Consider the following 57,671-nt stretch of genomic DNA (forward strand, 5'->3'; position numbering starts at 1 on the left):
GCTCGATCAGGAGCACGCCGACGCCGAGTTCGCCGGCGATCCGCCTGATGATGACCGCAAGATCGTGGCTTTCATGCTCGGACATACCGGCCGCGGGTTCGTCGAGCAGCAGATAGCGCGGTGTACACATGATGGCACGGCCGATGGCCACTCGACGTTCGTCGGTGTAGGGCAGGGCGCCCGCAATCGTGTTTGCGAGATGCGAGATGCCGAGCCAAGCCATGACCCGTTCGGCTTCCGCGATGGCGTCGCGGCGTTTCTGGCCGAGACCGATGCCGGTTACCTCAAGGTTGTCGATCACGGGAAGATCGCGAAACAGTCGACCCGATTGAAAAGTGCGCGCGACACCTATGCGTCGCAGCCTATGAGCAGCGATGCCGTTGACCGCTTGGCCTTCGAGCTCGACGCCGCCTGTGCTCGCCGACTGGAAGCCGGTCAGCACGTTGATAAGTGTCGTCTTTCCGGCGCCGTTGGGGCCGATCAATCCAGTGATACGTCCGCGCGGTACGGCGAGGGTCACCTCGGAGAGGGCTTTCAGGCCCTCGAACTGGACACTGACATCGTGAGCGACCAGTTCCAACCCACCCGACGTCATGAACGGTTTTCTCACTCGCGATCGAATGATTGATTTTTGCGGCGCAGTGGGGGATTGTAAAATTCGAAATACTGGTCACTGATATCGGAAAAATTGATGACGCTGACTTTCCGTCAGGTCCGCCATTTCATCGCCACCGCCGAGTCCGGCAGGGTCTCGGCGGCGGCCGCTGCGCTCAATGTGACCCAATCGGCCGTCACCGCGTCGATCAAGGCGCTTGAAGCCGATCTCGGGCGCAAGCTGTTCGATCGGCATTCGAACGGCGTGACGCTCACTGTCGATGGTCAGCAATTCCTGCAGCGCGCCCGTGCGATCGAGGCGAGCGTGTCGGATGCGATGCAGGGGCCGCATCGCTGGGGAACCCAGGTCGACGGCACGGTGGACGTCGCGGTCAGCTACACGGTGGCAGGCTATTTCCTGCCGCCGCTGCTGTCGCGGTTCTGGCGTTCGTTTCCCGGCATCACGGTGCGACTGCATGAATTCCAGCGCGATGCCATCGAGCAGAGCCTGGTGAGCAGCAGCGTCGATGCCGCCATCATGCTGGTCTCCAATCTGCACGATCGGCGCAGCATCCGCTCACGCCTGCTGTTGCGCTCGCCGCGACGGCTCTGGACTTGCGCGCACCATCCGCTCCTGCACAAGGACAAGGTCACGCTAGCTGATCTTGCGAGTGAGCCATATCTAATGCTGACCGTCGACGAAGCCGAGCGCTCCGCGATGCGTTACTGGCAGAGGACGCCGCATGTGCCGAACGTCATCTTCCGGACCTTGTCCGTGGAGGCCGTCCGCAGCATGGTCGCGACCGGCATGGGTATCACGGTCCTGTCCGACATGGTCTATCGGCCATGGTCGCTGGAGGGGCATCGCATCGATGTGAAGACCCTGGATGATGACGTTCACACCATGGATGTGGGTCTCGCCTGGAAAAGCAAGGCGCGTCTTTCCCCAGCGGCTCGGGCGTTCTGCGAGTATGTCGCGCATGCCTATCCCGGAGCGGAGCCGGTGCAGTTCGATTGAAGGCTCGCTGAGCCGGTGCCGCTTGTCGGGTGGCGAGACCATTTCCGCCAGCGGCGAAGGTCCTGGCCTCGGGATCGGTTCTGCCCAACTTGTCGAATGGCTTCTCATGAGCCTCGGTCAAGAAGCGTTGCTGCCTCATGCCAGGTTCGCCCACGTGAATGATCGCTGGTCGGAGTGTAGTCGTTGCGCGGCAGGTGTGCGCCCGCGAGCGCCGCTGTGCGTGCGGCGTGAGCACCGGTAAAGCTAGAAAACCCACTGAAGGCAATCTGAGCGGGTGATCCGTGGCTCGATGCAAGACATCCGCGACAATCTCGGCTGAGCGTCATATGCCGCGCGCCCGCCTCATTCGAGCCGCGTCAGATAAGGCGCGATCGATCGCGGTTCGGGAAGCACCGCGACGATCTTGCTCTGGGCGATTCTACGCCGTTCGGCCGCTGCCAGATGCGCCTCCAGCATGGCGGCCGCCGCCGGCACCGCATCGAGCAGCAGTAGCTCCACGGTCAGGCGATGTTCGGTGATCGCCGTGCGGTCGTCGGGCAGGCCGAGCTGGCGAAGCACGCGCTCCGCCGCCAGCACGGGCAGAAGATTATGGCGGATCTGCTCGCGCAATCGATCGTTGGGTGTGGCGAAATGCCCGCGGATGGATTGCGCGGTCAACGATATCGGAAACATTTCGACCACCGAGATCGATCAACTGATGCGGATTTTGAGCGAGCGCAAGCGCGCAGGCTATTTCTGCGGTTTCTGGAAGACGGCGCTGGAGTCGGCCGACATGATGCTGGCGGGGGAAGCGGTGATCCAGAGCATGTGGTCACCAGGCGTGAGCGCGTTGCGGCGGCGCGGCTTTCTGGTGCCTGAAACCGTCCGCCAGGATGATCGCGCGAAAGCGCTCAGGGCGCTTCTCACGACCCGCTCGCGATTGCAGGCGTCGCCTTCTGTTACTTGAACTCGCGGTGGATCACGTAGTCGCGGGCCCGGGTGTCGCCGCGAATGCCGGTGCGCTCGACATCATTGGGCGGCCCGTAATCGACGGAAAACCAATCGCCACGGTGTGCGCTCGCTGTTACATTTCCTCCTGTATCGTCATGTTCCTCACGTCGAGTTGAAGCACTTCCTCTCATTGGCTGACGTTGGACTTTGCGTTGTCCTCGCTGAGCCACTTTTTGATTTCGTTGCTTGCAGCGATTTTCATTTCGATTGAGTGCGCATGTCGCTCTGTTGTAGAATCTTGCGGCATCCAATGTGAGCGGGCCGGCTGAACTGGAACGGGCGGCTTGAGGTCGGGAGGTGCGAACGCAAAAAGGAGGGCAGGGAAGATTCGTGAGCGACGCATGCTCGTGCGCACGCTGGTCGGGAGCGCCGGTTGGGAGTGCCCGCGGTACAAGCGTGTGCAATTTTGGCTAGTTTGGAGTGCACACATAGGGTGTATATTCGTCTTCTAGTCTTTTGATAGTGTGGGGTAACTTGTTGAAAGATCAAGATTATCTCTTTTCCGTGGCGCTCATGATGGATTGGAGCGAGAGTTTATATTTTTCAACCGGTTAGCAGGCGGCATGTGCACAGCGTGTGCACCGGGAGATTAAGGAAAATCTTGTCACAGCCAATGTGAGCAGGTCTTCTGAAGTGGGTAATGCGGTCTCGGATGGTGCGGTCTTGAGTATGAAGATCACCTGAAGCTAAGGCTCGCGTTCGACGTGAGCTCGGATTGCATTCGTTGCCGTTTCGACCCAGCCATGCTCACGAGCTTTCGCTACCATGTTGGCGTATGCCGCCTCCCACGTTCTGCCGTCGGGGCGTCCGGGCAGTGTTGGGACAAGATTGATGGGGACAAGCGCGTTGTTGTCATCGACGAAGGTAATTCCTCTCATCGTGGCAGATCGCGCGGCGGCCGAGCCTTTCAGCAACAGCTTGAATTTGCCGAATTCGAACGGCTCCGTCAGCCGGATCTCGTCAGACGTGCATGCTATGATCATCGTGCCGCCCTTCGTAGCCATCCGAATGCAGCAAGGTGCGCAGGGCCCCTTGGAAATTGACCAGCGGGCCGCCGTCGCCGCCGCGCGTCGCAACGATCCGGCCAATAAAGATGCCGTGGGTGCCGACTGCCTGATGCTGGTAGAGCTCGCATTCGACCACGCCGATCGCGTCCCGCAACACGGGTACGTCGAGCAGGCCCTGATCCCATGGCGCCGTCGCAAAGCGCTGGGCGCCCTTGACGCCATCGCGGCCGGCAAACCGCAGTGCCAGATCTTGCTGGCCGCTGCCAAGGAGGCTGATCGCAAAACTGCCATGGGCGAGGATCGCGTCATGGGCCTCGGAGCTCGCATTGATCCCGACCAGCAGGCAAGGTGGATCCATGCAGAGCGATGCGACCGAGCTGACCGTCAGCCCGCGCCGGCTGTCATCCGCGCCGGTTGCCACGATGGCGACGCCGCTGGCCAGACTGCGCATGGCGCGCCGAAACTCCGCCGCGTCGACCGAGCGACGATCGGCTCCATGCGGAAACGTCTGGCAAGCCATGGCCAGCACCTCCAGACTGGTCGCCGTCAAGCCGACACCGCTTCGCCGGCGACCTTGGCCCCGCTACGCAGCTCCTTCCGGATCGCCGGGATGATGTTGCTGCCCCACAGCTCGATCTGCTTGAGCATCGTGCGCTGGTCGAAGTCGCCGAGCTGGGTTTGCAGCGCGATGTGCGACGGCTTGAGGATGCTGATCTCTTCCAGCATGCGGTCGATCACCTGGTTGACGCTGCCGACCGGTAGGTTCTTGCGCATCGTCTCCAGCGACATGTCGTTGGGTCCGGCTTCCTCCTTGATCAGATAACCGTCGTCGCTCTGGGCGCGGCGGAATTTCAGGCTTTCGGACAGACGGCGCTGGAAGCGCGCATTATCGAGGTAGGACGTGATCTCGTTCTCGCTGTCGCTGGCATAGCCGCAGCGCAGGAAACCAAAGCGGACGTCGTCGATCGAGCGACCTTCCTTGGCTGCGATGCCTTCGAGACGTTCACGCAGCGCCTTGATCGCGTCGGTACCGTTGAGCAGGGCGGTGACGAACAGATTGTGGCTGTCGCGGATGGCGCGGCCGAGCGTCTCCGCATGTCCCGACGTCACCCAGATCGGCGGCATCGGCTTCTGCACGGTGCGCACCGCGATGGAGGTTGGCGGAATATGCAGATGCTCGCCGGAATAGGAGAAGACGTGTTCCTTCATGCCGGCTTCAAGCACGTCGTAGAACTCGGCGAACAGAGCGTGTGAGTTCTTCAGGTCGACGCCGAAGCGGTCGAACTCGAACTGCTGATAGCCCGAGCCGATGCCGAGATCGAGGCGGCCGTTCGAGACCGTGTCCGCAAAGCCGATCTCGCCGAGCAGGCGCGCGGGATGATAGAGCGGCAGCACGCAGACCGCGGTGCCGAGCCGGATCCGCTTGGTGAGGCCGGCGCAATGCGCCACCATCATCAGCGGCGAGGGGCACAGGCTGTAATTGTTGAAGTGGTGCTCGGCGTACCAGGCCGTATCGAATCCGGCGGCTTCCGCGGCAATCGTCTGTTCGACCGCGTTGTTGATGACCTGCTGGGAGGTCTGATGATAGCCGCGCTGCTGCGCCAGAATGAAGACGCCGAATTCCATGGGATGTAGTCCTCCGCCACGTTTGTTGGATCAAAGTTACGGCCTTGATATTTTTCGAACAATGGGCGTAATCTGAGCATCTCTTTTGCAGAATCTGAAAAGATCGATGAATCGCCTCCAGGCCATGGAATTGTTCGTCAGCACCGTTCGCGAAGGCAGCTTCTCCGCCGCCGGGCGTCGGGTTGGGCTCTCGCCGGCGTCGGTGTCGCGCTATGTCGGGGAGCTTGAGGCCCAGCTCGGGGTGCAGCTGATCAACCGCAGCACCCGGCATCTCGGACTGACCGAGGCAGGTAAGATCTTCTTCCAGCGCACCGAGCAGGTGCTGCACGGCATCGAGGATGCCGAAGCCGCGGCGCTCGCCTTGCAGAGTACGCCGCGCGGGACGCTGCGGGTGCACTCGCGGACGCTGTTCGGCATCAAGGTGCTGTCGCCACTGATCCCGCAGTTCCAGAAGCTCTATCCGGAGCTGAAGGTCGAGCTGCGGCTGTCGGAGCGGCGCGTTCAGCTTCGCGAGGAGGAGTTCGACATCGACTTCCAGATTGCCGCGCCCAAGGATCCCGGCCTGATGCAGCGCAGGTTGGTGCGGAGCGACCGCATCCTCGTGGCCTCGCCGGACTACGTTGCGCGCATGCCGCGACTCCGCGGGCCCGACGATCTCGCCGGGCACAACTGCCTGACCTATTGGATGGGACCTGACGACGTGGTGTGGAAGTTCATCCGCAAGAGCAGGCTGCGCGAGATCGTCGTGCCGTCCTCGTTCAGCAGCAACAACGGCATCATCCTGTGCGACCTCGCAGTGCGAGGGCACGGCATTGCACTGCTCGACGACTACACGGTCGCGGACGAAGTGAAGGGTGGGCGGTTGGTGCGTCTCTTGCCGAGCTTCCGCGTCACCAACTCGACCTTCGACGAGGGCATCTACGCCACGTTCCAGCAGGCCAACTATCTGCCGGAGAAGATCCGGGTGTTCGTCGACTATATGGCCGAGAGCGTGCCGCGGTTGATCAAGCGATCGGCCTAATGTCACGCAGCGCCGTCAGCGCATGCCAAACCTGTGGGCCGGCAGACCCTTCACGCCGAGACCCTCGACGGCGAACAACCCGCCGGCGCCTGGACTGTCGTCGGCGAGATGGGTGCTACGCGAGATCGACGTCACGTAGAGGATATCGAGGCCCGGGCCGCCGAAGGTCGCGCTGGTCGGATGCCGGACCGGCATCTCGATCTTTCGCACCATTGTTCCGTCAGGCGCGAACCGCGCGATGGCGCCGATCCGTACCAGCACGATCCATAGATGGCCGTCCGCATCGACTGTTGCGCCGTCGCCGCCGGAGCCGTGCGCATCCATCTCGGCGAAGACGCGCTTGTTCAAGAGGGGGCCGTCGCAGCGATAGTCGTAAGCCCAGATCACGCGCCGTGCGGTGTCGGCCAGATAGAACGTCCGGCCGTCAGGGCTGAAGCAGGGACCGTTGGTCACGGCGAGATCGGACTCGAGGTGTTCGATCGCACCCGCTTCATCGATGCGATAAAGGCCGCCGAGTGGCTTTTCATCCTCGGCCCGCCCGCCCTGCATCGTGCCGGCGACGAAACGTCCGAACGGATCGGCCTTGCCGTCGTTCAGGCGGAGCATCGGATGATCGAGGCCGATTGAGGGGCCTGCGGTCAATTCCCGCGTCCCGAAATCGTAATGCGCGAAGCCGTGACGCAAGGCCAGCACCGCGCGGTCGTTCCGCGCCAGGGCCAGCGAACCGATCGGGGCGGGCACCTGATGTTCCTCAATCGCGCCGGTCGCAGGCGACAGTCTTCGGATCGATCCTGCGAGCGAATCGATCCAGATCGGCGACTGGGTCCGATCGTCCCAGACCGGGCTCTCGCCGAGCTGATCCGTGGTTGTTCCGACCCGAGTGATGTGCGGGGGTGCATTCATCGGAGCACCTCGTGGATCTCCTGGGCAGAGCGGGCTTGACCGATCGGTCGGCGAAAAACTACGTTCATTTGCACGGATGCTCTGTGTCAGGTCAGATTGCGGGTTCAATGGTTGAATTGTCGACGACAAAGGACGGAGTGGCCAACCAGGCGGAGGCGTCCGATCGCGTCCTCCAGATTCTCGCGGAAGCCGGGCGGCTGTTTGCCACCAAGGGTTTCGACGGCACGTCGATGCGCGACATCGCGGTGGCCTGCGGCATCTCGAAATCGCTGCTGTATCATCATTTCTCCAATAAGGACGAGATCTACGCGCGTGTTGCGGTCGGGTCCACGCTGGAACTTTACCTGTTCGTGCGCGATCGCATTCCCGATGGTCCGCCGTCGCAGAAGATCCGCGCCTTCATGGTCGCCACCGCCGAATATTTCCGGCGCTACCGCTGGGCTTGGATTGCGTCGACGACCGCATTCTGGAACGATCCCGACCGACACCGGCAGAAGGAGCGGCTGACGCGCCGCGACCGGTTCGAGAACTTCCTGCGCGGACTGATCCAGGAAGCGATCGACGCCGGCGAGATCCGCAAGCTCGATGTTCCCATGACCGGGCGGTTGATCCTGTCGTCGCTCAACTGGATGCATCGGTGGTACAATCCCAACAAGTCGGCGACGCCGGAGCAGATCGCCGATGTCTTCTTTGACATGGTGTTCAACGGCCTGCGGAATGACGGATCCGTCAGCCCGCCGATCGTTGAACCACCGAAGTCGCCCCGACGAAAGGCGCGCTAGGCGAGCAGTTTCAGTCGAGCGCGATGTGCTGCGCCGTGATCACTGGCCCCCACAGAGCTGCGTCCTTGGTCAGCTGCGTATCGAGCAGTTGCGGCGGCCCGAGGTCGGCCCGCAAGCCGTCGCTCTCGAGCTGTTTGGCAATCTCGGGCTTTTGCATCGCGGCGTTGGCGGCTGCATTCAGCCGTTCGATCGCCTCGCGCGGGGTGCCGGCCGGCGCATGCAGCGCAGTCCAGAATGATGCCGAGAGCTCGGGGTAGCCTGAGTCGGCAAACGTTGGCACATCGGACAGGTTCGGCATGCGCTTGTCGGTGGAGACGGCGAGCAGTCGAAGCTTGCCGGCCTTGACGTGCTCGATGATGGCGGCAGGCGTTGCGAAATTGAGGTCGCATTCCCCCGACAGCAGTTCCATCACCGATGCCGGATTGTTGCGATAGGCGACATCGGTGACTGAAAAGCCCATCGATTTCCCCATCATGATCCCGAACAAGTGTGTCACGCTGCCTGGACCGAGCGTGGCATAGAACATCGGTTTGTCGCGGCCCTTGGCGTAAGCGACAAAGCTCTTCATGTCGGTGACCGGCATTTTCGCATTCACGGTCAGCGACAGCGGGCCGTTGCAAAGCATGGCGACGGAAGCGAAATCCGCCAGCTTGTAGGGCAGGTTTTTGCGCAGCAGCACGTTGAGCGAGATCGGGCCGGTGCCACCGGCGAGCAGCACCGAGCCATCTTTGACTGCGCGCGCCACATATTGCGATCCGACGATGCCGTTGGCGCCCGGCTTGTTGTCGACCAGCACGGGCTGGTCGAGCACCTCTGACATCCCCTTGGCGATCGAACGCATCAGGCTGTCGATCGAGCCGCCGCTCCCATAGGGCACAATGATGAAGACGGTTTGTGACGAGCGCGCGCTCACGATCGCAGGTGCAGCAAAGGGCGCGACGATGGCGCCGGCCATGAGCGTCGCGGCCTGACGTCGGCTGATCTTGGTCATGGCGGTTCCTCCCCGGGAATATGTTGTCGCGTTGACGCAAATCTATGGCCCGACCGATCGGTCAGTCAACAGGACAAAATCCACAACTATTGCCAGACGTGGAGCTTGGTGTTATCAGCACATCGACTGACCGATCGGTCAGGTGGTGATAACGCCGCCGTCCGGACGTCGAAGTACCAAGATCAAGCAAGAGCCAGGAGGAAGCCATGTCCGACGATATCGTGACGCTCGAAATATCCGACCACATCGCAATCGTGACGCTGAACCGTCCTCCGGTGAATGCGCTCAATCGTGCAATGCGCGATCGTATCGTCGCAGTGTTCGACGAGATTTCCGAGCGCAGCGACGTGCGCGTTGCGATTCTCACCGGCAACGGCAAGGTGTTTTGCAGCGGCGCCGATCTGAAGGACCGTCCGGATCCGTCGAAGGTCGGCGCGTTCCACGATCACAACCGCATCACCCGCGAGACCGGGAACTGCATCCGCGAGTGCTCCAAGCCGGTGATCGCCGCGATCAACGGCGTCGCGCTCGGTGCCGGCCTCGGCCTGATGGCGTCCTGCGACATCTTCTACGCGTCGGAAGAAGCCGTGTTTGGCATGCCCGAGATCAATGTCGGCCTCGCCGGCGGTGCGGCGATGCTCAACACGCTGTTCGGCAAGTCGCTGATGCGCCGCATGTTCTTCACCGGCGTCCGGATCCCTGCGGCCGAGCTTTATCGCCTCGGCATCATCGAGGCCTGCACCGGCAAGGAAGAACTCATGCCCGAAGCGATGAAGGTCGCGCGCGAGATCGCGGCCAAGAGCCCGATCGCGATGGAGTATGCCAAGAATGCGGCCAACATGGTCGAGCTGATGCCGCCGCGCGACGCCTATCGCTTCGAGCAGAACATCACCATGGCGCTGTCGAAGACCGAGGACGCCAAGGAGGCGCGGATGGCGTTCCTGGAGAAGCGCGCGCCGGTGTTCAAGGGGCGCTGACGATGCGACCGGGAGAAGGTCTCGACGCGTTGATGATGCCGCGCTCGATCGCGATTATCGGCGCGTCGCAGGATGCGACCAAGATCGGCGGCCGGCCGGTGGATCTGCTGCGGCGCTACGGCTATGCGGGCAAGATCTACCCCGTGAACCCGAAGGCGGACGTGGTTCAGGGCCTTCAGGCCTACGGGTCGGTGAGCGCGCTGCCTGAGGCGCCTGATCTTGCGATCGTCGCGGTCGATGCCGAGAGGGCGCCCGAAGCGATCGAGCAGTGCGCCGAGCGCGGCGTGCGCAGCGTTGTCGTGTTCTCGTCCGGTTTTGCCGAGCTTGGCGAGCAGGGCCGCGCGATGCAGGATCGGCTGCAAGCGGCAGCGCGCCGGACCGGCATGCGGCTGCTCGGTCCCAACTGCCTCGGCGCGGTCAGCATTCCCGAACGGGCCATTGCGACCTTCTCGATCGTGCTCGAGCACAGCATGCCGAAGGCGGGCTCGCTCGGCATCGTGTCGCAAAGCGGCAATCTCGGCAGCTACACCATGCGCATGGCGAGCGATCGCGGCGCTGGCATCAGCCGCTTCATGACCACCGGCAATGAGTGCGACATCGATATTGCCGACGGCATCGCCTGGCTGGCCCGCGATCCCGAGACCAAGGTGATCCTGTGCTGTTTCGAAGCCTGCCGCGATGCGGGCCGGCTGATCGCCGCGCTGACCGAGGCGCGCGATGCCGGAAAGCCGGTCATTGCACTGAAGGTCGGCACGTCGGAGGCGGGACAGGCCGCGGCGGCGTCCCATACCGGTGCCATGGCGGGATCGGATGCGGTGTTTGACGCGCTGTTGGCGCGGTACGGCGCGGTGCGGGTGCGCAGCATCGAGGAATTGATCGATCTCGGGCACGCCGCCTCCATCCTGTTGCCGGATCGGCTGCCGAAGGGGCCGCGCCTCGCGGTCGTGACGGCGTCAGGTGGCTTTGGCGTATTGCTTGCCGATGCTGCACAGGCTGTTGGCCTGTCATTGCCGGAGCTGAGTGAAGTGACGCAGCGTGCGATCCTCGAGCTGGTGCCGTTTGCGTCGGCGCGCAATCCGGTCGATGCGACCGCGCAGATGTCGAGCCGGCCCGACATGCTGCAGAAGATCCTGTCGGCGGTGGTGGCCGACGACCGCACGGATGTGATCGTGCTGCCGCTGCCGTTCTCGCTCCACATGCCGCGATTGCGCTCTGTCTATATGGAGACGTTGCGCCATATTCGCGCGCAGTATCCCGATCGTCCTGTCATTTTGTGCGTCGAGGGGCCCCCGGACGCGCTCGCCGAGTTGCACGCGATGGGCTATCCGACCATTCCGAGCTTTGACGGCTGCTGCGCCATCGTCGCGGCCTTGGCGCGCTTGCAGGCGCTGGCGACTGCGCCGAAGGAGGCGAGCCCGCCCGCCATCGCCAAGGCGGCGCCGCTGAAGGCGGATGCCTTCCGGCATGAGCTTAGCGCGAAGCATGCGCTTGCGGAGGTCGGTATCCCCGTGCTCGCCGAGCAACTGGTATCGAATGCCGACGCGGCGGCGCGAGCGGCGTGTGAGATCGGCTTCCCCGTGGTCTTGAAGATTGCCTCGCCGGATCTTCCGCACAAGACGGAGGTCGGAGGAGTGGCTGTCGGCCTGCGCTCCGAAGAAGAGGTACGACAGGCCCATGCCCAGATGCTGGCGCGTGTCGCCGACAAGGCGCCGCGTGCGGTGATCGATGGCGTGATCGTCGCGCCGATGGCCCAGGGCCTGTCCGAGCTGATCCTCGGCAGCCGGATCGATCCGGTGTTTGGCCCGGTTGTGATGGTCGGCCTTGGCGGCATCTTTGCGGAGATCGTGCAGGACACCGCCGTGCAGATGGCGCCCGTCAGCGAGACGCAGGCGATGTCGATGCTAAGATCGCTCAAGGCGTTCGCGGTCCTCGACGGGGCGCGTGGACGGCGCCGCACGGATCTGAAGGCCGCGGCGCGGACGATCACGGCGCTGTCGCGCTTTGCGGTCGCGCAGGCGAACGCGGTGTCGGAAATCGACATCAATCCGCTGCTGCTGAAAGCGGACGGCGAGGGCGCCGTCGCGCTCGATGCGTTGCTGGTCCCGCACACCAGGAAGGCAACGCAAGACCACTGAACACATCGATCAACAAGAACCGCGAAGTCGGCTCAATGATTTGTGGGGAGGAACTCGTGATGAAGCTCAATACCCGTCTTCTCAACATCGCCGTGATGCTGGGAGCACTGCTGATGTTGGCAACACCGCTGCGCGCGCAGGGCGTGTCCGGTGATGTGATCAAGATCGGCATCATGAACGACCAGAATGGTCCCTATGCCGACAATTGCGGGCCGGGCGCAGTGGCCTCGGCGAAACTCGCGATCAGCGATTTCGGCGGTGCCGTCAATGGCAAGAAGATCGAGCTCGTTGTCGCCGACGACCAGAACAAGCCCGATGTCGGTGTTGCCATTGCGCTGCGCTGGCTCGACAATGAGGGCGTCGACGCCATCGTCGGCTGCTCGGCCTCGTCGATCGCGCTCGGCGTCGCGGACATCATGAAGGCGCGGAAGAAACCATACATGCTGGCGGGCACGGCCGGTTCGTTCTTCACCAACGACAAATGCTCGCCGATGACTACGCAATGGATGGTCGACACCTATGCGCAACCGAAGGCCACGGTGAAGGCGCTGCTGTCCCAGGGCGTCGATACCTGGTTCTTCCTGACCGTCGACTACGCCTTCGGCAAGGGTTGGCAGGCTGACGCCACGAACTTCATCAAGGCGGGCGGCGGCAAAGTCGTGGGATCGGTGCTGCATCCGCTCAACACGTCGGACTTTTCGTCATTCCTGCTGACCGCGCAGGCGAGCGGCGCCAAGGCGATCGCCGTTGCCAATTCCGGATCGGATTTCGGCAACGCCATCAAGCAGGCGCAAGAATTCGGCCTGTCGCAGAAGCAGCTGCTAGTGCCGCTCGGACTCATGATCAACCAGGCGCAAGGGATCGGGCTCCGTGATCTGCAGAATGTGCGCCTGACCACGCCCTTCTATTGGGACATGACTCCCGAGACGCGCGCCTTTTCCAAGCGTTTTAGCGAAGCGTCCAACGGCCAGATCCTAAACGAAGCCAAGTCCGCCACCTACAGCGCGATCACGCACTATCTCAAGGCGATCGCGGCCACGGGCACCGACGATGGCGAGGCCGTGATGAAGCAGATGAAGAAGACGTCGATCAACGATTTCGAGATGAAGGATGTGAGCATCCGGGCCGACGGCCAGGTGATGCGGCCGCTCTACGTGGCTCGCATCAAGACGCCGGCCGAGTCGAAATACGCCTTCGACTATTATGAGATCACGGGGACTATTCCGGCCGAGGACGCCTGGCGGCCGGCCTCGGAGAGCGCCTGCGATCTGCTCAAGACGCAGTGATCGGAAGAAGCGGGACGACGCCGGCCGCCAGCGCAGCTGGTGTCGACCCAAGGTTCAGCTAACGCGGGAAATCGACATGACAGTCATTGATACGGCGCAGCCTGCAACGGCCACGGCCGGCGAATTGTCCGGCGAGGCCTATCGGGTGGCGATGCGTCGTTGGCTGCGTGCCAATCTGCCGGCGAGCTTTCGCAGCGACAGTGCGGCCTTCGCGTCGCCGAGCCTGCAGCAATCGATTGAATGGGAAGCCGCGCTGTACCGCGCCGGGCTTGCCGGCATCACCTGGCCGAAGGCCTATGGTGGCCATGGCCGGACGTTGCGGGAGCACCTGATCGCCAACCAGGAGATCGGCGCGCTCGCGATGCCCGAAAGCGTCAATTCGATCGGCAAGGAGCTTGCCGGTCCGATCATTCTTGCTGTCGGCACCGAGGAGCAGAAGCACCGCTTCCTGCCCGCGATCCTCGAGATGCGGGATATCTGGTGCCAGGGCTTTTCCGAGCCGGAAGCGGGCTCGGACCTGGCGGGTCTGCGGACACGCGCGACCCGAGACGGCGACATTTGGCGGATCACCGGTCAGAAGATCTGGACCAGCGGGGCGTATCGCGCCCAGCGCTGTCTGGTGCTCGCGCGGACCGGACCGCTGGAGGATCGACATCGCGGTCTCGCCATGTTCGCGGTACGCCTCGATGCCAAGGGCGTCCGCGTGCGGCCGATCAAGTCGATCGACGATCGCGAGAGCTTTTGCGAGGTGTTCTTCGACGACGTCGAGGTGCTGCAATCCGACGCGCTCGGCGCACCCGATGAAGGCTGGAACGCGGCGATCCGCGTGCTCGAAATCGAGCGGGCGACCAACCGTATGTACCGGTCGTGGCGCTTCGAGAACGAACTTCGCCATCTAATTTCGGCCTGCAAGGGCGATCCGGCGCTGGCGCAGCTGGTCGCGAACCCGCGTTACGAGGCCAAAATCGGCGAGGTCGTGGTCGATATCGAGGTGCTGAAGGCGCATGTCGAGACTGCGGTCGACGCGCTGGCCAACGGCGACAAGATCGGTGCGCGCGGCAGTCTCGCGAAACTGCACTGGAGCGAGGCACATCAGCGCTTTGCCGCGCTCGCGCTGGAGCTGTTGTCGCAACCGTCGTTGCCGCAGCTTCCGGCCGTGCAGGTCGCGCGCCGCCGCTTCGAGGCGATCTATCTGCAGGCGCGTGCAGAGACAATCTACGCCGGTACCACGGAAATTCAGCTCGGCATCATCGCCGACCGAATCCTGCAGCTTTCGAAAGGCAAGTGATGACGACTTTGATCGGCGAAGGACTGCAGCCGAGCGAGTTCGCGGTGACGGCGGCTCGCGCGGTGGCGGATTGCGCGGCGCTTGGTCCGCGCGAGCAGGCGAAGCACCTCGCCAATGCCGGGCTGCTGGGCGTGATTGCGTCGGAAGAGGTCGGAGGGCTCGACTTGCCGCTGGCCTTTGCGGTCCCGGTGGTCGCAGCGGCCAGCTCGGGCCTGCTTAGCTTTCCCCTGATGGAGGTGCTGTTGCTGTCGCGCGCGCTGAAGGAGGCGCTGCCGCGTGCGGCAGAGGCGGTCGTGTCCGGCGATATGCTGGCGACGATCGCATGGCAGGGCAGCGTGAGCGCCGAACGCGAAGGCGAATCCATCGTGCTCGGCGGCTGCGTTGCGCGCGCGGCCGGTGTCCGCGACGCGGATACCCTTCTGGTGCGGCTCAACACCGGCGGTGCAGTGCTGGTGCCGACCGACAGCGAGGGTGTTGTCATCGAAGACGCTGCGGGCCTCGATCTGACGGTGCCCGATCATGCGGTTCGCTTGCAGGGAGTCGCCGTACCGGCGGCGAGTGTCGTGCCGGAGACCGCCTGGAGCGTGCTGTGCTCCGACGCCAATGTGCTGCGCGCCGCCGCCATCCTCGGATCCGCCGAGACGTGCTTGGCCATGGCGCAGGAGCACGCGTCGACGCGCCGGCAGTTCGGACGCGCCCTGTCCTACAATCAGGCGCTGCGGCATTCGCTGGCGCGGCAGAAGCTTGCGCTTGAAGGCATCCGTCACGCGATCACGCGCAGCGTCGGCGACGAGGCTGGTGCGCTGGAACGCGATGCGGTGTTTCTCGCTGCGGCGACATATGGCTGCGCGATCAGCGAAGGCGCGCTGCAGGTTCATGGCGGCATGGGATTCACCTGGGACGTGCCGGTGCACCGGCATCTCCGCCGTGTCCGCGCCTTGCAGGCGCAAGGCAATGCCAGCGAAGTGTTGGCTGGGCTCGGCCGTCGCACCGTGGCCGCCATCGCTGCGGCGTCTGATATCGCTGTGCGAGCATAGAGAAGGAAAACCACAATGACTGATGCCAAGGACAAGCCGCTCGCGGGGCGTGTTGCGCTGGTGACCGGGGCCGGCAACGGAATCGGACGCGCGACCGCGCTGCTGTTGGCCTCGCGCGGAGCCATCGTCGGCGTCAACGATCTCAAGCCTGAGTTCGTCGCTGGCACCGTGGATGCGATCAAGGCGGCCGGCGGCGAGGCCGTCGCGATCACCCAGAATGTCGCGAGCCGCGACGGAATGCGGACGGCGGTGCTCGGCTTTGCGGAGCGGCAGGGCCGCCTGGATATCCTCGTCAACAATGCGGCCTGGGTTCGCTACCAGTCGGTACCCGACATCGCCCCCGAGACCGTGGATCGCATGCTCGATATCGGCTTCAAGGCGATCATCTGGGGCATTCAGGCCGCGGCCGAGGCGATGGATGCCGAGCGCGGCGGCGCGATCGTCAACGTCGCGTCGGTCGCGGGCTTGATCTCGGCCAAGAACAGCATCGTCTATAGCGGCATCAAGGCCGGCGTGATGGGCATTACGCGGGCCGCTGCCGCCGAGCTCGGCGAACGCAAGATCCGCGTGAATGCGGTCGCGCCGTCGGCGATTCCGACCGAGGGCACGATGCGCAACCGCAACGCCGAGCTCGATGCGCGCCGGATCGCACGGACGCCGCTGGGTCGGCTCGGCACGGTGGACGATATCGCCAGGGCGATCGCCTTCCTCGTCGGCGACGACAGCGGCTTCATCTCGGCACAGGTGCTGACGCTCGACGGCGGGATGGTGCTTACCAACATCGCCTGAGCGGCATAGCGGGGCCGGTTGTGATGCGCGCGGAACGGCAAGCTGAGCGGAACGGACGTGTCGTCCTGATCACGGGGGCCGCTGCCGGGATCGGTTGGGCGGCCGCGCGGCGCTTTGCGGCTGAAGGCGCCCGGGTGCTGATCGCCGACATCGACGTCGACAAGGCGGCAAGCCGCGCCCGTGAGCTTGGCGCAGCGCATGCCTTCTTCGGCGTCGACATGGCGCAGCCCGAGCAGGTGGCGGAGATGGTGGAGTCTTGTGTCCACCGGCTTGGTGGCCTCGACGTGCTCGTCAACAATGCCGGCCGGACCGACACGGATGGGCTTGGCGTGGTAGATCAGCCGGTTTCCACCTTTGAGAATCTCGTGGCGGTCAATCTGCGCGGCAGCCTTGTCGCTGCGGAGCAGGCGGCTGCGGTGATGCGGCGCTCCGGTGGCGGCGCCATCGTCAATGTCGCATCCGGCGCCGCGTTGCGGCCGGTGCCATTTCGCAATGGTTACAGCGCCTCTAAGGCGGGTGTGCTGGCGATGACGCGGCATCATGCCTGTGCCTGGGCGCGCGACGGAATCAAGGTCAACGCGGTTGCGCCCGGCTATACGCGCACCGAGCTCGTCGAAGCGTTGATCGCCCGCGGTCGCATCGATCCGGTCGCCGTGGCCCGCCGCATTCCGCTCGGCCGCATGGCTGCGCCCGAGGAGATCGCGGCGGTCATCGCGTTCCTGGCTTCGCCTCGCATATCGTCGATCACCGGTTCGACGTTTCTGGCCGATGGCGGCTCGTTGCTCGGCAGCTTCGGGCCCACGGGAGAAACCAACTGCCGTGCTGCGCCAACCGGCAAGCCGACCCACGTCGTCATTGGCGCCTGCGGTGCGATCGGCCGGGCGTTGGCCGAGAGGCTGTCTGAAGCTGCGACGGTCAAGGTGCTTGATGCGGACGAGCACGCCATGGCCGAGGTGATCGCCAGCATCGCGCGCCGCTTCGGTCGCATCGACGGCGTCGTGAACGCCGTGGGCGCCGATGCGGTGATCGCAGGCAACTCTGGTGAAGCACTGGCGGATCATCTGACGGGCGCGGTCCGTGTTGCGAAAGCGGTTGGACCCATCCTACAGCAACAAGGCTTCGGCTCGCTGCTCAATCTGACATCGATCGGCGGGGATGTCGCCTTGGGCGACGACGTCGAGGCCGCCGCCAGTGCGGGGGCGGTCGCGATGCTCACGCGTACGCTCGCGTGTGAATGGAGCGGCCACGGCATTCGCGTCAATGCCATCGCCGCGGGACCGACCGAAGGGACGGCGTCACGCGCCATTGAACGGACGCCGCTGGGACGCGTCGTATCGGCGCAAGACGTTGCCGAGACCGCGGCGTTTCTGCTCAGCCCCGACGCCGGATATGTCACCGGCAGCGTGATCACAGTCGACGGTGGACTCAGCATCCATGCCGGTCCGGATCGCGCGGTTGCAGGATACGTCACATGAACCTCACTCCCGAACAACAGGTCCTGAAGGACGCCTTCATTCGCGCCCGCGGTTACTGGCGGCCGTGGACGGAGGGGCTGTTGCGGCTCGATCCGGAGTTTCTGGCGACCTACGCCCGCTATGGCGGCTATCCCGCCGAGACCGGCCCCCTGTCGCGCAAGATGTGCGAGTTGATCTATGTGGCGCTGGATGGATCGGCGACGCATCTGTTCCGCTCGGGGCTCGCGCTGCACATGCAGTTGGCGCTGGAGCAGGGGGCGACCGCGCAGGAGATCGTCGATGTGCTGCGGCTCGCCACGGCGCAGGGGCTCGACGGCTGCAATCTCGGTGTCGGCATTCTCGCCGAGGAACTGGCGCTGGCGGGACTGGATGCGGATCAGGCGGGTCTCTCGCACGAGCAGACGGCGCTTCGCGACGCCTATGTCGCGCAGTTCGGGGACTGGCCGGACTTCTGCGATCTGTGGCTGCGCGCCGATCCCTCCTATTTTGCCGTGATGCTCGATCTGCTGACGGTGAAAGACAAGACCGGTGGTCTCGACGAGCGATCGCGCTGCCTGATCTCGCTGGCCCTGAATGGATGCTTCACCGCACTCAATCCGCACGGCCTGCGCTTGCAGATCAAGCGGGCGTTGCGACTCGGCATCGACAAACGAGAGATTCTCCAGGTTCTGCAGATGACCGCGCATCTGGGCGTGCATGCCTGCGCTGTCGGCGTGCCGATCCTGACGGATGCGCTCGATCCGGCGGCTAGCAAGTCGCCTTCTGTCGACGCGTCGAGACAGCAGCAGGGAGGTCAATGACGATGACAGGACCGATCATTCGCGACCAACGCGCCTTTGCCTCGGGGGCGTTGTTCCTCGCTTTTGCAATCTTCTTCTTCGTCACGGCGCTGAACTATCCGGCCGGCAGTGCGGCACGGATGGGACCGGGCTACTTTCCACGCCTGCTTGCCATTGCGCTGGCCGCAATCGGACTGGCCGTGATGCTGGGAGCGGTGAGGCGAACGGCAGAGCGACAGGGGGTGCAGCGCTGGGACGTGAAGGGTCTCGCCTGGGTCGCAGGCTCGGTGGTCCTGTTTGCCTGTCTGCTGTTTCCGCTCGGTCTCATAGGTGCCCTGTTCGTGCTGATCGTGGTGTCGAGCAGAGCCAGTCCTGAATTCTCCTGGAAGGGCGCGCTGGCCAACGCAACCGTCCTGATCGTGCTGTGCCTGCTGGTGTTCGTCTACGGTCTCGGCTTGCAGCTTCCGGTTTGGCCGGCGCTGTTCAATTGAAGGCTCGGTCCGATGGATCTCTTTCATAATCTTGGAATCGGATTCTCCACCGCGGCCCAGCCGGCCAATCTGCTCTACGCCTTCTTTGGCTGCCTGCTGGGGACGCTGATCGGCGTGCTGCCGGGCCTTGGCCCGCTCGCCACCATCGCGATGCTGCTTCCGATCACCTATGCGCTGCAGCCCGATTCGGCTCTGATCATGCTGGCAGGCATCTATTATGGCGCGCAGTACGGCGGCTCGACCACCGCGATCGTGGTCAATCTGCCCGGCGAGTCCTCCTCCGTCGTCACCACGATCGACGGCTATCAGATGGCCAAGCAGGGACGGGCCGGCGTCGCTCTGTCGACGGCGGCGATCGGATCGTTCTTCGCCGGTTGCGTAGCGACGCTGGCGCTTGCGGCGCTGGCCGGGCCGCTCACGGCGGCGGCGCTGCTGTTCGGGCCGAAGGAATTCTTCGCGCTGATGATCCTCGGCCTCATCCTAGCCTCGGTGCTGTCGAGCGGGCCCTTCATCGAAGGCATCGGCATCGTCGTACTCGGCATGCTCCTGAGCCTCGTCGGCACCGACCTCAGCACGGGAACGCAGCGCTTCGCCTTCGGCATTCCGCAGCTGTTCGACGGCCTCGATTTCGTCCCGCTGGCGATGGGCATCTTCGGCTTCGCCGAGATTGTGAAGAACCTCGAGCAGGACGACAAACTGTCGCTGGTGACGCAGAAGATCGCCAACCTGTTTCCGACGCGAGAGGATTTCCGGCGCATGGTTCCGGCGATGCTGCGCGGCACCGCGCTCGGCACGTTGCTCGGCGTGCTGCCGGGTGGCGGCGCGGTGCTGTCGTCGTTCGCCTCCTACACGCTGGAGAAGAAGCTGTCGAAACACCCCGAGCAGTTCGGCAAGGGTGCGATCGAGGGCGTTGCCGGTCCGGAATCGGCCAATAATGCAGGCGCCCAGACCTCGTTCATCCCCCTGCTGACGCTCGGCGTGCCGTCCAACGTCGTGATGGCGCTGATGGTCGGCGCCATGAACATCCACAACATCCATCCCGGTCCGGAAGTCATGACCAAGAACCCGACCCTGTTCTGGGGCCTGATCGCCTCGATGTGGGTCGGCAATCTGATGCTGCTGATCCTCAATCTGCCGTTGGTCGGGCTGTGGGTGAAGCTTCTCACTATTCCCTATCGCTATCTTTTCCCGGCGATCATGGTGTTTTGCTCGATCGGCGTCTATTCGATCAACAGCGGCACCTTCGAGGTTTACGAGGCCGCATTGTTCTGCGTGTTCGGCTATGTCCTGATCAAGTTGCAACTGCCGGCTGCACCGTTGTTGCTGGGACTGGTGCTCGGACCCGCGATCGAGGAGAATTTCCGCCGCGCCATGGTGCTGTCGCGGGGCGACGTCAGCGTGTTCCTGACCTCGCCATTGTCGGCCGGCTTGCTGGCTGCGGCCGCAATCGCTGTGATCCTGATCATGCTGCCCACGATCCGCACGCAGCGGGAGGAGGCGCTGCAGGAGTGAGAGGTAAGTCTCCGCCTGGCCGGCGCACGTCACGCGCTGCCGTCGTCCGGCGCGCTCGACGCATTCTTGGCTTTCACCGATCGGGCGGCCTGCTGCAAAACGCTGAGATAGCGGCTGGCATTCTGCTTGATCCGCTCGGCAACACCGCCGAGCCCTAAGGCAACGGGCTGGTTCTGGATCGTGGTCGGCAGCAGGACGCAAATGGTCGCGCCGCCCAGCAAAGGGATATTTTCCGTAGAGCAATAGCCCTTGCCCCGGATCTGGCGAATCCGCTTCATCATGTCCGGAAGCTTGACCCGGTCGGCCGCGTTCGGCGTAGCGATGTTCGCGCGGCGCACGATGTTGTCGACCTTCTCGTCGGACATTGTCGACATCAGGAGCCAGCCGAGGGCGGACTGCGTCAGCGGTCTCAGCGTTCCCTCATCGACGTGAAAGCGCAGCGGGTGGATGGACTGCACGATCTTGACGTATTGCAGATACACGTCGTTGGTCGTCCCGAGCGCAACGGCTTCACCGGTTGCGGCATGAACGTCATGCATCGCCTCCAGCACGCGGCTGTCGCCGAAGAGAGATTTCGGAATCCAGTCGCCCAGCGAGGTCACCTTCGGTGTCGGGAAATAGACTCGCCTCCTGCGGTCGAAATTCAGGTAGCCGAGGCTGACCAGCGTCTTGAGCAGGACCGTGGTGCTGGACGCTGGATAGCCTAGGGCCGCGCCGATCTCGGACATCGCGCGCGGTTGCCGCGCACGCATGAAGAGCTCGAGGATTTCGATCGCGCGCAAGGCGGATTTGACGGTCGACCCGGCCGCGGAAATCGAGGCTGAAGTCGTCGGCTGCGATCGCAATTTACCCTCCCTTGGCCGCAGCAAATTCAAGAATGTGAAATTTGGCTTCGCGTATGCAGTTTTGTTGGTTGCGTCCACTGCACATGAGATGGTCGCCCCCGTCAAGGGAGAGGCCGATGCGTCCACGCATCGCGCGGGGGCTGAGAGAGGCTCTGATATGACCATACCTCAAGAGAGGATCGCCGAGCTGCTCGACAGGGAAGCGATCCGCGACTGTATCTATCGCTATTGCCGTGGGGTCGATCGGGCTGATGAAGCCGCACTCCGCAGCGCCTACTGGCCGGACGCCACCGACCAGCACGGCCCGTATTCGGGACCGGTCGAAGGCTTCTTCCAATGGGCCGGTGAAATCTTCAAGAGCGACGCGCGCAACCTTCATATGGTCGGAAATATCCTGATCGAATTCACCGCGCCGAGGGAAGCTGTCGTCGAAACCTACTTCCTCGCCTTGCAGCGCGGGGCCGGAAAGGACGGCACCGTGCGGCAGTTCCTGATCGCCGGCCGCTACTGCGACGCCTTTGAGCAACGCGACGACGAATGGCGCGTCGCCCGCCGTGTCGTTGCCTATGATTGGATGGACGAGCAGGTCGCCGCGACCGAGTCCGAAGCGATCCGCTTCGGACCTCGGTTGCCATTGGGCACGCGGTATCCGGACGATCCCATCTACCAACTTCTCCGCCGGAATGCGCGGACGCCGTCTTCAACGATTAAACACCCAACCGAGGAAACATGAACAGCTCTGAAGCGAAGGGGCCGCGCCTGGACGTCGTCATCGTCGGCGCCGGATTCGGCGGTCTGTACGCCGTCTACAAGTTCCGCGAGATGGGACTCAAGATCGCGGCCTTCGAGGCCGGGGGCGATGTCGGGGGCGTCTGGTATTGGAATCGCTATCCTGGGGCGCGAGTCGACTTGCCGAGCATCGACTACAGCTATTCGTTCTCGCCCGAGGTCGAGCAGGAATGGACCTGGTCGGAGGAATTCGCCTCGCAGCCGGAGCTGCTGGCTTATTTCAACTTCGTCGCCGACCGCCTCGACTTGCGCAGGCACTACCAGTTCAAGACGCGCATCGTGCGCGCCGTCTGGGACGAGGCCCGTAAGCTCTGGACCGTGACGACGGACCGCGGCGAGACGGTCGAGGCGACGTATTGCGTGATGGCGACCGGCCCGCTCTCGGTGCCCCGCGATCCTGAGATTCCCGGCGTCGAACTCTACACCGGCGAGCTGTTGCGGGCCGGCCGATGGCCGCATCATCCCGTCAGCTATGACGGCAAGCGCGTCGGCGTGATCGGCACCGGATCCACCGGCATCCAGATCGTGCAGGAGGTGGGCCGGCAGGCCGGCGAGCTCTACGTGTTTCAGCGCACGCCGAGCTTCACCATGCCGATGCGCAACCAGAAGCTCGACCCCGACTACGTGGCGGAGGTCAAGCGCAACTATGTCGGCATTCGCGAGGCGGCGCGCAACAGCCCGAATGGCGGTGTGCGTCCGTGGACGACGCGTGCGTTCTTCAGCGTGACCCCATCGCGCCGCCACGAATTGCTGGAGGACGCCTGGAAGGCAGGCGGGCTGGCTATGCTTGGTACCTTCACGGACCTCCTGAGCAACGAGGAGGCCAACGAACAAGTGGCCGAGTTCGTGCGCGACAAGATCGACGACGTCGTTGTCGATCCCGTCACTGCGGAACAGCTGAAGCCGCGTGGTTATCCGATCTTCGCCCGCCGCCCGTGCCTGGACACAGGTTACTACGAGACGTTCAACCGGCCGAATGTCCACCTGATCGATTGCACTACTGACCCAATCGTGGAGGTCACCTCGCAGGGCGTGCGCACGCAAGACCGCGAGACCACGCTCGACATGCTGATCTTCGCCACCGGTTATGACGGACTAACGGGCGCACTGACGGCCTTCGACGTCGTCGGCCGCAACCGCCGCAGCGTCAACGAGAAGTGGAAGGAGGGCGCAAGGTCGCATCTCGGCCTCATGATGGAGGGATTTCCGAACCTCTTCATGACCACCGGGCCGAACGGTCCGGCAGCGCTGGCCAACATTGTCCGGATCAGCGAGAACGACGTCGACTGGATCGCAAGCGCGATCACGCATATGGCCGATCATGGCCTCGACACCATCGAGCCGACCAGGAAGGCGGAGGACGACTGGATGGACCTGGTCTTCAGGCTTGCCAAGCGCTCGCTGCTGACCAAGGCGAAGACCTGGTATGTCGGCACCAACGTCAAGGACAAGGCCCAGGGCCTGTCGCTGTTTACCGGGGGCTTCCCGAAATACCGGGAATGCTGTGCCGCAGCGATCCAGAACGGTTACCGCGACTTCGTGTTCGAGCGCGGGTGAACGCCGGTCGCAGCCTGAGGCTGCAATGAGCGAGACCGCATGCGCGCCACATTCAAGTCGTTCCAATGGCGGATGGTCTTCCCAACGGATACCGCCGTTAGCCGCCTTCTCACACCGTCTGAGCGCGTGCTGTCATTTGACGTCCTTCGACGACACTTCCTTAAGTCGGCTGAACTTGGCCCATGATGGATTGGAGCGAAAGTTAAAACTCTTCAATTGGTTAGGTGGCCACGTGTGCACAACGTGTGCACCGAAAGATCAACAAAAATCCAGTCACGACCATTGTGAGCGTATGTTTTCGAGAGCAGGGCCTCCGGTTGTGGCAAGACCATTCCGCGGTTGACAGCCTTGATTACCGGATGTGGATAATCCGTCGGCGCAATCGCATTCGACAAGGCCGTTATCGCGGAAGATCGCTTCGCGGAGATAGCGCACCCTAAAGATTCGAACTGGTGCCAGTTCTTCTTCCATCTTAAGCGCGTTGTCGAAGCAGCCCGGATCCGCGGCTGCGTCGCGGATTATCACGCCTATCGTCCGTCGGGCGCTACCGGAGTCGAGCCGGGTGCCGCGCATCAAAAAAGTATCAGTTGCACATTGAAATCGTGGTGGCGTGCCCAAGTACCGGTCGTTACTCTCCCGGCAAGAGGAAGCGCTGAGCAAAATTCAGCCGATAAGGGAACAGGGGCGGATTATTACAAACCGCACCGGCCTGAAGGGAGCGGATATGGAACCGGACCTGGAAGTTGTCCAGATACGGCGCGGCGAGTCGTTCAAGGCGTGGTCGCACGGCTACCCATTCCACACGGTCCGCTGGCATTTCCATCCCGAATACGAGCTCCATCAGGTTGTGGCCACCAGCGGACGCTATTTCGTCGGCGACTTTATCGGCGAATTCGAGCCGGGTAATCTCGTGCTCACCGGCCCCAACCTTCCGCATAATTGGGTGAGCGATCTGCCGGCGGAGTGCACCATCCCGCTGCGCGGACGCATCCTTCAGTTCAGCGAAGAATTTATCGGCGACCTGATGAAGGTCATGCCCGAGCTTTCAGGCCTTGCCGCGTTGCTGGAATTCTCTCGGCGCGGCGCGCTTTTCACCCACAGCACAAGCGACGCGCTCGCCCCACTCATGGAGGAGATCGTGACGGCGAACGGCGTGCGCCGGATCGAGCTGTTCATGATGATCTTGGGGATACTTTGTCGCGCCCGAAAGGCGCGCCCGCTCTCCAGCCCAAACTATCTGCCCGACCCGTCTGGTTACATGTCTGCGGGCATGAACAAGGCACTTGCCTTCATCCGGAAGAACCTGACGCAACCTTTCGGTGAAACGGAGCTCGCAGCGATCGCCGGTCAGTCGCAAAGTGCATTTTCGCGCTCGTTCCGCCGGCACACGGGCATGTCACTGGTGCAATACGTCAAGCGGCTGCGCATCAATCTCGCCTGCCAGATCTTGATGAGCGACGAGCAGGCTTCCATCACCGACATCTGCTTCGAGGTCGGATTCAACAACCTCTCCAATTTCAACCGGCAGTTTCTGGCCGAGAAGGGCATGCCGCCTTCGCGCTTCAGACGATTGTTGGCGCACAACATCAATGCGGCGCGCGCGGCCTAGCCGGGGAGGAGCAAAGGAGGAGGACCATTGCGGAAGAATGACGCGGACATGCCGATGGCAGTCCGCGACAGGAATCGTCTGTCCAGGATTCTGCGCGGCTTCGGAGCACCGGCGCTCATTGCGCCGTCGGCGACGGAAGCAGCGAAGGCCTGTCTTCAAAGGATCAATGACGGCACTCTAACACCCAGTTCCGGAAAGGAAATCCGAAATGAAAAAGTTCTCTCCGAAAGATGCGGCCACAATTGCCTTGGCCTTGTCGCTGCTCGGCACAACCGTCATGTTTTCGCAGGCCGCAGACGTGAAGAACGCAACCGTTGCCTTCCTCATGCCGGACCAGGCCTCCACCCGCTACGAGCAACACGACTATCCGGGCTTTGCGGCAGAGATGAAGAAACTCTGCGACAGTTGCAAGGTGATCTACCAGAACGCCAGCGCAGATGCCGCACGGCAGCAACAGCAGTTCAATTCGGTGATTTCGCAGGGCGCCAAGGTGATCGTGCTCGACCCGGTCGACTCGACCGCCGCGGCCTCCCTGGTCAAGATGGCACAGTCGCAGGGCATCAAGGTCATTGCCTATGACCGGCCGGTTCCCGACGCCAAGGTCGATTTCTACGTCTCCTTCGACAACGAAGCCATCGGGAAGGCCATCTCTGAATCGCTCATCAAACATCTGAAGGCGGCCAAGATCACGGCGAAGGAGGGGGAGGGCGTGCTTGAAATCAATGGATCGCCGACCGATGCCGCTGCGGGACTCATCAAGAAGGGTATCCACGCAGGTCTTGATCAGAGCGGCTATCCAATCCTTGCCGAATACGACACGCCGGACTGGGCGCCGCCGAAGGCGCAGCAATGGGCGAGCGGCCAGGTCACCCGCTTCGGCAAGAAGATCCTCGGCGTAGTGGCCGCCAATGACGGCACGGGCGGTGGTGCAATTGCCGCCTTCAAGGCCGCAGGCGTCGATCCGGTACCGCCGGTTACGGGCAACGATGCGACGATTGCCGCGCTCCAGCTCGTCATCGCCGGCGATCAATACAACACGATTTCCAAACCCAGCGAGATCGTGGCCGCTGCGGCTGCCCAGGCGGCGGTGAAATTCCTCTCCGGCGAGACGCCCAACGCGGAAACCACGCTCTTTAATGCGCCGTCGAAGCTGTTCGTGCCGGCGGTCGTCACCCAGGAAAACCTGAAGGCGGAGATCGTCGACAAGAAGATCCAGACGGCCGATCAGCTCTGTACGGGCCGATATGCCGCCGGCTGCAAGAAACTTGGCATAACACAGTAACTGCGTCTGTCCCGGCCGCTCCGGCGGCCGGGATGACTGACCAGGGCACGGGCTTGGAAATGACCATGATTTCGGATGTCGATCACCCGCAGGACGGACTGCGCAAGCCTGTTCTCAGTCTTCGCGGAATTTCCAAGCATTTCGGCGCCGTGTCCGCCCTTACCAACGTCGATCTCGACGTGCATGCTGGCGAGGTCGTGGCGCTTGTGGGCGACAACGGCGCAGGAAAGTCGACGCTCGTGAAAATTCTTGCCGGCGTGCATCAGCCCACCTCTGGAACGATCGCCTTCGATGGCGAACATGTCGTCCTATCCGATCCGGCCGCGGCGCTCGGTCTCGGTATCGCCACCGTGTTCCAGGATCTGGCGCTCTGCGAGAATCTTGATGTAGTCGCAAATATCTTCCTCGGCCGTGAACTCAGTCCAATGCGGCTCGACGAGGTTTCCATGGAGCTCCGCGCATGGACGTTGCTCAGCGAACTGTCGGCGCGGATCCCGAGCGTGCGTGAGCCCGTTGCGTCGCTCTCCGGCGGACAGCGCCAGACCGTGGCGATCGCGCGTTCACTGCTAACCGAGCCGAAGCTCATCCTGCTCGACGAGCCGACCGCCGCACTTGGCGTTGCCCAAACCGCCGAGGTGCTCGACCTCGTCGAGCGTGTTCGCGCCCGCGGCCTCGGCGTCATCATGATCAGCCACAACATGGAGGACGTACGCGCGGTCGCCGACCGGATCGTGGTGCTGCGCCTCGGCCGCAACAACGGCGAATTCGAACCCGACGCCTCCAACCAGGACCTTGTCACTGCAATTACCGGTGCGGACGAAAACTCGGTCTCGCGCCGCGCCAGCCGGCGCCGCGCCCATCAATCGCCGGAGCAGCGGCGATGACCGGCGACACGCAACGGGTTTCGACGGCGCGGCCGCTCGACCGCAATGACGAGCGGGTCAAGCACTCGGACACACTTGGGAGCATGTTCAGCGCTTTTGTGGACCGCGTGCGGTCGGGCGACCTCGGCTCGCTGCCGGTGGTCGTCGGGCTCATCGTCATCTGTACGGCATTCGAGAGTCTCAACCCCGTTTTTCTGGCGCCGAACAATCTGGTCAATTTGCTGTTCGATTGTTCGACGGTGGGGGTCATCTCGCTGGGCATCGTCTGTATCCTGATGGTCGGCGAGATCGACCTCTCGGTTGGTTCGGTGAGCGGGTTCTCTTCGGCGCTTATCGGCGTGCTTTGGGTCGGTCAGGATTGGCCGGTGGCCGTCGCGATCGTCACCGCGTTGGTACTGGGCGCCGCCATCGGTGCGCTCTACGCGTTTCTGTTCAATCGTTTGGGGATGCCGAGCTTCGTCTCGACGCTGGCGGGCCTGCTGGCGTGGCTCGGCCTGCAATTGTATCTGCTCGGTTCTTCAGGCTCGATCAATCTTCCCTACGGATCACCGCTGGTCAATTTCGGGCAGATGCTCGTCATGCCGCCGATCGTATCCTATGTGCTGGCGGCGGCCGCGAGCCTGGTTGTGTTCGTGGCCGGTTACCGGACGGCCGCACGCCGGCGGCAGGCGGGGCTATCGGCCAGTTCGTCTGGCCGCATGGTGCTGAAGGCGCTGCTGGTGACCATCGTACTCGAATTCATCGTCTATTATCTCAACCTCGGGCGCGGCGTTCCGTGGATGTTCGGTCTGTTCGTCGGCCTGTGCGTGGTCATGAACTACGCGTTGACGCGAACCAAATGGGGCCGCTCGATGTCTGCGGTCGGCGGCAATCGCGAGGCGGCCCGTCGGGCCGGCATTAACGTTCGCCGGGTCTATTCGACCGCGTTCATGCTGTGCTCCACGCTGGCAGCCGCTGGCGGCATTCTTGCCGCAGCGCGGCTGGCATCTTCCAGCCAGCAGGCCGGGACCGGGGATGTCAACCTCAACGCGATCGCAGCCGCGGTCATCGGCGGCACGAGCCTATTTGGCGGCCGCGGCAGCGCCTATTCTGCACTCCTCGGCATCATCGTCATCCAGTCCATCGCGAGCGGCCTCACGCTGCTCGATCTCTCTTCGTCGCTACGGTACATGATCACGGGCGCGGTACTTGCCATTGCGGTCATCGTCGATTCGCTGGCACGGCGCTCACGCCTGTCTCATGGCCGAGCTTGAATAACTCTCACAAGAAGGACCAGCCGTGGCCCAGGAACTTGCAGGAAAAGTCGCCGCGATCACCGGCGCCGCGTCGGGCATCGGTCTCGAATGCGCCAGAACGTTGATCGGGGCGGGCGCGCGGGTGGTTCTGATCGATCGGGCAGAGGAGGCGCTGATGAGCGCTAGCGTCGAGCTGGGCGACCAGGCGATTCCGTTACGTATCGACCTCACCGATCCTGAAAGCATGGGAACCATGATGTCGCAGGTGCTGGAGAAGGCAGGTCAACTGGACATCTTCCATGCGAATGCAGGCGCCTATGTCGGCGGCGAGGTGCTTGGCGGCGACCCCGACGCCTGGGACCGTATGCTCAACCTGAACGTCAATGCGCTCTTCCGGTCGATTCATGCGGTGCTGCCGCACATGGTCGAGCGCAAGAGCGGCGACATCATCGTCACCAGTTCGATCGCAGGTCTTGTCCCTGTCGTCTGGGAGCCGATCTATACTGCCTCCAAGCACGCTGTGCAGGCTTTCGTGCATACCGTGCGCCGACAGGTCGCCAAATATGGCTTGCGTGTCGGCGCCGTTGCGCCAGGTCCAGTTGTGACAGCGCTCATCAAAGACTGGCCCAAAGAGAAGATCGAAGAAGAAATGGCGGCCGGCGGCTTGATGCAGCCGGTGGAAGTCGCGCAGGCGGTGCTGTTCATGTTGACGCGTCCGAGAAACGTCACCATCCGCGACCTCGTCATTCTGCCGCAGAGCAACGATCTGTAGCATCTTCCGATCGGCGATGTGGATGTGGCTTCATGACCAGAGAATTCCCTGACCGCTATTTTCTTGGCGTCGATGTCGGCACGGGCAGCGCAAGAGCCGGAGTCTTCGATCGCTCGGGCAGACTAATCGCGAGTGATCGAGCTCCTGTTGCACTTTGGCAGGAGGCCGGAGACATCGTCGAGCAGTCGAGCGAGAATATCTGGCATGCCGTATGCCGCAGCGTGCGTGGCGCGGTGGGGCAGGCTGGCATCGCGCCGGATAGCATCGCCGGCATGGGCTTTGACGCGACCTGCTCGCTGGTGGTGCTGGGCGAGGGGGGCAAGCCGCTGCCCGTCGGTCCGTCCGGCGATCCTGCTCGCAACGTCATCGTCTGGATGGATCACCGTGCAGCCGATCAGGCCCGCCGGATCAACCAGACAGGCGAGAAGGTCCTTGAGTATGTCGGCGGAACCATCTCACCCGAGATGGAGACACCAAAACTGTTGTGGCTCGCCGAAAACATGCCCGACACGTTTTCCCGTGCGTGGCAGTTCATGGACTTGACTGACTTTCTGACTTGGCGTGCGACGGGGAGCCTATCCCGCTCCATCTGTACCGTGACATGCAAGTGGACCTATCTGGGCCACGAAAACCGCTGGGATGGCAATTTTTTCCGGTCGGTCGGCCTCGGTGTGCTGGCGGACGAGCAGTTCCACAGGATCGGCACCGAGATCGTACCCGGCGGAACAAGACTGGCGGCGGGTCTGACTGCGGAGGCAGCGGCTGATGTCGGTCTCACGGCGGGAATGCCCGTTGCCGCAGGCCTCATCGATGCACATGCCGGCGGTGTTGGTACGGTTGGCGCGCGCGGTACGGCCGGCACGGTGCTCACGCGCATGGCGTATGTCTTCGGAACGTCCGCCTGTACCATGTCAACCACGACGCAACCGTCCTTCGTTCCTGGTGTTTGGGGTCCCTATTTCTCCGCCATGGTGCCGGGGCTTTGGCTCAACGAAGGTGGGCAGTCGGCTGCCGGCGCTGCGATTGAGCATCTGTTGCAGATGCATCCGCATTCCGCCCAGGCGACACATGCTGCACGTCAGAAGCAGCAGACGCTTGCCGATTGGCTTGCCGCTGAAGTCGAATCACGCGGCGGTGCCGACATGATTCCGGAATTGGTCGGCGGGCTCCATGTCGTCCCTGAATTCCTCGGCAATCGCGCGCCATTCGCGGATCCTGACGCGCGTGCACTGATTGCCGGGCTTGATATGCGCGCGGATCTAGAGAGCCTGCTGGCGCTTTACCTTGCCGGAGTGTGCGGTCTTGGTTACGGGGCCCGGCAGATCGTTCGGGCTCAGCAGGAAAAGGGCATCGCGGTTGATACGATCGTGGTCAGCGGTGGCGCCGCAAAGAGTCGCCTCGTGCGACAGGTGCTCGCCGATACGACGGGTCTGACGGTCGCCGCGTCGGCATCTCCGGAGGCCGTCCTTCTCGGCTCCGCGATGCTTGGATCAGTTGCTTCGGGTGACCATGCCAGTCTCGGCGAGGCGATGCAGGCGATGTCGGTTTTAGGGGAAATCCATCAGCCCCAGGCGACTTTGGCAGACTGGACCGATCGGCGCTTCGGAGCCTTTGAGGCCCTGCAGAAAGTCGGCCGGGCCATTAGAGGCGCTTCTTAACTCCCTCCGCGCTACCACCTGGCGCGGGACCGCTCCGCCCGCCGCGACCAGCATTCACGTCGCGGGAAAATGCGCCGATTCCCGACTGCCTGTCGTAGCGGATGACTCCCCTTTCATCATCTAGACACATATGTCATCATAGGAATACAAATGTATAAGTCGCCTTCAGGGAGGGCTGTCCATGGGTAGGAAAGTCGCATTCATTGCAGCCTTGTTCGGCGCGTTGGCATTGGTCGGTCCGGCACAAGCGCGGGTCGAGGTGCAGTGGTGGCACGCCATGAGCGGCGTCCTCGCCGACCGGCTCAATGAGCTCGTCGAGAAGTTCAACACGTCGCAGGACAAATACACCGTCGTCGCGGTCGCCAAGGGCAACTACGATGAGGTGACCAACGGGGTGATCGCCGCCTACCGCGCGAAGCGGCCGCCGGAAATGGTGCAGATCGCCGAGCGCGGTTACATGACGATGCTGCTGTCGGGGGCGGTTGTTCCCGTGCAGGACCTGATAGAGCAGAAGGGTTACAAGGTCGACTTTTCGGATTTCATCAAGCCGGTGGCAAGCTTCTGGAGCTACAAGGGGCGGATGTCGGCGATGCCCTTCAACTCGTCGACGCCGATCTTTTGGTACAACAAGGACCACTTCCAGAAGGCCGGCTTCGACAAGCCGGCCGACACCTGGCAGGAGCTGGAGAGCCAGCTTTACACCATCAAGTCCAAGGGGATCAGCGAATGCGGCACGGTGCTGCCGGGCGACTTCTACTGGAGCCTCCTCGAGAACTACAGCGCCATCAACAATCAGCCTTACGGCACGCTTGCAAACGGTTTTGACGGGCTCGGCACCGAGTTCGTCTACAACAAGACGAAGGTGGTCTCGCAAGTCGCTCGGTTGAAGAAGTGGCTCGACGACGGCGTGATGCAGATCGCAGGCCAGGGCTTCAGTCCGGAACAATTGTTCACGTCGGGACGATGCTCGACGTTCGTCAATTCGACCGCATCGCACGGCAATATCGAACGCAACGCGACCGTCAATTGGAGCGCCACCTTCCTGCCGCACGAGAGCGACATCAATTCGCCTCTCAACAGCACCATCGGCGGCGGAGCCATCTGGGTCATGAGGGGCCACACCCAGGAGCGGTATGACGCCGTCGCAGCCTTTCTGAACTTCCTCGCCCAGCCGGAGACCCAGGTGTGGTGGCATGGCGCGACCGGCTACGTTCCCGCTACCAATCGTGCCTATGCGCTTGCGCGGGAGCGTGGCTACTACAAGGATCACCCAACCAGAGAGATTGCCGTTCTACAGCTTTCACGTGGCACGCCGAACGAGAACTCGCGCGGCTTCCGCTTCGGCAATTTCGTGCAGACGATGCTGGCCCAGCGCCAGGAAGTGGAGGCAGTCTTTGCCGGCCAGAAACAGCCACAGCAGGCGATGGATGATGCGGTCAAGCGGGGCAACGAGATCTTGCGGCAGTTCGAAAAGCTCAATGCCGGGAAGACACTGGAAACCGAGCGTCCATGACGTTGCGCCTGTCCATCCCGTGGCGTGATACGCGCGCACCCGTGCTTCAGAGAAGGCACGGGGGCCACCAGTCCAAGGCCGGGACGGGCGCGGCGGCCGGCGGATCCCGAACGTCTGGAAAGGTGCGTCGCCGCGAGCAAGAGGCCGGCCTTAAGCGAGCCAATTTCGGCGACGGCCCCGGCCTGCCGACGCTGCTGTTGCTGCCGCAATTGCTGATCCTGTTGTTCTTCTTCTTCATCCCGTCGCTGCGGGCGCTGATGCAATCGGTCTTGCTCAGCGATCCCTTTGGGACCAACGTCCAGTTCGTGTGGTTCGATAATTTCAAGACGCTGCTTGCGAGCGGCGAGTACCGTCAGTCGATCGCGGTGACGTTCTGGTTCACGGTGGCGCAGAACGTGCTCACGTTGGGGAGTGCTCTGGTGCTCGCCTTTGCCACCGACAGGATCGTACGAGGCCGTTCGATCTATCGCACGGTCATTCTGTTGCCGTATGCGATTGCGCCGGCGATCGCGGGCATCTTGTGGGCCTTCCTGTTCAATCCGGCGGTCGGCCCGCTGGCGCAGATGCTGCACAGGCTCGGCATCGCCTGGGACCCCAACCTCAATCCGACCGATGCGCTGATCCTGGTGACGCTCGCCGCGTCATGGAAGCACGTCTGCTACGATTATATCTTTCTGGTCGTGGGCTTGCTCGCGGTGCCGGTGTCGCTGATGGAGGCTGCCGCGGTGGATGGCGCCGGTCCGATCCGCCGCTTTGTCTCGATCGCGCTGCCGATGCTCGGGCCCACCATATTCTTCCTCACCGTGATGAACTTCATCTATGGCTTCTTCGAAACCTTCGCCATCATCGATGCAGTCACAAAAGGTGGTCCGGCCGGTGCAACCAACATTCTGGTCTACAAGGTCTTCGTCGATGGCTTCGTCAATCTCGACCTCGGCTCTTCGGCCGCGCAATCGGTTCTTTTGATGAGCTTCGCGCTGATCTGCACGCTGCTGCAATTCCGCTACTTCGACCGCAAGGTCAATTACGGAGTCTAGCCGAATGGTGGAGCGCTCGCCGATCCTCAACATGGTCTGTCACGTGATCCTGATTGGTGGCGCGCTGACCGTCTGCGTACCCCTGTATTTCGCGTTCGTGGCGGGTTCGCTCACGGTGGCCGAGGTTCAGAAGGTGCCGCTGCCATGGCTCCCGGGTGGCCAGTTCCTCGACAACCTGCAACTGGCCTGGAGCAAGGGCAATTTCAGCCGCACCTTCACCAATTCGATCGTCGTGGCGCTCGGCATCACCGCGGGCAAGATCGCGGTATCGTTGCTCTCGGCGTTCGCGATCACCTACTTCCGGTTCCGCTACAGGATGCTCGCATTCTGGCTCATCTTCGTCTCGTTGATGCTGCCGATCGAGGTCCGGATCGTGCCGACCTTCGAAGCCGTGGCCAATGCGGCGTTGCCGCTGCAATGGCTCGCCGACATTCTGCATCTGGCGGATCTGTGGGGCTGGATCAGCGGCCACGACGTCGCGATCACGCTCGAATGGAACATGGTCAACACCTATCCCGGGCTGATCCTGCCACTGATCGCCTCGGCGACCGCCACGTTCCTTTTTCGCCAGTTCTTCCTGACGGTCCCGGACGAACTGTGCGAGGCGGCGAAGCTGGACGGGGCATCGCCGCTGCATTTCTTCTGGAGCATCCTGTTGCCGTTGTCCGTGCCGAACATGGTGGCACTCGCCATCATCCTGTTCCTGTTCGGGTGGAATCAATATCTCTGGCCGCTCCTCTTTACGACCGACAAGGATATGGCAACGGCCGTCATTGCACTGAAGGGCCTGATCCCCCGCTCCGACAGCGAGCCGGCCTGGAATATCGCCATGAGCGGCGCGCTCCTCACAATGTTGCCGCCGGCGCTGGTCGTCCTGCTCTTGCAGCGCTGGTTCATCAAGGGTCTTATCGACAGCAGCAAATAGGGTTCGATCATGGTTTTCATCGCCGGGCATCGCGGCGCGCGCAATCTTTGGCCGGAGAACAGCCTTACGGGCTTCCGCAATCTGTGCAAGGAGGGCGTCGATGCGGTCGAGTTCGACGTCCACCAGAGCGCGGATGGCGGGCTTGTCGTGATCCACGATCCGCTGCTCGACCGCACCACCTTGGATAGCGGGCCGGTTGGCGAGCGCAGCCTGAGACGGTTGACGGCAACGCGCCTTCGCGATGCCGGCGACGAATGCATTCCGACCCTCGGCGAGGTGCTCGACGTGTTCAGCGAAACGACGCTTGAGCTCCACATCGAGATCAAGACCGATGCGCTCGGCAATTCCTATGCGGGCCTCGAGGCGCGGCTGATCGACGGGATCAAGCGCCGGGGGCTGGAGAGGCGTGCAATCATCACCTGCTTCGTGCCCGGCGTGATCGCGACCGTGCGCCGGCTCTGGCCGGAGGCGCAGGTGCTTGCCTCGCTCGACCGCCGTTCGGCGGAGATGATGGGCGGAATCGTGTCCGCGCTGGCACAATTTGCCGCCATTCCCGGCTGCATTGTCGCGGTCGAAAAATCGCTCCTGGGGCTCACATTGCCGCTGGCCCTTCAAGTGCTCGGATCCAAGCGTCTCGGTGCATGGGTGACCAATGAGCCGGAGGATATCGCCTACTGGCTTGCCCAACCGGTGCGGCAGATCACCACCGATCGGCCTGATCTCGCTGTCAGCATTCGGCGCGAGCTTGAAACCGGGCCGGCGCATTCATGATTCCCCGCCGCCGCTTTCTCCTGGGATCGCTGGCGAGCGCCGCGTTGGCGGCGCCCGCCGGGTTCGTGCGCGGAGCGCCACTCTCCTTCACCGCCGATCCTTTCGCGCTCGGTGTTGCGTCCGGGTGTCCGCGGCCGGATCGCGTCATCCTGTGGACCCGCCTTGCGCCACAACCTCTCGACAGCGGCGGCATGGGCGACGCTGCGGTGGATGTCGAATGGCAGGTCGCCGATGACGAGGCCTTCTCGCGGATCGCCTCCAGCGGCGTCGTGCGGACGACGGCAGAGCTTGCGCATTCCGTGCATGTCGAGGCGACGGGATTGCGGCCCGATCGCGTCTACTGGTATCGCTTCCGCGCCGGTCCGGCGCTTAGCTCGGTGGGACGCACCCGAACCGCGCCGGCCGAGTCCGCGCGCCCGTTCCGTTTTGCCTTCGCATCCTGCCAGCAATATGAGCAGGGCTATTTTGCCGCGTACCGCGACATGGCCGCGCGCGATCTCGATCTTGTCGTTCATCTCGGTGATTACATCTATGAGAAATCCTGGGGATCGCACCACGTCCGCCAGCACGGCGTCGGCATCCCGACAACGCTCGAGGAATTCCGCAACCGCTACGCGCTCTACAAGAGCGATCCCGACCTGCAAGCCGCGCACGCCGCCTTTCCCTGGCTATCAGTCTGGGACGACCACGAGGTGATGGACGACTATGCCAATGATCGCTCCTACACGGTGGGTGACACCGCGCGGTTCCTGAAGATCCGCGCCGCGGCCTATCAAGCCTATTACGAGCACATGCCGCTTCCGCTCTCGGCTCGTCCACGCGGCGCGCACGCCACGATCTACGAACACTATCGCTTTGGCGACATGCTTGACGTGCTGCTGCTCGACGACCGGCAATATCGCTCGGCATCGGCCTGTGTCGGAAGCGGACGCCCGACCTGGGTGAACGACTGTGCCGGCCGAACCGACGAAACGCGGACGATGCTGGGCGAGAGACAAGAGCAATGGCTTGAGGCGCGCCTGCGCGACGGCCGTGGTCGCTGGACGATCGTCGCGCAGCAGACCTTGATGGCACAGGACAAGCGGGAAGGGGATGATGGCGCGCACTTCTGGATGGATGGCTGGGACGGCTACCCCAACGCCCGCCGTCGTCTCCTTGATTCGCTCGTTGCGCATCGCCGCAACCCGATCGTGATCGGCGGCGACCGTCACGCTTTCTTTGCCGCCGATCTGAAGCAGGACTTTGCCCGGCCTGATGGCCCGACCATTGCGACCGAGTTCGTCGGCACCTCCATCACTTCGGACGGGCCGAGCGAGGGCGGTGTGCGCAAGGCATTGGCGGAGAATCCGCATCTCGTCTATGCGCGCGGCGATAGGCGCGGCTATGCGACCGTCGAGCTCGACGCCCGGCATTGCACCGTGGGTTTCGAGGCGCTCGACGACGTCAGGGACGCCAGGAGCGCCGTGCGCCGGCTGACGACATTTGTAGTCGAGGACGGCGCGCCGGGGGCGAAGGCGGCATGACGAACGACCGCACGGCCTCGCATTTGACGAATGATGAAGGATCGCCTCAAATGATCCGACGTCTGACCATGCTTTAGGCCGCTGCGAGGGGCTGCGCCGTGACTGATCAAACCATCCTGCGGGTGGCCTGGCTCTACTACATGGAGAATCTGACCCAGGCCGAGATCGGCGAGCGGCTGGGGCTGACCCGCGCCCGCGTCAATCGCATGCTGTCGGATGCACGGCAGACGGGCATCGTCAACATCCGTCTCAATTCCGCCTTTGCGAGCTGCACGGAGCTGGAGCATCGGTTGCGTCGGGAATGCGGCCTCGAGGACGCGGTCGTCATCCCGAGCCCCGAGAATCCCGAGCAGGTCGGAAGCCTGATCGGGATGGCGGCCGGAGCGTATCTGTCGAAAGTCCTCGAACAGAAGCGCCCGCGCATCATCGGTATCGGCTGGGGCGCGACTCTGCGCGAGACCATCCGTTACGTCACGCCGGCGGACTATCCCGATCTCTCCATAGTCTCGATGATGGGCGGGCTGTCGCGCGGACTCGAGCTCAACACCTTCGAAATCGCGGGCGAGCTCGCGCGTCGGCTGCACGCCCAGTGCAGCTATCTGGCCGCGCCCATTTTTGCCAGCAGCCGGCGCTCGCGCGATACTTTCCTGGCCCAGGAGGTCTATCAGGAGGTGCTGAACAGCGTCGAGCGGATCGATCTTGCGCTATTGAGCATGGGAGATCTGACGCCGCGCTCGCTGCTGGTGCGGCACGGGCTGCCGCCGGACGTACGTGCGGAGCATTTGCGGGCCGCAGGCGCCGTCGGCGACGTGCTCGCACAATTTCTCGATAGGTCCGGCCGGCCCATCGATCACGGCATCAACAGCCGTGCCATCGCGCTTCCGCTTGAGAAGTTGGCGCGCGTGCCGACCTCGATGCTGATCGCCGGCGGACTCAACAAGGCGCCGATCATCGCCGCGGTGCTGCGCGGCCGGATCGGCAAGGTGCTGGTGACGGACGAGAACGCCGCCATCGCCGCGCTAAAACTGATCGACAAGCAGAAGTAGCTGCTTTTTTCACAAACGAACATTGGACCCGCGCTTTCGACGCTGATGCCGGCGTGACCGCCCACCTGCGCCCCGGAGCGCGCAAAAGCATTTGTCACGTAAAGATTACATATGTAATGTAGCCAAAATGGTTGCTCAGAGAGGGATGGCGTCGACATGCGCGCTGCGGTGCTTCAGGACATTCGCGATATCCGCATCCTCGATATCCCCGAACCGAGGCCGGTCGCAGAGGACGATCTCATCGTTCGCGTGAAGGCTGTCGGCGTCTGCGGCAGCGACTTGCATTCCTACCTCGAGGGCGGAACGACCGGTCCGACGCGGGTCAGGCCGTTCGTCCTGGGCCATGAATTCTCGGGTGTCCTCACGCCGGATTCGGCGCGCAAAGCGGGGCTCTCAGCCGATGCGCTGGTAGCGGTCGACCCTTCCATTCCGTGCGGCCATTGTGAATGGTGCCACCGCGGTCACACCAATCTCTGCCCCAACGTGAAGTTCCTCGGTTATGCGCCACACAACGGCGCAATGGCCGAATTCGTCTGCGTGCCCAGATCCGCCGTGCATTTGGTGCCCGACAGCATCGATCCGGCCGGTGCAGCGATCCTGGAAACGCTCGGGGTCGGGATCCATGCCATGGATCTGGCGCGTCCGCGACTTCTGGAAACCGTGGTGGTGCTTGGGTGCGGGCCGGTGGGATTGCTGCTCGTGCAACTCGCGCGGCTCGCCGGTGCCGGAAAGATCATCGCGATTGACCCGGTCGAGCAGCGTACCGCGATGGCGTGCGACCTCGGCGCGGATGTGGCGTGCCGCAGCTACGCCGGGGTTGGGGACGTCACCGAAGGCCGCGGCGTCGATCTGGTGATCGAGGCGACCGACTCCTCGCACGGCTTCGAGCATGCGGCGCGCTGTGCCCGTATCGGTGGCCGGGTCGTACTCGTCGGCATTCCCGAGAACAACCAGTACATCCTGAGCGGCGCGGAGTCGCGCCGAAAGGGCTTGTCGATCAAGTTTTCACGCCGCATGCCGGAGGTTTACCCGCGGGCCATTTCGCTTGCGCAAAGCGGCCGGGTCAAGCTCACGCCGCTGGCCACGCATCGCTTCTCACTCGACCAGACGCCTGCCGCGTTCGAGCAACAGGTCGCGCGACGAGATGGAATCATCAAGGCGATCATTTGCCCCTAGATTGAGCGCGATCTTGCAAGTGCTTGATGCAACGGGGGCAGGCGAAGCAGGGCTGGTGCCAATGGCGAAATCCTCGAAATTGGTCGTCGCAAGAAAGGGACGCGTGCTGATGGTCAGACGCAGGCGCGACGGGCTCTGGATGTCTCCCGGTGGTCGCAGGCGAGCAGGCGAGAGCGACAGGGGCTGCCTTCGTCGAGAGGTCAAGGAGGAGCTTCCCAAGCTGAAGCTTGGGCGGTTGAAATTATGGAAAGAGGTGAAAGCGAAGAACCGCCGATCCGGCCGCCGGATGAGTGATGCGATTTTCCTAGCGAAGAAGGTGTCGGGGCGTCTGAAGGTCGGTGATAAGAAGGAGATCGACAGAGCAGTTTGGCGTAAGCCGCGCGGCGCCAGATTGACCGCGGCCTCGCGCTACATTCGCGACAAGCTGTTTCCCAGGCAAGGCGGCCGTTAATTTTCTTGAGCCTATCGGTGCCTCCGGGCGCGCTTGGAAAAGATCGCACCGCCTGTCGATTCAGAAAAGGCCTGAGTGGCAGATCGTGCGGCCTTTGCAAGCTCGGAAAGCGAAATTCGAGTTTTGGACACCCGCAATTTTGCCTTCTCGAACATGCTGAGGCGGGTGCACCGAGGAAAACCGTTAGCGGACCAATGCCAGCTATGGGCTTCGAGCGGAGTCGGTTCGGCCGACCGGCTGATCCGGCCCAGCAACTGGCGGTTAGTCCCGCCCGCGCCGGGGGGCGAGCATCGTAAGCAACGTTGCATCCGGTTCGGGCCCGCGCCCATCGTCACAGTTTTGGTACAATTTCCGCCGTGCTACTTTCCCGCGCCTGTCGTCAAGCCACTCACAATATAGCGCTCAAGAAAGATGCCGACCAGGACGAGCGGGGCGATTGCCGCCGTCGACAGCGCCGCCATCGACCACCAGTTGATGCCTTGCGAGCCGGTTTGGCTCGCCACGATCACCGGCAGCGTCTTCGCATCCGTGCTGGTGAGGAGGGCCGCGAAGAAGTATTCATTCCAGCACAGCACCAGCGACAGGATGAAAGCGGCGACCATCCCGGGCACTGCGAGCGGCAGGATGATGCGCAGGAACGCACCCCAGGTCGACAGTCCATCGACGAAGGCGGCTTCATCGAGCTCGATCGGGATCGCGTTGAACTGGTCGCGCATGATCCAGATGACGATGGGCAGGACCGAGAGCGTATAGAGCAGGATCAGGCCGAAGCGGGTGTCGAGCAGCGCGAGCGCCTTGTAGAGCACCAGGAAGGGCAGGGCGAGCACGACCGGCGGCAGGATCAGTTGCGACATGAAGAAGAACAGGATGTCGTCGTTGCGCATCCAGGCGAATTTGTAGCGGAAGCGGCTGAGGCCATAGGCGGCGAGCGAACCGAGGATCAACGCGAGCAGGGACGCCCCGACCGAGGTGATGATGCTATTGACGAACCGGCTCGTAAACTCCGCGCGGGCGGTCGAGGTGCCGAACAGTGTGTCTGGCGACAGCCCGAGCGAGCGCCATCCCTTCCAGTCCGGCTGGAAATCGACCCATGGGATCAGATGCGCCTGCGTGACGTCGACTGCCGATTTGAACGACGTCGTCACCGTCCAGTAAATCGGGAACAGGCAAATGAACGTCCACAACAGGAGCGCGGCATAGATCAGCACGCGGCCAAGCATCCGCTTGGCGCGCGGGACAGCGGGATACCGCCGGACGGGCTTCAATGCCAATGTCGACACGCGCGTGAACTCCTTGGTTCTAGACGACTTTCTGCGTCCAACGCTTGGACAAGCGCAGGAGCAGCGTCAGGAGGACGATGATCAGCGCCAGATAGACCATGGCGAGTGCCGTGCCGTATCCGACATTGGAGCGGTCGCGGTACACGCGATAGATGAAACTCGACACGGTGTCGGTGGCGCCCCCGGGCCCGCCGGCCGTTACGTTGATCACGATATCGGCAAGCTTCAGCTTGAAGATGATGCGGATGATGAGGACGGTGATGCTGACCGGCAGCATGATCGGAAACGTGACGTGCCGGAACGACTGCCAACCGTTGGCGCCGTCGACCTTGGCGGCCTCCTGTACCTCCCGCGGCATGGCCTGGAGGCCGGCGAGCAGGATGATCATGATGAAAGGGATCGACACCCAGGCGTCCATCGCCTGGATGCTCAAGCGCGCCATCCAAGGCGAAGCGAAGAACGCAGGGTTCTCCCATCCGAGATGGCGCGCCAGCGTCGCAGCGGGCCCAAAGCGAAATTCGAGGAGCGACTTGCCGATCATCCAGCTCACCGCGACCGGGCTCAGCATCATCGGCAGCAGGAACACGATGCGGAAGAATTTTCGCGCGCGGATCTCGGCGCTGAGCAGGAGCGCGAGGCCGAACGCGATCGCGTACTCGCCGAGGACTGCGACCGCGTAGAAGCACATGTTGCCCAGCGCGTTCCAGTAATAGGTGTCGTTGAACATCCCGACGAGATTGTCGAAGCCGCTGAAACGCGGGCCTTCGACCGAGCTGAGATTCCAGTCGAGCGAGGCAATATAGATCCCGAAGATGGTCGGGAAGATCACCACCGCAATGGTGAAGAACACCGCCGGCAGCAGGAACAGCGCGCGCTGGCCGCGCTCGCCGCGGATCAGCACTTGGGCGATGGCGAAGGCGACGGCCCAGACGAGATAGGCGATGAGGATCGGTCGCCAATCGGAGAACCCGGCCGCGGTCACACCGGTCGTGTGCAGGATCTGGACGAGGAGCACGAGCAGCAAGCCGAGCGACGCCAGCGCGACAAGCGCGCGGCCGGCGACTTTCCGCCTGGCCGGCGCGCGTGCTACCGCGGACTGGTGGTGTAGGTCGTCGGTCACGGGAGCTGAATTCTGCATGGCAATCGAACTCTCCCGATCCTGTATGATCGGCCGGCCCGACGGGCAAGTTTTCGGCTGGCGCCGCGAGAGCGTCGCCAGCCGAGGATCTTCGTAGTGCTCATGCGGCTACACGCCGAGCGAGGCCTTGTAGAGTCCGATCTGCCGCTCGCGGCCGATCTGGTCGGTCAGCTTCTCCCAGGCAGCGGCGATGTTGTTCGCGCCAGTCTGCGCGTCGACCTTGCCGGCAAAAATCTTCGTCAGCTCATCCTCCGCGATGCTGTAGTACTGGAAGATGCCGGGGATACGCGGCTCGACCGCCCGGTTCGGATGATTGTAGGAGCCAAGCTGCGAGTTGAGGTAGGAGGTAATGTATTTGCGGTCATAACCTGCGGCCACCCACTCGTCGAACTGGAAGTGGCTGGTGCGGTGGGCCTGAAAGCCCGACGGATACATCACCATCCACAGCGACAGATCCTTGCCGCCGAGATGCGCAGCCGCGCTCCAGGCGGCCTTGTGCTTCTTCTCGTCGCCATTGACCCTGGCCATCACATAGACGCCCCAGCCGAGATAGGCGCAGTTCGGCGCGTGGTTCGGACCGCTCGCGAGCTTGTCCCACTGTCCGGTCTTGGAATTATAGACATCGTCCGATCCCGGCAGGATGTCGAAGCCGACGATATCGCCGATGACCGAGGTGTCGCTCGCCTTGGCGACCTGGCCGATGTCGCCCCACCAGGGGATCATCGAGCCGACGCCGGCGAGAAATTGTTGAAAGCCGGTGGTGTTCGGATCGGCGTTGAGCTGGTCGGCCGGCTCGAACGGCAGCGCGTCAATGACGTCCTGGATAGCGCGCACCCAGGCCGGATTGTTGATGCGCGGCTTCATCGTGTCGATGTCGAACAGCCAAGCCTTGTCGTCGGGATGTTTGGCGTAGGCAGAGGCTCGGCTGCCGAGGAAATAGAAGCCGAATCCACCCCAGGGCTTTGGCGCATCGAGATAGCCGAACGCGTTCTGGTTCTTGATCTTCTTGCCTTTGAGGAATTTTGTCACCGCTTGGACCTGCTGCCAGGTTTTCGGCACGCCCCATTCGCCCGTGTTACCGGCGTCCTTCCAGGCCTTGGCAAGGGCTGCGTCGGAGAAGACGTCGGTGCGGTAGTTGAAGTTGTGGCAGTCGCCGTCGATGGTGACGCGATAGGTCTTGCCGTTCCAGGTTCCGACCGGCGGCTTCAGATAGTCGACATAGTCATCGATATCGATTTGCTTTTTGACCCAGTCCGGCATCTCCGATGCGAGGCCTTTGCCACAGACATCGCCCTCGAACGGCGCGCCCATCTCGAGGATGTCGAAATCGACCGTGCTCGTCGCGATCGCCTGCTGAAGCCGTGGGTTGTAGTCGGCTTGAGCGAGATCGATCCAGGAGATTTTCGCGCCTGTATAAGCCTCCCACGGCTTGAGGAAGCCGCGGAACAGGAGATTATGCAGGTTCTGATTGTTGAGTCCCATGAACGAGAGCTCGACGCCCTTGAATTCGCCTTCCTTGATGCTCGCCTTGGTCGGGCCGAGGCAGAGTTCACCGACCTTCTGCCAGTCGGCGTCCGTGGGTGCGCCCTTGCCGACACCCGGAACTTGCGTGATCTGCGCGCGTAGGTTGGCCTGCGCCAATGCGAGCTCCGAGAACGTGCCGAGCGCGCCGCTCGTGCCGAGTGCAGCGGCGCTCGCCGCGCCTCTTAGCACCGTTCGTCGGTTCGGCTGGAATGCGGAATGCTGATCGTGATCGTGCTGTTTCACCGCGATACCCTCCCGTTTTTTACCTTCTTTGCGTGACCTTCTTTCGTGAAGTCCACTTCGCCCATGCACCTCGATGACGTGACATTCGGCGGACTTTCGCGTCGTGGCGATGGCGGCAGAGGCCGGTTCGAGTATGCAACGGCACATATCAAAGTCAACGAATGCGCGTGAACTTGAGGCCGAGCGTGCCGTCGATGCGTGAACGATGAGCGCAGTCTTCGCAATGCCGCGCTGCAAGATGACGGAGGCCGCGCAGCGCCGATCACCGTCGCGGTGACCGTGAATGAGCAGGTTCCGCGAGCGCGACATCATCTCGACGTCGTATTTGTGTCAGACGCTTCGTGTAGCCGCGTCGTCCAGACGGTTTGAGGTGTTCACCTCAAGCCACATCAGGCGGGATGACGCCCTTCTTGAAGATGAAGCAACCATAGAAGCGCCGCTCCCCGGTCTGGATCACGCAATAGGATCTCTTCGCAAGCTCGTAGAATGCAAAGCGCTCGACTGAGGCCATCGGAAAAGACCGGCCCTGCGCAGCATCGAGTGCGGCTTGGACCTCGCTCTGCACAGGCGGAATTTCGTTAGGCTGGCCGACGATCTCCATGCGGGATGCCGGCTTGTCCACGAAGCTGTCGAGCGGCAGCACCGACAGGATCGCGCGCGCGGCGTGGCTTGCGGTGACGTTGTCGATGCGCAACAGTCGCCCCAGCACAGTCTGACGCGCGACCGCGTCGGCCGGAAAGTTCGTGTCACAGAGCACGAGATCGTCGCCATGCCCCATGGACCGCAGTGCATAGAGAACATCGGCATTCAAAAGCGGATCGATCGATTTCAGCATGCGGCGTCTCCCTTGACGAGCTCTGGCTTCTTGGATTGATTGACTATCCAACGTTGCGGAGCCGTGGTCCATATATGTGCGCAGCTGTGCGGCCGCTCAATTGGGTCGCTCCGGCGCACTGGACGTTCCCGAAACGGACGAAATCGTCTCGGGATTGCTTGACAAGCTAACTGAAAGGGGACTGGCGCGGCCTGGCCTTGTCGGCCATTTTTATTCCGGCGGCTACTTCGATGGAGATGGGGGCTCGGCCGGAACGTTGTGGACTGGATGTTGGATATTATCGAGCGCCGCAACGTCCCTGAGTCAGGCTTTCAACGGCGTTGATTTTCACATCCCTGAGCTTGCAGCGGAGGATCCTGATGTGATCCGCCGTTTGCAACGCCATTGTCGCGCCGGAACGTGGCGCGGATGGTGGATTTGAAGCCAGCCGCGAAGCGGCGACCGCTTTGACCTGCAGGGCCGGTTCACCGTGTCAGATATCGATCCGGAATTGTTGCACAAGCGTGGGCGCTTCTACATGTGCGCATCCGATGCGATGATGGAAGAGGTGAGCGCGGGTCTTCAGACCCGCGGCGTACCTGCGGGCTGAAGACCCTCGGAGTAATCGATGCGGTCAAACGCGCGGCGGAAAGCGGAGCTCTCGTGTCGGTTTAATACCAGCACAGGCATTAGCGCCGGGATTTCGAGGTCATAGCGCCAGAAAAGACGACGTTGCGTGGTAGCCGTCAGGAGACGACCGGGTTAAGGTTGTCAGCAAGCGCGCCAACCAAGGACCCATGGACTTCCCGTCGTCGCTGCGTGTCTTCGGCTAAAAATACCTGGCGAACAGATTTTGGGGGAGATCCAAACCAACGGTGACATGCCCTGGTAAACGCTGACGTGTCGTTGAACTGAAGGCGTTCGGCGACTTGCGACAGAGAGAGGGTGGTTTGACGTAAATAATCCGACGTCAGGCCGCGGCGAATATCGTCCAGTATGGCATCGAAGCAGGTGTTTTCGGCTCGCAGACGCCGCTGCAGAGTTCTAACGGTTATGCAAAGTTCAGCCGCTACCTCCGCTTGGTTGACCATTTCGGAACCGATCATGCGAGAAATAATTCGTCGTACGTCGAATGTGGTACTGGCCCCTCGAGAACCTTGCTGGGTTTGCAGGAAGTGTAACGAAATGTCGGCTAAGACATCGCTTCTCGTCTGATTTGGCCGATCGAGGTCGCGTGCGGAGAACACGAATCCGACTCGCGGCATTCCGAACTTTGGCGTTACCCCAAATACTTGACGATAGGCCGAAAGGCTTGCGGTCGGCAGATGCTTGAACCACACCTCTTTGCACACGTTCCCACTGCAGCCCGACATGGATTTTGCAAATCCGTACCCGAGTCCCAGGCTGAGCTCATAAGTTTGGTTTGCGCGCGGCATTTTCGTCATCGCAATATCAAACGAAACGAAGCCGCTGCCATCTGACGCGGTTTCCAGGCGTACCTCACAGGCCGGGCTATGATAATGAATGTATTTCTCGCAGAGCTGGATGCTTTCCCGCAAGGTACGTCCGTTCTGCATCGCCACGCCAAGGGCGCCTAGAACACTGATATCCTGCGTTTCGGCGATCGAGAGGCCGAGGTCAGGAATGCCCTCGAGCGAGGACACTCCCTCGACAAGCTCAATAGCCGATCGATACGAAACGAGATTTTCTTCCCACCGACTTTCGCTCGTATCAATGTTGATGGACCTGAGCCAGCGGGCGGCCCGGCTCGATCCAATCCGACTGACCTGATTGAACCCTCGGATAGCCGCTGCGCGCAGCGGGGGATGTTCAAAAGCCACAGCGTTTCCTCCGTCGTCTGGCACGATCAGTTTTTTATAGTGGCTGGTAGAGTCTAACCTTCCTGCGACTAGGTTTACCAGCGTGGTCGCTGTTTTAGTGAAGGTATCATGATATGGGATAGGTCGTCCGACAACGCAGGAAATCGCCGGGTCAAGGACTTCGCGTCCTGGCGCCGACAACTGCCAAAGGTCCGCGCGAGCCTCGAGCAGGCCTGGAAGCCATTCGAATCCCTCCTGCTATACGACGGCCTGCCGGGCCAGCTTCGAATGCCTTCTGGATGATGGTTGGAACTTGAGAATCCGAAGGCGTGTCGTTTGTCGCCAACGATCAAGAATCTGGCGTCTGGTAACAAGGACGGAGGCCTGAGGCTGACCAATAATACCTGCCTTGTTGGCCAGGCCGCCGAGTGGACCGAACTCGTCGACCGACTGTGGACCGCTCGAGAACACGGATCGCCCTGACATATCGCGTCCTCTGAACCGGCCTTCATCACTGTCAGGCGATCAAGGTCGTGAACGCGCCGGCTCGTGGAGTCATGCGCGCAGGCCGTTGGGAGGAACGATGAAATGCCTGAGTTGAAGTCAAGCTCGGAAAACAGACCCGCAGCGACGGAAATCTTTGACGTCGTCGTGGTTGGCGCGGGATTTTCCGGTCTCTATCTACTGCACCGGCTGCGCAACGCCGGATTCTCCAGCGTGGTTCTCGAGGAGGCCGACGATGTCGGTGGGACTTGGTACTGGAATCGATATCCGGGCGCGCGCTGCGATATCCAGAGCATCGATTACAGCTACACGTTCGATCCGGAACTTGAGAAGGCATGGAAGTGGTCGGAAAAATATGCCACCCAGCCCGAAATCCTGCGCTATCTTGGATTCGTAGCCGATCGTTACGATTTGCGGCGCGACATCCGCTTCGCCCGCAAGGTCCTGGCAGCGAAGTGGGACGAGGGCGAGGAATGCTGGCTGCTCACCACTGACAAGGGCGCGACGGTGTCCTGTCGGTACTACATCATGGCTGCCGGCAATCTCTCCACGCCAAAGCCGCCTGAGATCGAAGGCGTCAAGGACTTCACTGGAGAGATCCATTTCACCGGCCGTTGGCCGCATCACGAGGTCAAGTTCGCCGGCAAGCGCGTGGCGGTGATCGGCACCGGGTCGTCGGGCATCCAGGTGATCCCGAAGATCGCCGAACAGGCTGCACATCTGACTGTTTTTCAGCGCACGCCGAACTTCGCGCTGCCCGCCCACAATGGTCCCATGCCGGCCGACCGTCTCGCCATGCTGGAAGGCGATCGTGCCGGTTACCGGCAGCAGGCGCGCTGGTCGCTTGCCGGTGTGCCTTACCCACAGCAAACGTTGGTTAGCTGGCAGCTGACGGATGCCGAGCGCCGCGCAAGATTCGAGAAGGCGTGGGAACTCGGCGACCTGATCTATTGGGGGACGCAGCTATGGGCGGACCAGGTTGGAGACGTCGATGGCAACGGACTCGTTAGCGAACTGATCCGGGAGAAGATCGCCGGCATCGTGAACGATCCCGAGACGGCTACGGCGCTTATGCCCCACGACCATCCTTTCGGCGCCAAGCGCCCCTGTCTCGAGACCAACTACTACGCCACCTTTAACAGGCCCAACGTCACCCTGGTCGACCTGCGGCAGGAGGCGCTCACGTCGATCACCGCTTCCGGACTTGTTACCGATAAGCGTATGTTCGACGTCGACGCCATCGTGTTTGCCACCGGCTTCGACGCCATCACCGGCGCCCTCCTGGCGGTGCACCCGATCGCAGGTCGCGGCGGTAAATCCCTCTCCGAGGTCTGGGCCCACGGCCCGCAGACCTATCTCGGGTCGGCGGTGGCAGGATTTCCCAATCTCTTCATGATCACCGGCCCATGCAGTCCGGCGGCACTCTCGAATGTGGTGGTCTCGATCGAGCAGCACGTCGACTGGGTGATTGATCGGATGGTGGCCGCACGCGAAGCCGGCTTCAGCACCATCGAGGCGACCGAAACCGCGCAGAAGGCTTGGGCGCGCCACGTAGCCGACTGCTCGATGCTCACCCTGCATCGGCTTGCCAACACCTGGTACACAGGCGCCAACGTTCCCGGCAAGCCGCAGGGCATCATGATGTATGCCGGCGGCGTAGGCGCCTATCGCGGGATCTGCGACGAGGTCGTCAGCCGCGGCATGCTGGGCTTCAGGCTCACAGGCCCCAATGGCGCGGTGCAGTGCAACGACGGCGAAATCGTGCGTCTGCAGCCGGACGTGCGGTTGGTGTTGAACGCATTGGCGGATATGAACCTCCCGCCGTTCGAGTCGATGGGCGCCGAGGGCGCGCGCGGATTTCTGACCGAATTTAACAAGGGCCGCCCCCCGGGACGGCCGGTCGGCGAGGTGATCGACGGTACACTGCCGGGCACCGATGGCTCGCTGCGATACCGGCTCTACCGGCCGGCAAGCCCGGGACCTCATCCGATCGTCGTCTATTTCCATGGTGGCGGTTGGGTGCTGGGCGACGAGAAATCGGACGATCCGTTCTGCCGCGACATGTGCCGGCGCTCCGACATGATCTTCATCAGCGTCGGCTACCGACACGCACCTGAGCATCGCTTCCCGGTTGCGGCGGAGGACGGATATGCGGCGACCCGTTGGATCGCCGAGCACGCCACCGAACTCGGCGGCAATGCCGGGGCGGTTCTGGTCGCGGGCTGGAGTGCCGGCGGCAACATCGCGGCTGTCACCTGCCAGCTGGCGCGCGACCGCGGCGGCCCGCAGATCGCAGGCCAATTTCTGCTCTGTCCCGCAGTCGATTGCATCTTCGACCGTCCATCCTACGTCGACAATGCGACAGGCTACTTCCTGACGCGTTCACCGATGCATTGGTTCTGGGACCTCTATTGCTCGCCTGCGGATCGCCACGATCCTCGCGCTTCGCCGCTGCGCGGCGAGCTGGCAGGCCTTCCGCCGGCCTGTGTCGTGACCTGCGAGTTCGATCCGTTGCGGGACGAGGGCGTTGCCTACGCGGAAGCGCTCGCCGCCGCTTCCGTTCCGGTCGAGCAAATTCAGGCGCGGGGTCATTTCCACGGCTCGTTCACCATGGTCGACGTGGTGATCACGGGTGTCGGCAGCCGAGTACAGATGGCGGAAGCCCTCCGCCGCTTCGCTGGAGTTTCTATGAGGGCAGGACGAGATGGTCTTGCACCACACAGAGCAGCCGTGGCTGCTGAATAGCGGTACTCGGTCGTGCTCAGCAACGGCGGCGGAGCGCATCGCAGAAGCTTTCTGCGCGGTGAAAAGGTGGCGCCAAGAAACAAGAACTTGTCGCTTGGCGCAATATTCACCGAAGCCAATTCCCGAGACAGTACTGGCTGAACCAGAAATAGTGCTCCAGAGGAAACTAACCGATGCGTCTCCACGGGCATCCGTCATCGTAGAGCTCACCCACCGCAATTCACTTTTTCCGTCTGCTTGTCGGCACGCGTCCGCAGGGACGTATCAACATGAGAGTCTTACCAATGAAACGCGCTGGACATTCTGTGCTCGGTCTCTCTCTTTCCGTGGCTGCGATGGTGTGCATTGCTGTCACGCCGGTGCAAGCCAAGTCTTCAAAAGATAACCTCAAGATCGGCCTGATTTCGTTTAACCATGTCTCTCCCGTTCCGCATGTCCTCGCGAATATCGCTTTGGATGATTGCAAGGTCAGAGGATGGACGTGTGAGCTGATTGACGGAAAAGGCGATCCGATCGCCACGAGCAATGCCGGCCTTAACTTCGTCAATCGTGGGGTCGATGCCATCCTGAATGTTGTGTCGGACAACAACCAACTCGGGGCCGTGATCAAGGCGGCTAATGCCGCGCACATCCCCTTTGTTTCGATAGCTTCGGGCGACGTATCGGGCATAACGGCTGATATTGGGCCCAGCGGGGTGGTTCAGGGCGCGCTGATCGGCAACGAGGTGAGAAGTGCAATCGACCTCAAGGGACGCGTCGTGCTCGTTAACTGGAATGTACTCCCAATCCTGCGCGAACGCGAACGCGGCCTTCGGGCAACGATGGCGGACGACAAGAACATCGCAATTTCCGAGCTTGAGCTTCAGGGCCAAGGTTATCTGGAAGACTCTTACAACAAGCTTCTTGCCGCCCTGCGTGCGAATAAGGACGTGAAGGCGGTGGTGATGGGATGGATGGAGCTGGTGCCCAGCGCGCTTCGCGCCATCGAGCAGATCGGCATGAAGGACCAGGTCAAAGTCTACAGCTATGATGCGACTCCCGACGGACTAGACCTTCTCCGCAAGGGATCCTCGCTTGGCATGCTCGTTGGGGTCGGCACTAAGGAGACAGTTGAGTCCTCGATGCAGGCTATCGCCGACACGATCGACGGAAGCCCTCCATCTTATCGGTCATTGATGATGCGCTCCTGTCTTGTCACGAGGGAGAATGTGCCGCCGGCCGGGGGCGAGCCTGACTACAAGTCATGCACTCCGTTTACGACCGAGATCCGCAGGAGCAAATGACACGCAAGGAGCGGCCGTGAACATGCACGCCTCGTCGTGGAGAGCAAACGGTGAGTCCGCTGAGGTGCTGCGGGCCCACCGGATCATCAAGGATTTTGATGGCCAACGAGCCCTCGATGGCGTCTCGCTATCTCTCCGTGCGGGAGAAATTCACGCGCTCGTTGGCCAAAACGGCGCGGGGAAATCAACGCTCATCAAGGTTCTTACGGGTGTATATCCAGCGACGGCGGGCGATATCCTGCTGGATGGGCGGCCAGCGCACATTGTCTCCCCCCAACACGCAAGGCTGGCTGGAATTGAGGTCGTACATCAGCAGGGAAACCTCATTCCCTCGTTGTCAGTTCAGGAAAACCTGTTCCTCGGCCAAGCGCTGCCGCGACGGGGAACGGTGCTGATCGACTGGAAATCCGTCCGCCGAGGCGCCGAGGCGCTGCTGGCGCGGGTCGGAGTTCATATCGACGCGTCGGCGCCTGTTTCCAGCCTCCGAGCCGATGAAGCCGCCATGGTTTCCATAGCGAAAGCATTATCAACCAGCGCGCAGGTCGTGATCCTTGACGAGCCGACGGCCGCACTGACTCCAACAGAGGTCGAAGTTCTATTCGCTCAGATGCGCAGACTGGCCAAAGAGGGGCATTCGTTTATTTTCGTCAGCCACCGCATGAGCGAAATATTCCAGGTAGCCGATGCGGCAACCGTACTACGTGACGGAAAGGTTGCCTGGTCGTGCGCCCAACGAAGTGAGCTGAGCAAACCGGCCGTGATAGCTGCTATTCTCGGCAAGAGCGAAGAGGCTGTCCCTCCGCACGCTATTCCAGGGCACCGCCGTGCTAATGCAGCTGTGCGGCTCGACGTGCGCAATCTGAAAACCCACAATATCGCGGAGTGCAGCTTCACCGCGGCGCCCGGTGAGATTCTTGGATTGGCAGGCCTACCCGATAGCGGCGCCGAAGAAACCTTGGACGCGCTGTATGGGAGGACGAAAGGTTCGGCAGACGCTGTGATGGTGGATGGCGCGCGGATGCCTCTATCCTCGCCGCGCGAGGCAGTGCGCTCCGGCCTGGCCTTCGTGCCAAAGGATCGGCACAATGAGGCATTGATTCCGAATTTCAACGTACAGGCCAACATTTCGTTGGCGTCGCTTGACCGGCTTGTTACGGATCCGATCTCGCGGCTGATCAGCAGACGTCGCGAGCGGGACCTCGCGGCAAACCTCGCATCGCGTCTGCAAGTGAAGATGTCCGGCCTCGATGCATCGATCCGCTCATTGAGCGGAGGCAACCAGCAGAAATGTATCATCGCGCGCTGGATCGCAACCGATGCCAAGCTGTATTTGCTCAGTTCTCCCACGGCGGCGGTCGATATCGGCGCGAAGACAGAAATCTACAAGCTCCTGCGAAGAATAGCCGATTCTGGGGCCACGGTTCTCTTCACCTCGACAGAATTCGATGAGTTCGCGCGTGTTTGCGATCGGGTCCTGATCTTCTACAGAGGGCGAATAGCCGGAGAACTCTCGGGATCATCGATCTCCGAGACCAATATCCTGCATTTGGCGTTGGGCGATGACGGCACTCTCCCCATTCCTGGACAGAGCGTCACCGATCGGGAAGGAAGAATCGGATGAGTGATGACGCAACGCAAATTGGAATAGAGCAGCTTGGTAGAGCCGAAACTTCTCGAAGGACGAAGAGAGACCGTGATTGGAAGGCAGAGGTCTCTCGGTATGGGACGATTATCGCGCTCGTCGTGCTATTTGCGGTGTTTAGTTTCGCCCGCCCTGACGTCTTTGCTACCGAATTCAATATCTTGAGTATCCTAAGTCAGGCCTCGATCCTGCTGATTGTTTCGGTTGGACTCACGGTTTGCCTCATCATGGGATTGTACGATCTGTCGATCTCGGCTGTGGCGACACTCGGCAACTATATGATCTGCTCGCTGCTCGTCATGCAAGCGGACCAACCATATGTCTGGCTGACGATCGTGATCGTGATTGGTCTCTGCGCGATAGTAGGTATCGCTAACGGCGCAATCGTAAGTTATCTCGGTGTATCAGCGTTTATTGCGACATTGGCGATGGGATCTATCCTCACCGGTGTCATTCTTGGATATTCCCAGACCAGGACGATCGTTGGAGGCATCCCGGACAGTTTCCTGGCGCTTGGCCAGCAGAGCACTTTCGGTATTCCGAACCAGGTCCTGATCATGGTGGTCATCGTCGCGTTCCTCTGGGCCCTGCTGGAGCACACGCAGATCGGCCGCAATCTCTATGCGATCGGAGGAAGTGCTGAAGCCGCAAAGCTCTCAGGGATCGCCACCAAGCGTTACGCACTTCTCGCGCTTGGAATTTCCGGTGTATGTGCGGGCATTGGAGGCATGATCGCCGCCGCAAATCTCGCGGCGGGACGGCCGACTGGTGTGGGCGACGCCTATCTGCTCAATGCCTTTGCTGCTTCGTTCATCGGTGCCTCGACGCTGAGGCCTGGGCAATTTCACGTCCTGGGAACCCTGGTCGGTGTCTTGATCATTGGTGTGATCAGCAACGGGCTTTCGGTCCTCGGGGTTGAGACGTACTGGCAGTACATCGTGCAAGGAGTCTTGCTGCTCGCAGCGATGTTCGGGGCGGGCGTCATCTCGCGCCGCACCATCTAGTCGAGCATCTCCCGATCGTCGACCATCAAGATCTGAATTTGGCGGCGGAGTCACGGCTCTGTCACCGCTGCCCCCCAAACGAGGAATCAAGATGAAAGCCGTCGTCTGCTCCAATGCCGAACTGAGGGTCGTTGATCGGCCTGAAATTATCCCGTCCGAGGGGCAGTGCGTGCTCAAGGTCTCCCGATGTGGGATCTGCGGCTCCGATTTGCACATTCGCGATCACTGCGACCATCTCGGCAAGCTGTACGCCCAGCTTGGCTACACAGGCTTCCCGCGCGCCGACGAGGAACTGGTATTCGGACACGAATTCTGCGGTGAGGTGCTCGACTATGGTCCGGGGTCGAAGAAGTCGATTAGACCGGGAACGCGCGTTTCCGTTGTGCCGGTTATTCGCCGTGGCGCAGAAATCGATGGGATCGGGCTTTCCCGCGGCGCACCGGGCGCCTTTGCTGAAAGGGTGCTGGTCGATGAATTGATGATGATGCCGATTCCGAATGGGCTGCCGGATGACCTCGCGGCACTCACCGAGCCGATAGCTGTTGCCTGGCACGCGGTGAGACGTGGTGAGGTGACCAAGCGAGACGTTGCTGTGGTCATCGGTTGCGGGCCGGTCGGCCTCGCCGTGATCTGTGTGCTGAAGGCCTTGAATGTACAAACCATCATCGCCAGCGATTATTCGGCCGGGCGTCGGGAACTGGCGCGCCGCTGTGGAGCAAACGTCATCATCGATCCGGCCAAGGAGTCGCCCTACCACGACTGGAAGGATCATGAATTTATCGGCACCATTCCCGAACTTCTCGATGTTTCGGTCGGGACGCGGCAAACGTTCGGCAAGCTCCCGCTGCCGTGGCATTATGCATGGCGTTTCGCGGAGAAGGCGGGCCTTGCGCCCAAGCGGCCTGTCATTTTCGAGTGTGTGGGTGCACCTGGCGTGCTCGGCAGTATTCTTGACGGCGCCCCATTCTTCTCCCGCGTCGTGGTCGCCGGCGTTTGCATGCAGACCGACAAGATCGAACCTGCGATGGCAAGCAACAAGGAGATCGAGCTTCGCTTTGTGTTTGCCTATTCGCCCTTGGAATTCCGCGACGCGCTCCACATGATCGCCGAAGGAAGGATCGACTGCTCGCCGATCGTGACCGGACGGGTCGGCCTCGCTGGGGTCGACAACGCATTCGCGGCGCTTCGCGACCCGGAGAAGCACGCTAAGATTCTGATCGATCCAAGCAGCATGGCCACGACTCCGGTGAGCTAAGCAGACCTAGTGGTCGAGCCGTTATGCCAGGTCGCCGAGATCTCGCTGGAAGCAGAAAAGCAGAAAAGACGTCTCTTTCGCTCGTCCGCTGTGAGCTCGGCTTTGAACTTCTGCGTGGCGTCGAGCATCATCTCGACGACGCCTTCGACATTGCGGTCCGCCGACGGCAAGGCTCCTGCGTCCATGCCGAGGCGCCGCACAAGCGAAGAGCGCACCGCATCCTTGTCGAGTTTTTCTCCCTCGATTTCGCTGGACTTGAGGACTTCCTCCGTCAGGGTCGTCAGGACAGCTTCTTCCTGCTGCGCGAAACTGAGGGTCTGCATCCGGCCTATGAGTTGGCCCTGTCGAAGCCGGACGGCCGCGAGCAGCTTCGCCAAGGCATCGATATCCCAGGAAAAGTGAGGCCAATCAGGCGGTTGGTGGATGTATCCTGACATTCTCCCTCCGCGCTCCTTGCGGAGAATATGGCAATTGTTCCTCAGCATCCGTAAGGGAGTTCCCCGCAATTTATGCGGAGAATAGAGAGGCTATTCTCCGCATCGAGCGGGACTCTACGTGTGCACCGAGAGGTCAAAACAGGTACAAGCGTGTGCAATTTCGGCTAGTTTGGAGTGCGCACGTTCGCGTTCCATCCTATTGAGAGGATAGGGTAAATATTTGAAATCGCAAGACTATCTCTTTTCCGTGGCCCCGATGATGGATTGGAGCGAGAACTCTGGAGTTTCAATCGGTTAAGAGGCGGCGTATGCACGACGTGTGCACCGGGAGATCAAGAAAAATCTTCCGACATCCAACGTGAGCGAATTTTCCGAAGTGGTCGGGGCGGTCGCGGGGCGCCGCTTCGTCGGCCACGCATTCGCGCAGCTACACCTACGGCTTGTTCGATCAGTGATGCAGCGTCCTGGGATCGGAGCAGCTGACTCTTAATCAGCGGGTCCCAGGTTCGAGCCCTGGTGCGCCCACCATAAATTCCTCTGCAAAATCAGGCATCTAACTTCCTACTCACGCAGCACAGAGTGAGAACGTTTAGACGCATTTTGGAGCCATTTAGACGCTCTCGTGCGACAAACGTTCTGCTGGGTGATCGAACCCGGTTTGTGAACCGTCGTTTCCGGCGCGCGCGGCGTCCAGCGGACTTCCGCTTTGTGTCGGCACTGCGTGAGTGACGATAGTCATACCAGAAGCGAGAGCGCGTGTTCTGGCACGCGCTATGGACACTCAAAGGGTTCTTCCATTCACCTCTCTGAAGAGCGCAAGCACCTGTGACCCGTCCAACAGCTCGTCGCTCCAACTCAGAGGCTTTAAGTCGACGTCTTCCCAATCGAATGGGTCATGAGTTCGACCACTGTACGCGACCATGAATTTTGGGCGCCCTTCCGGAAATCCGTCGGGATAGGACCGATTCGATGTCACCAGGTAATTGGGCTCGATGCCTTTCCCTGTTAGCCCAATCCGAACAAACACCGCACCATGTTCTCTTTTGCATGCAACCATGTTTCGGAGCATTCCGCTTAGATAGGGATATGGCTTACGCAAGGTTTGGATGCATTCTGCTAAAGACGCAAAGTTCATCACGACACCACTTTAGCTGATGCTCAGACCGTGGTTGTCCTCTAAGTGCCTGATAACTTTGTCCAAGGCCTGGATTATCAGTAGCTGGTTCGCTCCGAACGCATAGTATCCGGTAATCGCTACCTCAGCGGATAGCGAGTTATCTACATTCTTGCGCTTTACTTTGTTGCCGTCAGAGTCGATGAATGTGATCGGATATGGGAAGTGACGGCCTTTCCCTTCAAATACTCCGTTGGGTCCCCAGTTTTGTGTTTTTGCGTTGTAGCACTCCCCACCGATAATCCTCTCAATCTCTAAGAGCAGGTGAAGACGGCTTTTCGAAATCTTTTTCATTTGCGTTCCGTGCACGATCACTGGTGCAAACCCTAGACTGCCTGGCGTCACCTTAGTCAATCATCCAAAAGCAGCAGGTTAAGCGACGCACGTTCGGCAGCACCGTTCCGCGGGCTGCCAATAGGTGGGTCGGGATTCAGACGCTCTCAGTCACTGCAAGCGCTGGGTTCTCCAGCGTGATGCTGTGGAACATTGCTTCAAGCTTGCGGGCAGCGCTCTCAGCCAGCCTCACGTCCCGGCCAAGATAATGCTTGTCCAGAATGCTCTCAACGTCCTTCAAGCTATGGCCTGTGAACGTCGCGATCTCCGGGACCGTCGAACCTGCGAGCGCCAAGCGAATGACTGCCGAACCACGCAAATCGTGAAACGTCAGATCCTCGTTGATGCCGGCACTGTCAAACGCTTTGCCCCACGACGAGCGGAAACCATCTTCGGTCCACGGCTGGTCGCGCGTATTCATCAGGACGAAGATTCCACGTTTCTTGCTGGCATCGAGGTACGTTTTGAGGGGGCCGCTGACCGGGATGGTGACGCGCTTCGCCTTGCTCCTCTTTCCGTGTCGAATGGTCTTGGACTGGATTAGGCGAATATATTTGCCGTCGTAATCCGACCACTTCAGTTTGAGCAGATCGCCCTCGCGCTGCCCGGTCCAGAGCGCGAGCATCATGGCATCTACCAATGGCGTGGAAGCGGCTTCGATCATCAGCTGAATGGCGCTTTCGCCCCAGACCTTCTCTAAG

Annotated in this window: 51 protein-coding genes (2 of these 51 cut by a window edge); 35 read left to right on the forward strand and 16 right to left on the reverse strand. The window is 62.0% G+C overall.

Annotation, left to right across the window (positions count from 1 at the left end):
- Positions 1–595: the 5' portion of an ABC transporter ATP-binding protein gene (locus A3M7_RS0115845; protein WP_049823436.1), read on the reverse strand. Its footprint begins 173 nt before the window's first position; only the first 595 of its 768 coding nucleotides appear in the window; the start codon lies at positions 593–595; its stop codon lies off the left edge, out of view.
- 96 nt (positions 596–691) lie between these two features.
- Between A3M7_RS0115845 and A3M7_RS0115850 the strand changes: the two genes are divergently transcribed.
- Positions 692–1,612, forward strand: a complete 921-nt coding sequence (locus tag A3M7_RS0115850) for a LysR substrate-binding domain-containing protein (protein ID WP_025576019.1) — start codon at positions 692–694, stop codon at positions 1,610–1,612.
- A gap of 342 nt (positions 1,613–1,954) precedes the next feature.
- Here A3M7_RS0115850 and A3M7_RS0115855 read toward each other — a convergent pair whose 3' ends face one another.
- The gene (locus A3M7_RS0115855; protein ID WP_156936888.1) at positions 1,955–2,269 is read right to left on the reverse strand and encodes a hypothetical protein; all 315 of its coding nucleotides are present in this window, start codon (positions 2,267–2,269) and stop codon (positions 1,955–1,957) included.
- Between A3M7_RS0115855 and A3M7_RS0115860 the strand changes: the two genes are divergently transcribed.
- Entirely contained in the window at positions 2,253–2,558 is a 306-nt protein-coding gene (locus tag A3M7_RS0115860) for a hypothetical protein (protein ID WP_027544821.1), read from the forward strand. The genes A3M7_RS0115855 and A3M7_RS0115860 overlap by 17 nt on opposite strands.
- Positions 2,559–3,288: 730 nt before the next feature.
- Here the strand turns inward: A3M7_RS0115860 and A3M7_RS0115865 are convergent.
- Genes A3M7_RS0115865 through A3M7_RS0115875 form a run of 3 tightly spaced genes read right to left on the reverse strand, consistent with a single transcriptional unit; the run spans position 3,289 to position 5,235 of the window.
- Positions 3,289–3,585, reverse strand: coding sequence for a hypothetical protein (locus tag A3M7_RS0115865; RefSeq protein WP_027544822.1), 297 nt, complete (start codon positions 3,583–3,585; stop codon positions 3,289–3,291).
- Complete coding sequence (locus A3M7_RS44235; RefSeq protein ID WP_245284260.1) at positions 3,563–4,159, reverse strand: flavin reductase family protein; 597 nt, start codon at positions 4,157–4,159, stop codon at positions 3,563–3,565. Before A3M7_RS44235 ends, A3M7_RS0115865 begins: the two co-directional genes overlap by 23 nt.
- Entirely contained in the window at positions 4,156–5,235 is a 1,080-nt protein-coding gene (locus tag A3M7_RS0115875) for an LLM class flavin-dependent oxidoreductase (RefSeq protein ID WP_027544823.1), read from the reverse strand. The genes A3M7_RS44235 and A3M7_RS0115875 overlap by 4 nt, the downstream gene beginning before the upstream one ends.
- Before the next feature lie 106 nt (positions 5,236–5,341).
- Here A3M7_RS0115875 and A3M7_RS0115880 point away from each other — a divergent pair, with 106 nt between their 5' ends.
- On the forward strand, positions 5,342–6,256 hold the full coding sequence (locus tag A3M7_RS0115880; protein WP_027544824.1) for a LysR family transcriptional regulator: 915 nt from the start codon (positions 5,342–5,344) through the stop codon (positions 6,254–6,256).
- Between the two features lie 15 nt (positions 6,257–6,271).
- On the opposite strand, the gene A3M7_RS0115885 is transcribed toward A3M7_RS0115880, so the two are convergent.
- Positions 6,272–7,159 carry an SMP-30/gluconolactonase/LRE family protein gene (locus A3M7_RS0115885; protein ID WP_027544825.1) on the reverse strand — a complete coding sequence of 296 codons (888 nt, stop codon included), beginning with the start codon at positions 7,157–7,159 and terminating at the stop codon, positions 6,272–6,274.
- Between the two features lie 107 nt (positions 7,160–7,266).
- Here A3M7_RS0115885 and A3M7_RS0115890 point away from each other — a divergent pair, with 107 nt between their 5' ends.
- Positions 7,267–7,941, forward strand: a complete 675-nt coding sequence (locus A3M7_RS0115890; RefSeq protein WP_027544826.1) for a TetR/AcrR family transcriptional regulator — start codon at positions 7,267–7,269, stop codon at positions 7,939–7,941.
- Between the two features lie 10 nt (positions 7,942–7,951).
- On the opposite strand, the gene A3M7_RS0115895 is transcribed toward A3M7_RS0115890, so the two are convergent.
- Positions 7,952–8,932: a tripartite tricarboxylate transporter substrate binding protein gene (locus A3M7_RS0115895; RefSeq protein ID WP_027544827.1), complete on the reverse strand. Its 981-nt coding sequence runs from the start codon at positions 8,930–8,932 to the stop codon at positions 7,952–7,954.
- Between the two features lie 206 nt (positions 8,933–9,138).
- Here A3M7_RS0115895 and A3M7_RS0115900 point away from each other — a divergent pair, with 206 nt between their 5' ends.
- From A3M7_RS0115900 to A3M7_RS0115945, 10 genes are all read left to right on the forward strand, one after another.
- Entirely contained in the window at positions 9,139–9,909 is a 771-nt protein-coding gene (locus A3M7_RS0115900; RefSeq protein WP_027544828.1) for an enoyl-CoA hydratase/isomerase family protein, read from the forward strand.
- A gap of 2 nt (positions 9,910–9,911) precedes the next feature.
- Positions 9,912–12,044, forward strand: coding sequence for an acetate--CoA ligase family protein (locus A3M7_RS0115905; RefSeq protein WP_027544829.1), 2,133 nt, complete (start codon positions 9,912–9,914; stop codon positions 12,042–12,044).
- A 59-nt stretch (positions 12,045–12,103) separates the two neighbouring features.
- On the forward strand, positions 12,104–13,330 hold the full coding sequence (locus A3M7_RS0115910; protein ID WP_027544830.1) for an ABC transporter substrate-binding protein: 1,227 nt from the start codon (positions 12,104–12,106) through the stop codon (positions 13,328–13,330).
- 76 nt (positions 13,331–13,406) lie between these two features.
- Entirely contained in the window at positions 13,407–14,618 is a 1,212-nt protein-coding gene (locus A3M7_RS0115915; RefSeq protein ID WP_027544831.1) for an acyl-CoA dehydrogenase, read from the forward strand.
- Positions 14,618–15,655 (forward strand): acyl-CoA dehydrogenase family protein, encoded by a 1,038-nt coding sequence (locus tag A3M7_RS44240; RefSeq protein ID WP_049823437.1) that lies wholly within the window; start codon positions 14,618–14,620, stop codon positions 15,653–15,655. Before A3M7_RS0115915 ends, A3M7_RS44240 begins: the two co-directional genes overlap by 1 nt.
- 15 nt (positions 15,656–15,670) lie before the next feature.
- Positions 15,671–16,444, forward strand: coding sequence for an SDR family NAD(P)-dependent oxidoreductase (locus tag A3M7_RS0115925; RefSeq protein WP_027544832.1), 774 nt, complete (start codon positions 15,671–15,673; stop codon positions 16,442–16,444).
- 23 nt (positions 16,445–16,467) lie between these two features.
- Positions 16,468–17,919, forward strand: coding sequence for an SDR family oxidoreductase (locus tag A3M7_RS44245; RefSeq protein WP_049823438.1), 1,452 nt, complete (start codon positions 16,468–16,470; stop codon positions 17,917–17,919).
- Positions 17,916–18,719 (forward strand): carboxymuconolactone decarboxylase family protein, encoded by an 804-nt coding sequence (locus A3M7_RS44250; RefSeq protein ID WP_049823439.1) that lies wholly within the window; start codon positions 17,916–17,918, stop codon positions 18,717–18,719. The genes A3M7_RS44245 and A3M7_RS44250 overlap by 4 nt, the downstream gene beginning before the upstream one ends.
- 2 nt (positions 18,720–18,721) lie before the next feature.
- On the forward strand, positions 18,722–19,189 hold the full coding sequence (locus A3M7_RS0115940; protein ID WP_027544833.1) for a tripartite tricarboxylate transporter TctB family protein: 468 nt from the start codon (positions 18,722–18,724) through the stop codon (positions 19,187–19,189).
- Positions 19,190–19,201: 12 nt separating this feature from the next.
- Entirely contained in the window at positions 19,202–20,701 is a 1,500-nt protein-coding gene (locus A3M7_RS0115945; RefSeq protein ID WP_027544834.1) for a tripartite tricarboxylate transporter permease, read from the forward strand.
- A 29-nt stretch (positions 20,702–20,730) separates the two neighbouring features.
- Here the strand turns inward: A3M7_RS0115945 and A3M7_RS0115950 are convergent, their stop codons facing one another.
- Positions 20,731–21,483, reverse strand: a complete 753-nt coding sequence (locus A3M7_RS0115950) for an IclR family transcriptional regulator (RefSeq protein WP_198033750.1) — start codon at positions 21,481–21,483, stop codon at positions 20,731–20,733.
- 7 nt (positions 21,484–21,490) lie between these two features.
- On the opposite strand from A3M7_RS0115950, the gene A3M7_RS0115955 reads away from it, so the two are divergent.
- The 16 genes from A3M7_RS0115955 to A3M7_RS0116030 all read left to right on the forward strand — a co-directional run bounded on the left by A3M7_RS0115955 (position 21,491) and on the right by A3M7_RS0116030 (position 39,774).
- Positions 21,491–22,279, forward strand: a complete 789-nt coding sequence (locus A3M7_RS0115955) for a nuclear transport factor 2 family protein (protein WP_371090190.1) — start codon at positions 21,491–21,493, stop codon at positions 22,277–22,279.
- A complete protein-coding gene (locus A3M7_RS44255; RefSeq protein ID WP_049823441.1) occupies positions 22,276–23,892 on the forward strand; it encodes an NAD(P)/FAD-dependent oxidoreductase in 1,617 nt (538 codons plus the stop codon). The genes A3M7_RS0115955 and A3M7_RS44255 overlap by 4 nt, the downstream gene beginning before the upstream one ends.
- Before the next feature lie 724 nt (positions 23,893–24,616).
- On the forward strand, positions 24,617–25,501 hold the full coding sequence (locus A3M7_RS0115965) for an AraC family transcriptional regulator (RefSeq protein ID WP_027544837.1): 885 nt from the start codon (positions 24,617–24,619) through the stop codon (positions 25,499–25,501).
- A 208-nt stretch (positions 25,502–25,709) separates the two neighbouring features.
- Positions 25,710–26,783: a sugar ABC transporter substrate-binding protein gene (locus A3M7_RS0115970; RefSeq protein WP_027544838.1), complete on the forward strand. Its 1,074-nt coding sequence runs from the start codon at positions 25,710–25,712 to the stop codon at positions 26,781–26,783.
- Between the two features lie 59 nt (positions 26,784–26,842).
- The gene (locus A3M7_RS0115975) at positions 26,843–27,667 is read left to right on the forward strand and encodes an ATP-binding cassette domain-containing protein (protein WP_027544839.1); all 825 of its coding nucleotides are present in this window, start codon (positions 26,843–26,845) and stop codon (positions 27,665–27,667) included.
- Positions 27,664–28,920 (forward strand): sugar ABC transporter permease, encoded by a 1,257-nt coding sequence (locus A3M7_RS0115980; RefSeq protein WP_027544840.1) that lies wholly within the window; start codon positions 27,664–27,666, stop codon positions 28,918–28,920. Before A3M7_RS0115975 ends, A3M7_RS0115980 begins: the two co-directional genes overlap by 4 nt.
- A 25-nt stretch (positions 28,921–28,945) precedes the next feature.
- Entirely contained in the window at positions 28,946–29,674 is a 729-nt protein-coding gene (locus A3M7_RS0115985) for an SDR family oxidoreductase (protein ID WP_027544841.1), read from the forward strand.
- A gap of 32 nt (positions 29,675–29,706) precedes the next feature.
- Positions 29,707–31,332: an FGGY-family carbohydrate kinase gene (locus tag A3M7_RS0115990; RefSeq protein WP_027544842.1), complete on the forward strand. Its 1,626-nt coding sequence runs from the start codon at positions 29,707–29,709 to the stop codon at positions 31,330–31,332.
- 181 nt (positions 31,333–31,513) lie between these two features.
- Positions 31,514–32,845: an extracellular solute-binding protein gene (locus A3M7_RS0115995; protein ID WP_084302198.1), complete on the forward strand. Its 1,332-nt coding sequence runs from the start codon at positions 31,514–31,516 to the stop codon at positions 32,843–32,845.
- 122 nt (positions 32,846–32,967) lie between these two features.
- Positions 32,968–33,882, forward strand: a complete 915-nt coding sequence (locus A3M7_RS0116000) for an ABC transporter permease subunit (protein WP_027544844.1) — start codon at positions 32,968–32,970, stop codon at positions 33,880–33,882.
- A gap of 4 nt (positions 33,883–33,886) precedes the next feature.
- Positions 33,887–34,807, forward strand: coding sequence for an ABC transporter permease subunit (locus tag A3M7_RS0116005; protein ID WP_027544845.1), 921 nt, complete (start codon positions 33,887–33,889; stop codon positions 34,805–34,807).
- A 9-nt stretch (positions 34,808–34,816) separates the two neighbouring features.
- Positions 34,817–35,578, forward strand: coding sequence for a glycerophosphodiester phosphodiesterase family protein (locus A3M7_RS0116010; protein WP_027544846.1), 762 nt, complete (start codon positions 34,817–34,819; stop codon positions 35,576–35,578).
- On the forward strand, positions 35,575–37,101 hold the full coding sequence (locus tag A3M7_RS0116015) for an alkaline phosphatase (RefSeq protein WP_027544847.1): 1,527 nt from the start codon (positions 35,575–35,577) through the stop codon (positions 37,099–37,101). Before A3M7_RS0116010 ends, A3M7_RS0116015 begins: the two co-directional genes overlap by 4 nt.
- Before the next feature lie 98 nt (positions 37,102–37,199).
- Entirely contained in the window at positions 37,200–38,147 is a 948-nt protein-coding gene (locus A3M7_RS0116020; protein ID WP_027544848.1) for a sugar-binding transcriptional regulator, read from the forward strand.
- Between the two features lie 156 nt (positions 38,148–38,303).
- On the forward strand, positions 38,304–39,323 hold the full coding sequence (locus A3M7_RS0116025; protein ID WP_027544849.1) for a zinc-binding dehydrogenase: 1,020 nt from the start codon (positions 38,304–38,306) through the stop codon (positions 39,321–39,323).
- Positions 39,324–39,384: 61 nt separating this feature from the next.
- Positions 39,385–39,774 (forward strand): NUDIX hydrolase, encoded by a 390-nt coding sequence (locus tag A3M7_RS0116030; RefSeq protein WP_027544850.1) that lies wholly within the window; start codon positions 39,385–39,387, stop codon positions 39,772–39,774.
- A gap of 359 nt (positions 39,775–40,133) precedes the next feature.
- On the opposite strand, the gene A3M7_RS0116035 is transcribed toward A3M7_RS0116030, so the two are convergent.
- From A3M7_RS0116035 to A3M7_RS0116055, 5 genes are all read right to left on the reverse strand, one after another.
- Positions 40,134–40,994, reverse strand: a complete 861-nt coding sequence (locus A3M7_RS0116035; protein WP_049823461.1) for a carbohydrate ABC transporter permease — start codon at positions 40,992–40,994, stop codon at positions 40,134–40,136.
- A 79-nt stretch (positions 40,995–41,073) separates the two neighbouring features.
- Positions 41,074–42,192, reverse strand: a complete 1,119-nt coding sequence (locus tag A3M7_RS0116040; protein WP_049823442.1) for a carbohydrate ABC transporter permease — start codon at positions 42,190–42,192, stop codon at positions 41,074–41,076.
- A 108-nt stretch (positions 42,193–42,300) separates the two neighbouring features.
- Positions 42,301–43,959 carry an ABC transporter substrate-binding protein gene (locus A3M7_RS0116045; RefSeq protein ID WP_027544853.1) on the reverse strand — a complete coding sequence of 553 codons (1,659 nt, stop codon included), beginning with the start codon at positions 43,957–43,959 and terminating at the stop codon, positions 42,301–42,303.
- A gap of 379 nt (positions 43,960–44,338) precedes the next feature.
- Positions 44,339–44,794 carry an RbsD/FucU family protein gene (locus A3M7_RS0116050; RefSeq protein WP_027544854.1) on the reverse strand — a complete coding sequence of 152 codons (456 nt, stop codon included), beginning with the start codon at positions 44,792–44,794 and terminating at the stop codon, positions 44,339–44,341.
- 725 nt (positions 44,795–45,519) lie between these two features.
- Entirely contained in the window at positions 45,520–46,614 is a 1,095-nt protein-coding gene (locus tag A3M7_RS0116055; protein ID WP_027544855.1) for an AraC family transcriptional regulator, read from the reverse strand.
- Positions 46,615–47,181: 567 nt separating this feature from the next.
- Between A3M7_RS0116055 and A3M7_RS0116060 the strand changes: the two genes are divergently transcribed.
- The 5 genes from A3M7_RS0116060 to A3M7_RS0116080 all read left to right on the forward strand — a co-directional run bounded on the left by A3M7_RS0116060 (position 47,182) and on the right by A3M7_RS0116080 (position 55,026).
- Positions 47,182–49,842 (forward strand): alpha/beta hydrolase fold domain-containing protein, encoded by a 2,661-nt coding sequence (locus A3M7_RS0116060; RefSeq protein ID WP_027544856.1) that lies wholly within the window; start codon positions 47,182–47,184, stop codon positions 49,840–49,842.
- A gap of 284 nt (positions 49,843–50,126) precedes the next feature.
- Complete coding sequence (locus A3M7_RS0116065; RefSeq protein WP_198033751.1) at positions 50,127–51,125, forward strand: sugar ABC transporter substrate-binding protein; 999 nt, start codon at positions 50,127–50,129, stop codon at positions 51,123–51,125.
- A gap of 22 nt (positions 51,126–51,147) precedes the next feature.
- Positions 51,148–52,746 carry a sugar ABC transporter ATP-binding protein gene (locus tag A3M7_RS44260; protein ID WP_049823443.1) on the forward strand — a complete coding sequence of 533 codons (1,599 nt, stop codon included), beginning with the start codon at positions 51,148–51,150 and terminating at the stop codon, positions 52,744–52,746.
- Positions 52,743–53,771: an ABC transporter permease gene (locus A3M7_RS44265; protein ID WP_049823444.1), complete on the forward strand. Its 1,029-nt coding sequence runs from the start codon at positions 52,743–52,745 to the stop codon at positions 53,769–53,771. The genes A3M7_RS44260 and A3M7_RS44265 overlap by 4 nt, the downstream gene beginning before the upstream one ends.
- 91 nt (positions 53,772–53,862) lie before the next feature.
- Positions 53,863–55,026 carry a zinc-binding dehydrogenase gene (locus tag A3M7_RS0116080; protein WP_027544858.1) on the forward strand — a complete coding sequence of 388 codons (1,164 nt, stop codon included), beginning with the start codon at positions 53,863–53,865 and terminating at the stop codon, positions 55,024–55,026.
- On the opposite strand, the gene A3M7_RS0116085 is transcribed toward A3M7_RS0116080, so the two are convergent.
- The 3 genes from A3M7_RS0116085 to A3M7_RS44275 form a co-directional block, all read right to left on the reverse strand.
- On the reverse strand, positions 55,023–55,463 hold the full coding sequence (locus tag A3M7_RS0116085; RefSeq protein WP_027544859.1) for a DUF4172 domain-containing protein: 441 nt from the start codon (positions 55,461–55,463) through the stop codon (positions 55,023–55,025). The genes A3M7_RS0116080 and A3M7_RS0116085 overlap by 4 nt on opposite strands.
- Before the next feature lie 1,147 nt (positions 55,464–56,610).
- Positions 56,611–56,931 (reverse strand): hypothetical protein, encoded by a 321-nt coding sequence (locus A3M7_RS44270; protein WP_049823445.1) that lies wholly within the window; start codon positions 56,929–56,931, stop codon positions 56,611–56,613.
- A 136-nt stretch (positions 56,932–57,067) separates the two neighbouring features.
- A protein-coding gene (locus tag A3M7_RS44275) for a tyrosine-type recombinase/integrase (protein WP_049823448.1) crosses the window boundary here: on the reverse strand, positions 57,068–57,671 show its 3' portion. 491 nt of this gene lie beyond the right edge of the window; the window shows 604 of its 1,095 coding nt (coding positions 492–1,095); its start codon lies beyond the right edge, outside the window — the gene reads right to left on this strand; its stop codon occupies positions 57,068–57,070.

It is taken from the genome of Bradyrhizobium sp. WSM2254 (assembly GCF_000472645.1).
In the GTDB taxonomy this organism is placed as follows: Bacteria; Pseudomonadota; Alphaproteobacteria; order Rhizobiales; family Xanthobacteraceae; genus Bradyrhizobium; species Bradyrhizobium niftali.

What these genes read in the sequence shown, in the direction of transcription:
- A3M7_RS0115850 (WP_025576019.1), top strand. Translation starts at nt 692, where the DNA reads ATGACGCTGACTTTCCGTCAGGTCCGCCATTTCATCGCCACCGCCGAG.
- A3M7_RS0115860 (WP_027544821.1), top strand. Translation starts at nt 2,253, where the DNA reads ATGGATTGCGCGGTCAACGATATCGGAAACATTTCGACCACCGAGATC.
- A3M7_RS0115865 (WP_027544822.1), bottom strand. Translation starts at nt 3,585, where the DNA reads ATGATCATAGCATGCACGTCTGACGAGATCCGGCTGACGGAGCCGTTC.
- A3M7_RS0115875 (WP_027544823.1), bottom strand. Translation starts at nt 5,235, where the DNA reads ATGGAATTCGGCGTCTTCATTCTGGCGCAGCAGCGCGGCTATCATCAG.
- A3M7_RS0115880 (WP_027544824.1), top strand. Translation starts at nt 5,342, where the DNA reads ATGAATCGCCTCCAGGCCATGGAATTGTTCGTCAGCACCGTTCGCGAA.
- A3M7_RS0115885 (WP_027544825.1), bottom strand. Translation starts at nt 7,159, where the DNA reads ATGAATGCACCCCCGCACATCACTCGGGTCGGAACAACCACGGATCAG.
- A3M7_RS0115890 (WP_027544826.1), top strand. Translation starts at nt 7,267, where the DNA reads ATGGTTGAATTGTCGACGACAAAGGACGGAGTGGCCAACCAGGCGGAG.
- A3M7_RS0115895 (WP_027544827.1), bottom strand. Translation starts at nt 8,932, where the DNA reads ATGACCAAGATCAGCCGACGTCAGGCCGCGACGCTCATGGCCGGCGCC.
- A3M7_RS0115900 (WP_027544828.1), top strand. Translation starts at nt 9,139, where the DNA reads ATGTCCGACGATATCGTGACGCTCGAAATATCCGACCACATCGCAATC.
- A3M7_RS0115905 (WP_027544829.1), top strand. Translation starts at nt 9,912, where the DNA reads ATGCGACCGGGAGAAGGTCTCGACGCGTTGATGATGCCGCGCTCGATC.
- A3M7_RS0115910 (WP_027544830.1), top strand. Translation starts at nt 12,104, where the DNA reads ATGAAGCTCAATACCCGTCTTCTCAACATCGCCGTGATGCTGGGAGCA.
- A3M7_RS0115915 (WP_027544831.1), top strand. Translation starts at nt 13,407, where the DNA reads ATGACAGTCATTGATACGGCGCAGCCTGCAACGGCCACGGCCGGCGAA.
- A3M7_RS44240 (WP_049823437.1), top strand. Translation starts at nt 14,618, where the DNA reads ATGACGACTTTGATCGGCGAAGGACTGCAGCCGAGCGAGTTCGCGGTG.
- A3M7_RS0115925 (WP_027544832.1), top strand. Translation starts at nt 15,671, where the DNA reads ATGACTGATGCCAAGGACAAGCCGCTCGCGGGGCGTGTTGCGCTGGTG.
- A3M7_RS44245 (WP_049823438.1), top strand. Translation starts at nt 16,468, where the DNA reads ATGCGCGCGGAACGGCAAGCTGAGCGGAACGGACGTGTCGTCCTGATC.
- A3M7_RS44250 (WP_049823439.1), top strand. Translation starts at nt 17,916, where the DNA reads ATGAACCTCACTCCCGAACAACAGGTCCTGAAGGACGCCTTCATTCGC.
- A3M7_RS0115940 (WP_027544833.1), top strand. Translation starts at nt 18,722, where the DNA reads ATGACAGGACCGATCATTCGCGACCAACGCGCCTTTGCCTCGGGGGCG.
- A3M7_RS0115945 (WP_027544834.1), top strand. Translation starts at nt 19,202, where the DNA reads ATGGATCTCTTTCATAATCTTGGAATCGGATTCTCCACCGCGGCCCAG.
- A3M7_RS44255 (WP_049823441.1), top strand. Translation starts at nt 22,276, where the DNA reads ATGAACAGCTCTGAAGCGAAGGGGCCGCGCCTGGACGTCGTCATCGTC.
- A3M7_RS0115965 (WP_027544837.1), top strand. Translation starts at nt 24,617, where the DNA reads ATGGAACCGGACCTGGAAGTTGTCCAGATACGGCGCGGCGAGTCGTTC.
- A3M7_RS0115970 (WP_027544838.1), top strand. Translation starts at nt 25,710, where the DNA reads ATGAAAAAGTTCTCTCCGAAAGATGCGGCCACAATTGCCTTGGCCTTG.
- A3M7_RS0115975 (WP_027544839.1), top strand. Translation starts at nt 26,843, where the DNA reads ATGACCATGATTTCGGATGTCGATCACCCGCAGGACGGACTGCGCAAG.
- A3M7_RS0115980 (WP_027544840.1), top strand. Translation starts at nt 27,664, where the DNA reads ATGACCGGCGACACGCAACGGGTTTCGACGGCGCGGCCGCTCGACCGC.
- A3M7_RS0115990 (WP_027544842.1), top strand. Translation starts at nt 29,707, where the DNA reads ATGACCAGAGAATTCCCTGACCGCTATTTTCTTGGCGTCGATGTCGGC.
- A3M7_RS0115995 (WP_084302198.1), top strand. Translation starts at nt 31,514, where the DNA reads ATGGGTAGGAAAGTCGCATTCATTGCAGCCTTGTTCGGCGCGTTGGCA.
- A3M7_RS0116005 (WP_027544845.1), top strand. Translation starts at nt 33,887, where the DNA reads ATGGTGGAGCGCTCGCCGATCCTCAACATGGTCTGTCACGTGATCCTG.
- A3M7_RS0116010 (WP_027544846.1), top strand. Translation starts at nt 34,817, where the DNA reads ATGGTTTTCATCGCCGGGCATCGCGGCGCGCGCAATCTTTGGCCGGAG.
- A3M7_RS0116015 (WP_027544847.1), top strand. Translation starts at nt 35,575, where the DNA reads ATGATTCCCCGCCGCCGCTTTCTCCTGGGATCGCTGGCGAGCGCCGCG.
- A3M7_RS0116025 (WP_027544849.1), top strand. Translation starts at nt 38,304, where the DNA reads ATGCGCGCTGCGGTGCTTCAGGACATTCGCGATATCCGCATCCTCGAT.
- A3M7_RS0116030 (WP_027544850.1), top strand. Translation starts at nt 39,385, where the DNA reads ATGGCGAAATCCTCGAAATTGGTCGTCGCAAGAAAGGGACGCGTGCTG.
- A3M7_RS0116035 (WP_049823461.1), bottom strand. Translation starts at nt 40,994, where the DNA reads ATGCTTGGCCGCGTGCTGATCTATGCCGCGCTCCTGTTGTGGACGTTC.
- A3M7_RS0116040 (WP_049823442.1), bottom strand. Translation starts at nt 42,192, where the DNA reads ATGCAGAATTCAGCTCCCGTGACCGACGACCTACACCACCAGTCCGCG.
- A3M7_RS0116050 (WP_027544854.1), bottom strand. Translation starts at nt 44,794, where the DNA reads ATGCTGAAATCGATCGATCCGCTTTTGAATGCCGATGTTCTCTATGCA.
- A3M7_RS0116060 (WP_027544856.1), top strand. Translation starts at nt 47,182, where the DNA reads ATGCCTGAGTTGAAGTCAAGCTCGGAAAACAGACCCGCAGCGACGGAA.
- A3M7_RS0116065 (WP_198033751.1), top strand. Translation starts at nt 50,127, where the DNA reads ATGAAACGCGCTGGACATTCTGTGCTCGGTCTCTCTCTTTCCGTGGCT.
- A3M7_RS44260 (WP_049823443.1), top strand. Translation starts at nt 51,148, where the DNA reads ATGCACGCCTCGTCGTGGAGAGCAAACGGTGAGTCCGCTGAGGTGCTG.
- A3M7_RS44265 (WP_049823444.1), top strand. Translation starts at nt 52,743, where the DNA reads ATGAGTGATGACGCAACGCAAATTGGAATAGAGCAGCTTGGTAGAGCC.
- A3M7_RS0116080 (WP_027544858.1), top strand. Translation starts at nt 53,863, where the DNA reads ATGAAAGCCGTCGTCTGCTCCAATGCCGAACTGAGGGTCGTTGATCGG.
- A3M7_RS0116085 (WP_027544859.1), bottom strand. Translation starts at nt 55,463, where the DNA reads ATGTCAGGATACATCCACCAACCGCCTGATTGGCCTCACTTTTCCTGG.
- A3M7_RS44270 (WP_049823445.1), bottom strand. Translation starts at nt 56,931, where the DNA reads ATGAAAAAGATTTCGAAAAGCCGTCTTCACCTGCTCTTAGAGATTGAG.